Raw genomic sequence first — 50,921 nt, 5'->3', positions numbered from 1 at the left:
CGACGTGATCGAACTGGTCGCGGACGAGAGGCCGGTCGAGGTGGAAGTCGACAGCGAGGCCACTGAACTGTCGGTCGAGCTGAGGCCCGTGGACAACGAGTTGATGCCCGTCGAAGTCGACGTGGACAGCGAGGTGATCGAGCTGGTGGCCGACGACAAGCCCGTCGAGGTCGAGGTGGACAGCGACGCCACCGAGCTATCGGTGGAGCTGAGGCCCGTGGACAGCGAGCTGATGCCGGTCGAGGTCGACGTGGACAACGACGAGATCGAGCTGGTCGCCGACGAGAGACCCGTCGACGTGGACGTGGAGAGCGAGGCGACCGAGCTATCGGTCGAGCTGAGGCCGGTCGACAGCGAGCTGATCGAGCTCGTCGCCGATGACAGCCCCGTTGACGTCAAAGTCGACAACGACGCCACGGTGCTGTCGGTCGAGCTCAGGCCGGTGGACAGCGAGCTGATGCCCGTGGAGGTCGAGGTGGACAGCGACGAGATCGAGCTCGTCGCCGACGAAAGGCCCGTCGACGTGGACGTCGACAGCGAGGCCACGGTGCTGTCGGTCGAGCTGAGGCCAGTCGACAGCGAGCTGATCGAGCTGGTTGCCGTCGACAAACCCGTCGACGTCGAGGTCGACAACGACGCCACCGAACTATCAGTCGAGCTCAACCCCGTCGACAACGAAGTGATGCCGGTCGACAGCGACGAGATTGCGCTGCTGGACGACGACACCGTCGTCGACAGCGAATTCACCACCGAGTTGGTCGCGAACAGTTGCGAGCCGTTGATCGCATCGGTGCTGGTGGGCGTGATCTGGCCTGCCGCGACGTTGGTGATCTGGCGCGTGATGCCGGCGCTCGGGTCGCCGACGCTGACGGTGCTCGTCGGGTTGCCGCCCGCGAACGTGGTGGTCACGCCGCCGACGGTGCCGGTCGGCGTCGGGTTGGGCGCCGCGGTGACCGACCCGCTGCCGAGCGCGACGTCGCCGGCGTTGTTGGCGATGGCGTTCGGGCCGATCGCGACCGAGTCGGCGCCGAGCGCCTGGCTGTCGGCGGCCGTCGAATTCGCGTGGAAATACTTGATGCCCTGGCTGTTGATGCTGTCGATCGCGGAGCCGACGCTGTTCGCGGTGGACGTCGTGCCGTTCGCGTTGTACATCGTGTACGACGGAGCGGAAACCGCGCCTGTCGTCGGATCGTAGGCAGCGCCGCCGCCGAGCGCCGCGGCGGTGCTGTTGCCGAGATTGTCGGTCTTGGTCACGACCGTGCTCAGGCCGGTGGACAGCGAGCTGATGCCGGTCGAGGTCGACGTGGACAGCGACGTGATTGAGCTGTTGGCCGACGACAGGCCCGTCGACGTGGACGTCGACAGCGAAGCCACCGTGCTGTTGGTCGAGCTGAGACCGGTGGACAGCGAGCCGATGCCGGTCGATGTCGAGGTGGACAGCGACGTGATCGAGCTGGTGGCCGACGAGAGGCCGGTCGACGTGGAGGTCGACAGCGAGGCAACCGAGCTGGCGGTGGAACTCAGACCCGTGGACAACGAGCTGATGCCCGTGGAAGTCGACGTGGACAGAGAGCCGATCGAGCTGGTCGCCGACGAAAGGCCCGTCGACGTGGAGGTCGACAGCGAGCTGATGGAGCTGGTTGCGGACGACAGCCCAGTCGACGTCGAAGTCGAGAGCGATGCCACCGAACTGTCGGTCGAGCTCAGGCCGGTCGACAGCGAACTGATGCCCGTCGAAGTCGAGGTGGACAGCGACGTGATCGAGCTGGTTGCCGACGACAGCCCGGTCGACGTCGAGGTCGACAGCGAGGCGACCGAGCTGTCCGTCGAGCTCAGACCCGTCGACAACGAGCTGATACCGGTCGAGGTCGAGGTGGAGAGCGAGGTGATCGAGCTGGTGGCCGACGAGAGGCCGGTCGACGTGGAGGTTGACAGCGACGCAACCGAGCTGTCGGTGGAACTCAGACCCGTGGACAACGAGCTGATACCGGTCGACGTCGAGGTGGACAGCGACGTGATCGAACTCGTGGCCGACGACAAGCCGGTCGACGTGGACGTCGAGAGCGATGCCACCGAGCTATCGGTCGAGCTCAGGCCTGTCGACAACGAGCTGATACCGGTCGAGGTCGACGTGGAGAGCGAGCTGATCGAGCTGGTCGCGGACGACAGACCGGTCGACGTCGACGTCGACAGTGAGGCCACCGAGCTATCGGTCGAACTGAGGCCGGTCGACAGCGAACTGATGCCGGTCGAGGTCGACGTGGACAGCGACGTGACGGAGCTCGTCGCCGACGAGAGGCCGGTCGACGTGGAGGTCGACAGCGATGCCACCGAACTGTCGGTCGAGCTCAGGCCGGTGGACAACGAGCTGATACCGGTCGAGGTCGAGGTGGACAGCGATGTGATCGAGCTCGTTGCCGACGACAAGCCCGTCGACGTGGACGACGACAGTGACGTCACCGAACTGTTGGTCGAGCTGAGGCCGGTGGACAGTGAGCTGATACCCGTCGAGGTCGACGTGGACAGCGACGTGATCGAACTGGTGGCCGACGACAAGCCCGTCGACGTGGACGACGAAAGCGACGTCACCGAGCTGTTGGTCGAGCTGAGGCCGGTGGACAGCGAGCTGATACCCGTCGAGGTCGAGGTGGAAAGCGACGCGATTGAACTCGTGGCCGATGACAAACCGGTCGACGTGGACGACGACAGCGACGTCACCGAGCTGTTGGTCGAGCTGAGGCCGGTGGACAGCGAGCTGATACCCGTCGAGGTCGAGGTGGAAAGCGATGTGATCGAGCTCGTTGCCGACGACAAGCCCGTCGACGTGGACGACGACAGCGACGTCACTGAGCTATTAGTCGAGCTCAGGCCCGTCGACAGGGAACTGATACCGGTCGAGGTCGAAGTGGAAAGCGAGACCACCGAACTATTGGTCGAGCTGAGACCTGTCGACAACGAGCTGATGCCCGTGGACGTCGAGGTGGACAGCGACGTGATCGAGCTATTGGCCGACGACAGCCCCGTCGACGTGGAGGTCGAAAGCGACGTCACCGAACTGTTGGTCGAGCTCAGGCCGGTGGACAGCGAGCTGATACCCGTCGAGGTCGAAGTGGAAAGCGAGCTGATCGAACTGGTTGCCGACGACAGACCCGTCGAAGCCGAAGTTGACAGCGACGTGATCGAGCTGGTGGCCGATGACAAGCCCGTCGACGTGGACGACGAAAGCGACGTCACCGAGCTGTTGGTGGAGCTCAGGCCGGTGGACAGCGAGCTGATGCCGGTCGACGTCGAGGTGGACAGCGAGACCACCGAACTATTGGTCGAGCTGAGACCCGTCGACAACGAGCTGATGCCCGTGGAAGTCGACGTAGACAGCGACGTAATCGCGCTATTGGCCGACGAGAGGCCGGTCGACGTCGACGACGAAAGCGACGTCACCGAACTATTGGTCGAACTGAGCCCGGTCGACAGCGAGCTGATACCCGTGGAAGTCGACGACGAAAGCGACGTCACCGAACTATTGGTCGAACTGAGGCCCGTGGACAACGAACTGATGCCGGTCGAAGTCGACGTAGAAAGCGAAGTAATCGAACTACCAACCGTCGACAGCCCCGTCGACGTCGAAGTCGAAAGACTGCTGATACTTGACGTCGTCGTGCTGGCGACCGAATAGAGCTGGCTTCCGTTGACCGCATCGGTGCTGCCCGAAGTCACGAGCCCGGCCGCGACGTTCTGGATCCGCCGCTCCGCGCCGGGGCTGCCGATGCTCACGACCCCCGCGGCCGAGCTCGTGCCGGCGAACCCGGTGAACGTCTGCGTGCCGACCGTCGCGCTGCCGACGGCCCCGGTGCCTGCCGTCGTCGTACCGCTCGTGCTTGTGGTCACGGCGTTCTTGCCGAGCGCGACCGAGCCGGCGACGTTGGCCGTCGCGCCGTTGCCGAGCGCGGTCGCGCCGCTGGCCGCCGCGGTCGCGGCGGAACCCAGCGCCGTTGCGTCGGTGCCGGCCGACGTGACGACCGAGTTGGCGCCGATCGCAACGCCCGACGTCGCCGCCGCATCGACATTGGAGAACCGGCCGATCGCGATCGCGTTCGTGCCTGCCGCGACCGCACCGCCCGTGCCGCTGCTGTTGCCGCCGCCCAGCGCGACCGAACTGATGCCCGATGCCGTCGTGTCGTTGCCGACCGCGGTCGCGCCGGTATTGAGTGCCGTGGAGCCGGAACCGATGCCGATCGAGCTCGAGCCGGTGGCCACGGAACGCTGACCGAATGCTTGCGAATAGTTGCCCGACGCTGTCGCGTTCGCGCCAATCGCGATCGAGGTTGCGCCGCTGGCCGTCGTCGTGCTGCCGGCGTTGCCGCCGATCGCGATCGCCTGCGACCCCGACGCGACGACGGAGCCGCCGAACCCGCCCGCACTGTACTGCGCGTGCGCGACGTTGCCGACCGTCGCCCCCGCGACGAGCGCCACTGCCGCAACAGCCTTCGCGACGGCGGATTTGTTCGGCTTACCCCGTGCCGAGTCGTGTTCCGAGGCCGCGACCCAGGCGCCGAGAGCTTCGTTCCAGATCGAGCGGTATGTGCGGTTCATGTCCTGCTGCCTCCAAATAAGCGCGCCGCACACACCGCCTTTCATTAGACGAATATTTCGTGCGCTCGCGCGAAACTCTTAATCGATGCGCGAATTTTATTTGAGGCGTTATTTGGAAATTGATAAACAGTGATAAATGTAGTGCGTGGAAGTTTAAAGAATCGTTAATACATCGCGATTTGATTTATTGATTAACAACCAATCCGAAAGTATGAAGAATTGTTTTTGTAAAGTGCCGGAGGTCTGATGTTCACGCATAAAAGTCGTGTGAAATCAATGGTTTGCATGGGTTGTTTGCGCGATGGCGCGCATTTTGGCCCCGAAAAGGTAGGAAGAATTGAATAGCAAACGTTTGCGCGTCGCATGTTTCTTTCTGTTCTGTAATGCGACCACGATGTCGATCTACAAGAATATGAACATATTTATCAATTCGCTATTTTAATATCATGAGTGGCATTTTTATTATGTCGTTAATCATGGGGGATAATCGATTGACGACGCGGGGCGAGCCGTCGCGATATGCTGAATTGCGCATCGCGCCGCCCGCGCTGGTCCGTCGGGCGGGCTTCCGGCAGCGCTCACTATCAGTCGATGACAAAGAAACCGCTGCAGCGCAATCGCTCGCTAATTGAGAGCACATGTTGAAACGATCCTATTGATCGTGTTCCATATGGCGGGCAATTGAGCGATTCGGCTAATCGCCGATGGGGGCAGCCGGAGGCTCCAACCGCTCGGCTGCGCGAAGCCACCGGCGGGCGCGAAATTGTCAGATCATCGCCGCCGCGTCCGGGCCGACTGTCCACGGCGCAACTCCGTTACGAGGAGCGGCAAGCCGAGCAGCGAAGTGGAAACGCGAGTAGGAACGGCGATGCGCCATCGCATTCGAAACGGCCGTGCGGTAATGGCCGCGCACTGACCGGCATCGTGTCGCGCGCGATGCGACCCGGCCAAATCGGGAACCGTGCGTTTTTGCTCCGGGAGCAAGCCTGCAAACGTTGCGCGGCGGGCACAGCATGAGCCGGACGACACCACGATGGCGCCACCTGCCGCCCCGTTGGCCAGCACGAATCGCCGGCGGTCCGCGGCCGCGATACTCGTTCGCCGCAGAACCGCCCCGTCGCAACGACGCCTATTTCCGCAGAAAGCGCAGCGCGAGCCGCGCCATGCGCGGCACGAACGTCGGGCGCAGCAGCCGCTCGTCGTACCCGGCCATGCGTCGGTCGTTCTCCGTCAGACACAGCTCGATCAGCTCGCGCGGGTCGAGTGCGTCGCCGATTTCGGCGGTGCTCGTCGCCGGAAAGTTCGCGTCGTGCGCCACGCCGTCCGTATCGATCCCGCGCGCGATGCCGACGCGCTCCCATATCAGGAACGCCCATACGGCGACGACACGGGCGAAGAACCACGGTCGTCGCCACCACGGCAGATTGCGCCAGTACCACGCGTACCAGTTCACGAAGAACAGGATGTGGCGGCCTTCCTCCTGGATCACCGGTTCGAACGTCTCGACGAGTTCGGCCGGGAAATAGCCGGAGCGCTGCGCGGAGCGGAACAGCCCGAACGCGAAGAAGCTGTCGATGCATTCGCTGAAGCCGGTCACCATCCACGACCACTCCGCGTCCTTCGGCGCCGGATACGGCGGTTCGGGCGCAAGCTCGATGCCGTATGCGGCCACCAGCTTCGACAGCACGACCTTGTGGCGCGCTTCCTCGCCGCCGTCCATGTCGAGTGCGCTGCGCAGTAGCGGATCGTCGACGGTTGCCGCGAAGGTGGCGACGCGGACCGACGCGCGGCCTTCCGTCTGCACGGCGATGTCCCAGATCGGCAGCGACGTGAGCCGCTTGAGCGCGTCGGGTTTCAGCGGCGGCCAGTCGATGACGGCCGGTTTGTATGGGTTGTGCGTATCGAGGAGCATGCGGCAGAACATCCGCTTGTGCGCATCGGAACCGATCTTGACGGGACCTTGACTCTCGAAGGTCCAGTGGCGCATGGCGTGATCTGCCGCTGCATGTTGTTCCTGCAGCGTGTCGGACATGGCTATTGTTATATGATTACAAGACGAAAGATTCTTGCATAGCTTTCGTCAGCGCGTATTTTCGTGCAGCCCGGCGCTGCCGCGCATCGCGCTCACGCCTGCGTGTCGACCCACAGGCGTCCCCAGCGGGATGCATACGCGAGCGCGTGTTCCTCTTCGAAAAAGAAATCGATCGCGTCGAACGACACGGCGCGCGGCGACGGGCCGCCGCTCGCCTTCTCGATCGTCAGGTTCGCGGCGAACAGCCCGTTCGGCAGACGGGCGGCGGCGGGGGCGACTTCGTAGCCCTTGTAGCGGATCGTGCGGTTCATGGCTCGCGCTTGGAAGGTACGGGCTTTCAGCGTACGAAAACCCGCGCCGCGCGTGAACCAATCTTTCGGCTAATGCAAATCACGCGGTGAGCCGAATCGTTATCGGCTGGGGGAGTCGCGAACGGCGGGAGCATCGCGGCGGACGCCGCTTGAACGAGCGAACGCCGCGCGCGCGGCGAACGTCGCCGGCCGCGCGCGGGCGGTGTGCGGTTACTGGTTGGCGATCTTCAGTACGGGCGCGAGCGCGTCGACCGATGCAGCGTGCGTGGCCGCGCGATGCGACGCGAACGCGAGCGCGAATTCGGCCGCCTGCGAGCCGACCGTCTCGAGCTGCGCGACGACCTTCGGGTCCGAGCAGCTTTCGGCGCTCTCGAAGCGCGTTTCGAGCGTATTGACGGTCGCACCGAACGGCGTCGGCCAGCCGCGCAACGCATGGACGATCGACCGCAGCGACGTGAGCACGGTGCCGGCGGCCTGCCAGCCGTACGCGGTGACGATCAGGCCGACCGCGCGGCCGTCCAGATACGGGCGCTCGTCGGCGCGCAGTTCCTCGAGCGTGTCGAGCGCGTTCTTCACGAGGCCGGACACGCCGCCGTGATAGCCCGGCGTCGCGATGATGATCGCGTCGGCCTCGCGCACGGCGTCGATCAGCTCGCGCTGTGCGTCGGTCAAGGCCTTGTGCTCGGGGGCGTAGTGCGGCAGCGTGTGCAGGAACGGGCCGTCGAACAGGCGCGTGCGCGCACCGGCCGCCTGTGCGCCGCGCAGCGCGAACGACAGCGCGCGCTCGGTCGACGATGCGGCCCGGGTGGTGCCGCCGATGCCGACCACGAACGGCCGGCGGTGTTGATCGAATGCAGTCAAGGGGCGCTCCTTGGGGATGGTTGCCCGGCTAAGCGCAGGCTTAAAACCAGATGGTAACGACCCCGCCGCCACTCTGAAAACGACTTTTCGTTCTATCGATATGCGATGCGCGCAGGTCGCGCGCGGATGCGGCGCCGCAGATGGATAGCAGAAATGCTTGGTTGGGACGCCATGCCGGGCTCGATATGATGAGCCCGTCTCCTCCATGATGTCTCTACTGACATGGGTTGGCCCCGCCGCGCGGATGCAGGCGGGGCTTTTTTTCGTCCGGCGCCGCAACGGCGCGGCTTACTCGAACACCGGCCGGAAGAAGCTGCGCTCGTAGCTGACGATGCAGCGCGTTTCCTCCGCGTAACGGAACGCGGCCTGGCATGCCGGGTCGGCCTTCGAGCGTTCGCGGTAGCGCTCGTATTCGGCAAGGCTCGGGAACGAGAACATCGCGAGCGCGATGTTGCTCGCGCCCTCGGACGGCAGGAAGTAGCCGTGATGCGTGCCGCCGAATTGCTCGACGAGCGGAATCCACATCTTGCCGTAGGTTTCGAACTGCTCGAGTTTGTACGGATCGACGACGTAACGAAGAAAGCAGGTGACCATGGGCGCTCGCAGGGCGGTGAACGAGCAGCGAGCATGGAATGCGCGGCCGGCCGTGTCAACGGGGCGCCGTCCCGCGCATGGGTCCGGCGCCGTCATCCTGCCGCGCGATGCCGCGTCATTCGTCGCGCTTGCGTACCTCGCCGCTGCCGCGCGCGAGACGCCACGCGATCGTGCCGAGCACCGCGACCGCGGCGACCAGCGCGCCCCACAGCACGTAGCGGCGGGTCGCGTCCGCGTCGGCGCTCGGCTCCGGCGCGGCCTCCGACGTCGCCAAAGCCGCGCCCACGCGCGCGGGACGCACTTCGGGCGCCATGCCGATCAGCAGCGCATCGCGGCTCACGGCCGACGACGACAGCGCCGCATTGCCGACTCCGAGCGTGAAGGGCGGCGTGCCGCGCGCGACGAACGTCAGCGCGGCCGGATGCCAGCCGATCGCCACGGCCGGCTGACCGCCGCCGAGCCCGCCGTTGCGCATGTCGACGACGATGCGCCAATCACGATCGGGATTCGGCGCGAACGCGAGCGGCGGGTTGCGTTGCTCGCCGCCGTTGCGTTGCAGCCGGAACAGCACCGCATCGGCGACGTCGCGCCACGGCGACTGCGCATCGGGCCGGCTCTGCACCGTTGCGCGCGCAACCGTATTCGGCTGCGGCAGGTCGATGCGCAAGCGGTCGACCGGATACGGGCCGTCGGTGTCGAACCGGTATTCGCCCGGCGTGTCGCCGGCTCGCACGTGTACGGCGTCGCGCCATTGACGCGGCACCGCGGCGGCTTCCACCGCGCGCGCATCGCGCGGACGCGTCTCGACGTCGATCGAAGCGATCGACGGCACGTCGTCGAGCCATTCGAGCCGCAGGTAGCGCGAACTCATGCCGTCGAGTGCGATACGTTCCTGCACCAGCGTGTCGCCGCCGCGCGCCACCTTCAGCAACTGCACGCTGCCGAGCGAGCGCCAGTCGTGCAGATCGTCGCTGGCCTCGACCGCGACGCGTCCCTGGTAGCTGTCGTCGCCGAGGTGCACGAGCAGCGCGTCGACGTCGCCGTCCACATGAGACAGGTCGACGAGATCCACCGCATGCGTCGCGCGTGCCGGCGCGGCGAGCGTCGCGCGTAGCGAGCCGTCCGGCGCGACCGCTACGCCGAGCGGTGCGCGGTCGTCGTTCCCGCGCGTGCGCGGCAGCGCGAACCAGTGTGCCGGCGTGCGCGTCGGCGGCAACGCGGCCGCGGTCGTCGCGGGCGCATCGAGCGAATACGGCACCGGCTCGCCCGCGCCGTTGAAGATCCGCACGTCGCCGAGGTCGTCGCGCCGGCTGCCCGCATAGACGGGTTGCGGCACGGTGAGCTGGTAATACGCGGCGCTGCCGTCGAGATCGAGCGCGAAGCGCCGTGCGACGCGTTCGGCGCCGGGCGGGCCGCCGGCGGCCGCGAACGAAGTCAGCAGGCTCAGGCCGAGCAGGGCTGCGAGTCGCTTCATGATTGGCGATCGTCCGGTTGAGCCGCTGCCTTCGGCGGCAGCGGCGAGAAATAGCCGATCAACAGCAGCAGCACGCCGATGCCGATGAACGACACGATGCGTTCGATGCCGGTGACGTGCGACAGGTCGAACACGAACAGCTTGATCACCGTGAGCGCGAGCAGCGCGGCGCCGACGAACCACAGCGGACGCAGCCCGCGGCGCGTTGCCCAGATCATCGTCGCGAGCGCGCAGAGCGTCCAGTACACGGACACGGACGCCTGCACGAGCGTCGATTCCGCCATCGCGTCGAACGCATAAGGCACGCCCGCCCAGTGATGGAGCGTGCGCAGCAGGATCGCGTTCAGCCACAGGAACGCCGTCGCGCCGGCCGCCGCGAGCAGCTCGACGCGATACGCGCCGAACGACCAGCCGAGCCGGCGCACGCGCACGAACCACGACGCGGCGAGCGCGTAGACGGCCACCAGCACGAGATCAAGCGGATTGAGCAGCGGGATGCGCGCCCAGCTGCCGCCGTCCTGCGTGAAGTTCGCGTAGAAGGTCCAGAGCCACATCACGACGATCAGCGGCAGCGACGCGAGCGCGCAGATGCGTGCGATGGCGTCGCGCCGCATCAGCCACATGCCTGCGAACGCGAACACGCTCCAGCCGACCATGAACACCTGCTGAATGCCGAACGACGACAGCACGGCGTCGACGTCGTAAGCGAGGTGGAAATGGTGATGCAGCGTGCGCAGCAGCAGCGCGTTGAACCACAGGAACACCGTCGCGAGCGCCGCGAGATCGGCCGCGAGCGGATGCCACGTCACGCCGAGCGCTTTCAGGCGGCGCAGCCACATCGCGAACGCGACGAAGATCAACAGCTGCGCGACGTCGAGCGGATTGAGGATCGGCAGCCAGAACAGCGGCGACGCGTCGCCGTCGCTCGTCACGCTCGCGATGCTCCACAGCCACAGCAACGCGGCGAGCGGTGCGGCGCCCCACAGCTGGTAGGCGCGCGGGTACGCGCCGATCGGCCAGCGCAGCCGCGAGCCGGGGCCCGAAACCAGCAGGAGCAGCGCGCCGAAGCCGTACGCCCATGCGCTCCAGCTCCACGCGCCTTCGGGCACGAACGCGCGCAAGCGCCAGAAGCCTTCGAGCGAGCACAAGCCGCACAAGGTCCAGAACATCAGCGTGTGCAGCGGCGCGAGCCACGCCGCGGGCACGGCTGCGACGGTCGGCGCGCCGGCTGCGGCGCGGGCCGTCGTCGATGCCGCCGAGGCCTCGGATGCAGCCGAGGCCGGAATCGCGCGCGACTGGCGCAGCAGCAGCGCATAGCATGCGATCACGGCGATCGGCCACGCGAACGCGCCTATGCCGGACAGCGGCGCGTCGTGCGTATCGAACGCGCGGATGGCGAGCAGCGCGAGCACCGGCGTCAACGCGAGCGCGGGCCATTCGGCGATCGGCCACGCGAGCTTGCGGCGCGCCAGGTGCGCGAGCCAAGCGGTGCCGGCCGCGAACAGCGCGGTCGCATCGACGACGAAGCGGTCCGCATGCAGATCGACGTGGCGGCTCGCATAGACGAGGATCTCGTGCAGCCCGCCGCTGAGCCACCACAACAGCCCCCAGACCGCGGCCGCCGAGCCCACGTCGGGCATCCACGCATGCCACGCGCGCGCTTCGTTGCGCCCGTGCAGCCACCAGCCGGTGAAGAGCCCGGCGAGCGCGATCAGCAGCATCGCGATGTACGGGCTGTTGAGCACCGGCAGCGCGTTCGCGTCGGGCGCGCCAAGCAGGCTCGTGAAGAACGCGCCGGCGGCCGCGAGTTGCATCGACAGGCCGAAGGCGAACGGCGCGAGGCGCCGTTCACGCACGCCGACCCACACGATCGCCGCGCCTTCGATCGCCCACGCGGCGCTCGTCGTCGGGCCGGAGAACGCGAGCGGCACCGCGAGCGTCGCGAAGATCACCGCGAGCGCGAGCATCGCGTCGAACAGCAGCGCGAGACGCGCGCGGCGCCGCGCGAGCCACGCGACGACCACGAGGTAGAACGCCGACAGCGCGACCGCGCTCCACGCGAGCGCGAACGGGATGTCCTTCACGAGCGCCGCCTGCAGCGCGGTCGCGACGATCGGCGTGCCGAACACGAGCGTGCCGTCGACGTAGTGACGCAGCGCCAGCTCGCGCTTCACCGCATACAGCAGCGCGATGCCGACGTACATCAGGAAGAACAGGATCAGGAACGGTTCGGTGCTCGCCAGCAACGCGGGACGATACGCGGTCACGCCCCACGCCGAACCGATCGTGAACGTGAACACGAAGCCGAGCAGATTCAGCGGACGCCAAGCCTTGAACCATGCGATCGCGAACACGCCCGCGTTCAGCAATGCGTAGTAGCTGAACAGCGCGACGTGGCTGCCGTGTCCGGTCGACAGCAGCACCGGCGCGAGGAAGCCGCCCGCGGTGCCCATGAACGCGAGCGGCAGCGCGTTCTGCATCACCGCGAGGAACGCGCCGAGCGCGCATATCGCGACCATCAGCGGGAACGCCGCGCCGACCGGCAGCAGCGCGTAGAGCTTGGTGGCGGCGAAGATCGTCAGATACAGGATGCCGATGCCGCCGCCTTGCAGCACGAGCCCGTATGCCGCGCGCCGCGCGCGCACGCGCCAGCCGATCGCGAGCAGCGCGGCCGCGGCGAGCGCGGTGCCGGCCAGGCGGAATTCGATCGGCAGCAGGTCGTTGTCGGCGGCGTACTTGAGCAGGAACGCGACGCCGAAGAACAGCACGATGATGCCGACCCGCACGACCGTGTTGCCACCGAGCAGCCAGTCGCGCGCGGCGCGCAGCGCGCGCTCCGCGATACCGGGCTCGCGCGGCTTCGGCGGGGCGGGTGGTGCGGGCGGCGTGGTCGCGGCGGGCGTAAGCGTCGGTGCGACGGCGGCCGCAGGCTCGGCGCTCGGGCGCGCCGAAGCGGCAGGCGCAGGCGCAACCGCGATCGTCGACGCCGGCGTGGCGACACGCGCGGGCACCGGTTGCACCGACGGTTGCGGCGGCATCGCGGCGGGTGACGGCGTGACAGCCGGTTTGCCCGCCGGTATGACCGCCGACGCGTGCGCGGCGCTGCCGGCCGCGACGCCGGCGTTCGCGCCGGCCAGCTGCCCGCGTAGCGCGTCGAGCTCGTGGGTGAGCGCGTCGACGGTCGCTTCGAGCCGCGCGACGCGATCGGCGAGCGGCACCACCACAGATGGCGGCGCGCTGCCGGGTGTGGAAATTGCAGATGCGTCGGATGTCGTGTCGCCGCTCGTGCGCCTGCCTTGCTGCAGCGCGTAGCCGACGCAGAATCCGGTCACCGCGCCGAGCAGCGCGCCGGTGGCGACCGAGACATCCCCGAACAATGCGGCGATACCGCCCGCGATGAAGCCGATTGCGGCCAAGGCCCAAGTCATCGCCTAACTCCCTCTCTCATTTCGTTATCGTCCTTCGATCGTCGCGCTGCCCGATCGAGGCGGTTTTTCCATTCTGGCCGGCAGGCGAACCGGCATGCGCGCACCGCTCGAGCGTGCGCCGCGCAAGGCGCGCGGTGATGTCCCGAATGGCGTGGTTGCCGGCAATGTATCACAGTGGCCATGCGGGAATTTCAGGGTTGCCGACGGCCCGCGAACGTGGCGGTACACGTTCGCGATGCAGTCTTTTCGTACGACCATTCTTTTAATTTGCGCACGGCGCCGCGACGCGGCCGATCGGACGCAAAATTGTCGTAAAGCGACGCGCGCCACTTGTGTTTTTTCGCCCGACTGCGCGGGTTACGCGTCGCGCTGCTGCGCACAAGTCCGGGACGCGATGCCCGTCGTTGCTGACGCTGCGCGTAGTGCGTCGCCGCAATCGGGGGTCGCCGCGCGCCGCGGCCCGCGGGGCGCGGCTGTGGGGTGTGTCGTATTTGCGCAAGCGTTTGTCGTAATTCGTCGGCAGGTCGGGGTTTTTTCTGGCAACTATGTAGGCACGCTAGACACGCGTGAGTCCCCGCTACACGAGGAGAAGGTTTCGATGGATGCCCCCAAGGTCGTGGTCGAAGGTCTGTGCAAGGTGTTTGGAAGTAACCCGCAACAGGCGCTCGACATGCTTGCCGCCGGCGCGACGAAAGATGATGTGCTCAAGCGTACCGGTCAGGTCGTCGGCGTGCACAACGTATCGTTCGACGTGCAGGAAGGCGAAATATTCGTGCTGATGGGCCTGTCCGGCTCCGGCAAATCCACGCTGATCCGCCTCGTGAACCGGCTGGTCGATCCGAGCGCCGGCAAGGTGCTGATCGACGGGCTCGACGTCGCGTCGGCGCGCCGCTCGGCGCTCACCGCGCTGCGCCGCAAGGACATGAGCATGGTGTTTCAGTCGTTCGCGCTGATGCCGCATCGCACCGTGGTGTCGAACGCCGCGTTCGGCCTCGAGGTCGCGGGCGTCGGCAAGAAGGAGCGCGAGCGGCGCGCGATGGAAGTGCTCGAGCAGGTCGGGCTCGCGCCGTTCTCGCACAAGCTGCCGTCCGAGCTGTCGGGCGGGATGCAGCAGCGCGTCGGCCTCGCCCGCGCGCTCGCGGTGAACCCGTCGCTGATGATCATGGACGAGGCGTTCTCCGCGCTCGATCCGCTCAAGCGCCGCGAAATGCAGGACGTGCTGCTGCAACTGCAGAAGGAGCAGCGCCGCACGATCATGTTCGTGTCGCACGATCTCGAAGAGGCGCTGCGCATCGGCAACCGCATCGCGATCATGGAAGGCGGCCGGCTCGTGCAGGTCGGCACGCCGCAGGACATCATCGCGAACCCGGCCGACGAGTACGTGCGCGCGTTCTTCGACGGCATCGACACCAGCCGCTACCTGACGGCCGGCGACCTGATGCAGACGGGCGCCGTGCCGCTCGTGTCGAAGTGCGATGCGGAAGGCGTCGCGGCGACGCTGAACGGCAGCGCCGAATATGCGTTCGTGCTCGACGCGCAACGCAAGATCCGCGGCTTCGTCACGCGCGACGCGCTCGGTCAGGCCACGCCGTCGGTGCGGCCGATCGAGAGCATCCGGCGCGACGCGTCGCTCGAACATGTCGTCGCGCGCGTCGTCGCGAGCCCGAATGCGCTGCCCGTCGTCGACGACGAAGGCTGCTACTGCGGCTCGGTCGACCGCGCACTTATCCTGAAGGCCATCACGCGTTCGCGAGGCTCCCATGTCTGAAATCATTCCACTCGGCAGCTGGGTCGACCAGTCCGTTCACTATCTGCTCGATCACGACGCAAAGACCTTCGACGCGATCGGCCAGGCGATCGAGAGCCTCGCCGCATTGGTCGAACACGGCCTGCAGGCGATTCCGATGTGGCTGATGATGGCGATCTTCATCGGCGTCGGGCTGTGGCGCGTCGGCTGGCGCTTCGCGCTGTTCACCACCGCATCGCTGCTGCTGATCTTCGCGACCGGCTTCTGGGATCAGACGGTCATCACGCTCGGCCTCACGCTGTCGTCGACGATCATCAGCCTCGTGCTCGGCATTCCGCTCGGCATCTGGGCGGCCAAGAGCAAGTGGGTCGCCGCGACCCTGCGCCCGGTCCTCGACCTGATGCAGACGATGCCCGCCTTCGTCTATCTGATTCCGGCCGCGATGCTGTTCGGCCTCGGCCGCGTGCCGGGCATCCTGTCGACGGTGATCTTCGCGATGCCGCCGGCCGTGCGGCTGACGAGCCTCGGCATCCGCCACGTGAACCGCGAGATCGTCGAAGCCGGCCAGGCGTTCGGCTGCACGCCGTGGCAACTGCTGTACAAGGTGCAGTTCCCGAACGCGCTGCCGTCGATCATGCAGGGCGTGAACCAGACGATCATGATGGCGCTGTCGATGGTCATCATCGCGTCGATGGTCGGCGCGGGCGGTCTCGGCAACGACGTGCTGGCGAGTATCCAGCGCCTCGACATCGGCCTCGGCTTCGAAAGCGGTCTGTCGGTCGTGCTGCTCGCGATCATCCTCGACCGCATCACCGAGAGCTTCGGCCGCGCGCCGGGTGCCGTGAAAGCGCCGCTGTTCTCGGGCCTGAAGCACCTGTTCCGCGCGAAGGCCGCGCCCGCGCAAGCGTAACGCCCGGCGGCCGCGCACCGCGGCCGCTTTTCCCGATCCGATACCGGCTTCCGTGGCCTGCGCCATGGGGCTGGCTGCGTGCAACCTGATCAACCGTTCGCCAGGAGCCCGATGTGACGTTCGCCGCCGCCGCACCCGCCCCCTGCGTTTCACCGGTTTCTTCCCTCGCTCATTTCGGTTTTCTCACGCTGCCGAACTTCTCGATGATCGCGTTTTCGAGCGCGGTCGAAGTGCTTCGGATGGCCAATTACGTCGGCCGCGCCGATCACTACAAGTGGTCGATCTATTCGCTCGACGGCAAGCCGGCGCAGGCCAGCAACGGCATCGCGGTGCGGCCCACTCAGGCGCTCGACCATGACAACCTGCCCGACGTGATGATCGTGTGCGGCGGCGTGCGCATCCGCGACGTGGTCGACGACGTCGCGCGCGACACGTTGCTCGCGCTCGCCGAGCGCGGGCTGCCGCTCGGCGGCATCTGCACCGGCGCGTATGCGCTGATGTCGAGTGGGTTGCTCGACGGCTATCGCTGCACCGTGCATTGGGAGAATCTGTCGGCGCTGCATGCCGAGTTTCCGCGCGTCGGTTTCGCCGACGAGCTGTTCGTCGTCGATCGCGACCGCCTCACCTGCACCGGCGGCACCGCGCCGCTCGACCTGATGCTGAACCTCGTCGGCATGCGCTTCGGCCAGCAGCTCGCCGCGCAGGTGTCCGAGCAATTCATTCTCGAGCGTATCCGCAGCGCCACCGACACGCAGCCGATTCCGGTCGATGCGCGCGTGGGTTTTTCGCGGGCGGAGCTGATCGAGGTCGTGCGGCTGATGGAGGCGAACATCGAGGAGCCGCTGTCGCTCGAGGAGCTCGCGCGGCTCGTGCGGCTGTCGCAGCGTCACCTGCAGCGCATGTTCAAGGTGTATCTGAACGTCTCGCCCACCCACTACTACCTGACGCTGCGACTGAAGCGCGCGCGCGACCTGCTGCGCACGACCGACGCGTCGATTGCGCGCGTGACGACGACGTGCGGCTTTCATTCGCCGTGTCATTTCAGCAAGGCGTATCGCGCGCAGTTCGGTCACGCGCCGAGCTACGAGCGCCGCCTGCCGGGGCGCTGACGCGAACGGCGCACCGATACGCGAACCATCCGGTCCGCGACGCCGCCGGGATCGCGGCGCGCGGCTTTACCCATCGATCCCGTAGCCCAAGCAAACGACGTCACTTTGAGGAGAAGAAAGATGAAGCGCCTATTGATCGCAACGGTATGCGGGATCGGGATGGCAGCGCCGATGTCGGCGGTTTACGCGGCCGACCCGCCCGTGTGCAAGACCGTGCGCTTCGCGGACGTCGGCTGGTCCGACATCGCGGCCACCACCGGCCTCGCATCGGCGATGCTGCAGGGGCTCGGCTACACGCCGACCAAGACGATCGCGTCGGTGCCGATCACGTTCGCGGGCATCAAGAGCAAGCAGATCGACGTGTTCCTCGGCTACTGGTCGCCGACGATGGACCCGATCATCCAGCCGTTCACGAAGGCCGGGCAGATCAAGGTGCTCGCCACGCCGAACCTGACCGGCGCGAAATACACGCTCGCGGTGCCGGACTACGTGTACCAGGGCGGCCTGAAGTCGTTCGCCGACATCCAGAAGTTCGCGGACAAGCTCAACGGCAAGATCTACGGGATCGAGCCGGGTAACGACGGCAATGCGCTGATCAAGAAGATGATCGACGGCAACCAGTTCGGCCTCGGCAAGTTCAAGCTGGTCGAGTCGAGCGAGGCGGGGATGCTGGTCGAAGTGAATCGCGCGATCCGCGACAAGCAGTGGATCGTGTTCCTCGGCTGGGAGCCGCATCCGATGAACGTGCAGATGAAGATCGACTATCTGAGCGGCGGCGACGACGTGTTCGGCCCGAACTACGGCGAAGCGAAGGTGCTGACCGCCACGCCGCCCGACTACGCGCAACGCTGCCCGAACGTCGCGAAGTTCGTGTCGAACCTGCAGTTCACGACGACCATCGAGAACCACGTGATGGTGCCGATCATGAACAAGCAGGACCCGAACAAGGCCGCCACCGAGTGGCTGAAGGCGAATCCGCAATCGCTCGACAAGTGGCTGGCCGGCGTGACGACGATCGACGGCAAGCCCGGCTTGCCGGCGGTGAAGGCGTATCTCGGCGTGCATTGAGCGAGGTCGTACACGGCGCGCCGGCCGAATGGTCCGGCGCGCCGGACCTCGCGCGTTACCCGAAGCGCACGCAATACACCGGCGGCAAATGCGCGGACACCTGACGCCAGTTCTCGCCGCCGTCGCCGGACGTCCATAGCCCGCCCGTCGTCGACGCCATCGCGAGGTGCGTGCCGGTGTCGTCCACCGCGAGCCCGTGCCGATACACGAGGTCGTAGGCCGGCGCGGGCGGCAATCCGTTCGACAGGCTCTCGAAGCTGCGGCCGCCGTCGCGCGTGCGCGTGACGACGAAGCGGCCGTTCACCGGAATCCGGCACGCATCCTTCACGGCCGGCACGAACCAGGCCGTGTCGGGATCCTTCGGATGCACGGCGACCGCGAAGCCGAAGCTCGACGGCTGCGCGTCGATGCGCTGCCAGCGTGCGGCGCCATCGGTCGAACGGAAGATCGCGCAGTGATGCTGCGTCCACAGTACGTCGGGCGCGGCCGCGCACTGGACGACCCGATGCGGATCCTGCGCGTTGGGCTCGCCGCGCCGCTCGGGCGGCATGTAGTCCGCTTCCATCCCGTCGGCGCTGACGTGCCAGCTCGCGCCACCGTCGACGCTCTGCCAGACGCCGCCGCACGAGATGCCGACCGTCAGATGTCGGCTGTCGCGCGGATCGACCATCACCGAATGGATGCCCGGCGCATCGTAGCCGCCGCCGAACCACTCGGCGCGTTCCGGGCGGTCCCACAGCGCACGGTTCAGCGCCCACGAGTCGCCGCCGTCGTCGGAGCGGAACAGCCCGCCCGGTATCGTGCCGGCCCACAGCACGCCGGGTTCGTCGGCGCCGCCGGGTTCCAGCGACCAGATCTGCTGAAGCGTCCACGGCGCGCGCGGCGCGGCGGGCGCTTCGGCATCCGTATTGCCGGCGCCCGCGTCGGCCGGCTGCGGCGGATAGACGGGCACCGCGCATTCCTCCCATTCGTCCGCATCGGCACGCCTGCGATGCAGCTTGACCCCGAAATGGCCGAGATGGAGCGCCGCATACAGCGTGCCGTCGCGCGGATCGGCGAGCGTCATGCCGACCGGCTCGCCGATGAAGTGCGGCTCGCCGAGCGACCAGCCGCCGTCGCCGTCGGCGTGCAGCACGAACAGGCCCTTGCGGGTCGCGACGAGCAATCGGTCGTTCATGTCCGGTGTCTCCTGTGGGCTCGGGCGCGGCTGGCTGCGCCGCGCATGCGCCCCGTTATCCGCCCGACAACGCCTGCACGACATAGACGCGGCTGGCGTCGTCGAGCGTATCGGACAAGTGTTGCCGGTCGCGTACCGGATGGCCGTCGATGAACACCGACAGGTGCTTTCTCAGCGCACCCTGGTCGTCGACGATGTAGCCGCGCAGCCGCGGCTGCGCGGCGAAGGCCGTTTCCAGCGCGTCGCGCAGCGTGCGCGCGTCGATGTCGCGCTCGGGCATGTCGACATGCCGTTGAATCGATGCCGCGAAGAAGAGGTGTGCCATGGCAGGGGCCGGCAGCAGCGTGCGGGGGACGGTCTGTAGTTTAGGCGATCGTTCGGCAAATCGAGCAGGGCATCAGCCCGCTTCACCGGGCCGGCCGGCGACGCCATGCGCTTGCTGCGCCGCGCAACGGCGGCGCGCGGCGCGGCGTTACGCGTACTTGTCGCCGACCGTGCTGCGGATCGGGTAGGTGTCGTAGATGATCGTCATGCGCTCGATGCGTGCGGCGTCGTCGAATTCGAATACGTCGACGCACTCGAAGCGCACCGCCGAGCCGTCGTTCAATCCCCAGTCGTACACGAAATAGCCGGTGGCCCGACGTGCGCCGGTCGTGCTGACGCAGACGTCGATCGGCGTGATGCGGCTCTGGCCGGACGCCGCCGCGACTTTTTCGAAGAACGGCTGCGGCGTCATCCAGCCCAGAAACGGCGAGAAGATGCGCGCATCGGGCGTGAACAACGCGCAGATCGCCGCGACGTCGCCGCGCTCGAGCGCCTTCAGGTAGGTATCGACCTGCCGCGTGTATAGTGCGTCGGACGAGGAAATCATGGTATTTCTCCGCTGATGATGGACCGGCCCGTCGCGACTGCCGTCGCGCGCCGGTTCCGCCACGATAGCGACGCAGCGATGACCGAACAAACGAATAATCCGCAACCCGGGTATGCGGCCGGCGCATACCCGCTGGCGGACCTGACGCGCGCATTGCCGCCGCTAACGGCGTTGCAGGCGTTCGTCGCCGCCGCCGAGCTCGGCAGCTTCAGCCGTGCTGCCGAGCATCTGTGCCGGACCCAGGGCGCGGTGAGCCGGCAGGTGCAGCAGCTCGAAGCGTATTACCGCTGTGCATTGTTCGTCCGCCATGCGTCGGGCTTGACGCTGACCGCCGAAGGCGGCGCGCTGCTGGCGGTGGCCGTCGACGTGCTCGCCCGACTGGCGCGACACGCAGATGCGCACGCGCAGGCCGCGTCGGTCCTCACGCTGCGCGTGCCTTCCACGTTCGCGGTGCGCTGGCTGCTGCCGAGGCTCGCGGCGCTCAACCGTGCGTTGCCGCGCACCGAGCTGCGCATTCACACGTCGGCGGACGACACGCCGGATTTCACCGACGCCGGTTTCGACGCGATCGTCGTGCGCGGCAGCGGAACCTGGGCGGGAATGGCGGCCGTGCCGCTGTTCGACGAATGCTTGACGCCGATGTGCACGCGCGAGGCCGCTGCGTCGTTGCACGCGATCGACGATCTCGCGCGGGCCACGCTGCTGCATCCGGCGCGCAACCGCGACGAATGGCGCTGCTGGCTGGACGCGGTCGGCGCGACGCAGATCGACCGCAGCGCCGGCCTCGTGCTCGATACGCTCGAACTGACGCTGACGGCCGCGGAGCAAGGGCACGGCGTCGCGATCGGCGATCCGCGCATGGCGGCCGACCGGCTGGCCGCCGGAACGCTCGTCACGCCGTTTCCGCAGGTGGTGCGCAATGGCCTCGGCTACTACCTGGTTCATCCGGTGCAGCGCGCCGCGCAGCCGGCGATTCGCGCGCTCGCCGATGCGCTCGCGCAGCTCGCGCGCGAGGACTGACCGCTACGCAGGTGCGCCCGGTCGGCCGCTAAACGGGAATCGAGCGCCCGCGGATGCGGATCCCGAGCCGCACGATGCCGATCACCGCATTCGACAGCCACGTGAGCCATCGCGGCATTCCGCGCCGGCGGATGTCGAGCAGCAGCACGATGCGCACGTCGTCGCTGTCGTTCCATACCTCGTGCACGAACGTGTCGTCCCACAGCAGGAAGCGCCCTTCGTCGAGCCGGTATTCGCGGCCGTCGACCTTCAGCACGGCGGCGGGCGTGCCGTCCGCGCGCGTCGGCATCGACAGCACCAGGTAGCCGCGCAGGATGCCGCGAAACGGCCCGCGATGCGGCGGGATGTGCTTGCCCGGCGCGAGGAACGACAACGATGCGGACAGCACGTCCGGCGACGTCGCGACGAGCGACTCGACCGTCGGGCAGCGCGACAGGTTGCGCGGGAACGGCTGACCGTAAGCCTGCATGATGAACATCCGCCAGTCGCGCGCGTCGTTGGCGGAGATGTCGCGCTGCTCGCGCATGATCTCGTGAAAGCGCGGGATGCGCGGCATGTCGCGCGCCACGGCCAACGCCTCTGCCTGGATGTCGCGCCATGCGCCAACGAAACGCACGGCATCGGGAAACGCGGCCGTGTCGAGCACCGCGCTGCCGTCGATATGGCGGTCGTACAGCGTGCGAAGCAGGCCGGCTGCGTAGTCGTAAGCGACGGACATGATCGGAGGGCGATCCACGAGGTGTCGTCAGTCTGCCCCACGCGCGGTGGAGCGTGCGTTACGTGAGGTTACGCCCGCTGACGAAAGAATGACAGGGCGTTCGAGATGCGGCGCCGCGAATGAATGGCCACCATGCGTCGTCGGACCGGTGGTCATGCGCGCGCTCGTCGATTGGCGCAGCGATCGAATATGAAGCCGCAACGGCCAGGGGCCGCGACGTGCGTGGGCGGGTGCCCCGACGCCTGCATCGGCCCAGGTGCTGTCGCGCGCAGGTTTGCGACGCGCCGATCGGTGCGGCGGCGGCCGGTGTGGCCGGTAGAAGGGGGAAGGCGGGGATTCGGCGGAAGATCGCGACCTTGGCCGCCGTGCATAGGTACATGGGCACATCGACGATGCGGTAGCAGGCCGACGCCAGCCTGCTACCCGGTGCCGACGCGAGCGCGTCCCGCGTCGGCGCTACGGCATCGAGCATGCCGTTCCCGGCATGCTCACCACGGCATCATCCGCTGCATGGTCTGGTCGCGCAGCACGAAGCGATGCGCGAGTGCGGCCGCGACGTGCAGACAGATGCCGGCGAACAGCACCCACGCGAGCACGCCGTGCACGTCGCCCATCGCGTGCCCGAACTGCGATCCGGCTTCCGACAGCGCCGGCAGCGGCAGGACGCCGAGCAGCGTGACGGCCCATGCGCGCGACGACGCATTGATCCAGCCGAGCAGCGGCACGACGATCAGCAGCGCATAGAGCGCGAAATGGGTGGCGCCGGACAACTTGCGCATCGTGGGCGACAGCGTGTCGGCGGGCGGGCGATGCGTCACGCGCCACAGCACGCGGCACACCATCGCGGCGACCAACGCGGTGCCGACGAGCAGATGCGCGGCGATCAAGCCGACCGGTTGCGTGTCGCGATGCACGTCGGGCATCGTCCAGCCGATCAGGTACTGCGCGACGACGAGCGCCACGATCAACCAGTGAAGAAGACGTGCGACGACGTCATAGCGTGCGGGTGTGGACATGGAGGCTCCTGGCAAGGCGGTGGGGATCGTAGGTATCGACCGGATTCTACGGCGGGATCGTTAACGAAACATTAAGCGTTCGGCAGCGCGCGGCGCCGCCGGTCCGGCGCACGACGCACCAGCTGCACGACGGCGTCGCCGCTCGAGCACCCCGCGCGCGAGACTGTCGTTCATCGTCGACGAGATACGGGAATTACAGGTACGGCCGCAGCCAGCCGAGCCCTTCGGACGTGCCGGCCTTCGGACGATATTCGCAGCCGATCCAGCCGTCGTAGCCGAGCGCGTCGATCAGCGCGAACAGGTACGGGTAGTTCAGCTCGCCGACGTTGGGCTCGTGCCGCTCGGGCACGCCGGCAATCTGAATGTGGCCGATGCTCGCGAAGTCGCGCCTGAGCTTGGTCGCGAGGTCGCCTTCGACGATCTGGCAGTGATAGCAGTCGAACTGCACCTTCAGGTTCGGCGCGCCGACTTCCGCGCAGATCGCATGCGCATCGTCCTGGCGGTTCAGGAAATAGCCGGGCATGTCGCGCGGGTTGATCGGCTCGATCAGGATCGTGACGCCGTGCGCGGCGGCGGCCTGCGCCGCGTGGCGCAGGTTCGCGACGTAGGTGTCGCGCTGGCGCGCGCGGTCCGCGCCCGGCGCGACGATCCCAGCCATCACGTGCAGCTTCTTGTTGCCGAGCACGCGCGCATAGTCGAGCGCGCGGTCGATGCCGCGGCGGAATTCGTCGTCGCGGCCCGGCAGCGACGCGATTCCGCGTTCGCCAGCGTCCCAGTCGCCGGGCGGCGCGTTGAACAGCGCCTGCTCGAGGTCATGCGCGTCGAGGCGCGCGCGGATGTCCTCGGCCGCGAAGTCGTACGGGAACAGATACTCGACGGCGCGAAAGCCGTCGTACGACGCGGCGGCGAAGCGTTCGAGGAACGCGTGCTCGGTGTACATCATCGACAGATTGGCGGCGAAGCGGGGCATGGCAACGGGTCCAGGAAGTGAATGGGGCGGGGCACAGGGCGCCCCGCGTCGAATGTCGGTTCAGCGGTTCACGAGCCGCGCGCCGCTCGTGCACGCGCGATCGCATGCGCGCACAACCAAACGGCAGGCGCGCCGGTCAGTCCGGGATGTCTTCGACTGAATCGGCAACGGCAACGGCATCGGCCGCCACGCCGGCGTCCACGGCTTCGCCGCCGCGCTCGCGATAGGCGGCCGGCGGCACGCCGAACTGCTTGCGGAATTCGCGGCCAAGGTGCGACGCGTCGGCGAACCCGCAACTCGACGCGATATCGGCGACGGTGCGGTCGGAGCTGGTCAGCAGCCACGCGGCGGTGCGCAGCCGCACCTGCTTCGCGAACGCCTGCGGGCTCTTGCCGGTTTCGGCCTTGAACAGCCGCTCGAGCTGGCGCGTCGACATGTCGAGCTTGCAGGCGAGCTCCTCGAGCGGCAGCGCGCGCCCGACGTGCTGTTCCATCAGAAGAATCGCGCGCTTGACCTTCGGATGCGTGGCCGGCTCGAGTCCCGGCGGATGCGGTTGCGGCGCATTGCCCTTCTGCATCTCGCCGACCAGCAGGATGCGCAGCGCCTTCTGCACGGTCGCATGGTCGAAATGGCGCAGCAGGATCGCGGCGGCGACGTCGATCGACGCGCGCCCGCCCGAGCACGTGATGCGGCGCCGGTCGATCACGAACAGGCGATCGGCGATCAGCATGTCGGGGTCGGCGTTCGGAAAGCGTTCGACGAAATCCCAGTAATGGAACCAGCTGACGCAGGTGCGATAGCCGTCGAGCACGTTCGCGCGCATCAGCGTGAACACGCCGGTGCAGATGCCGACCACCGTCGCGCCGCCCGCGGCCGAGCGGCGGATGAACTCCAGCGTGTCGGGGCCGGCTTGCGGCCCCGAATGCAGCAGCCCGCCGACCACGACCACGTAGTCGAACGGCTCGGCGTTCTCGAAGGTTTCCCACGGCGTGATCTGGATCCCGCAGCTCGCCCGCACCGGCGCGAGCGTCTCGCCGATCACGCTCCACGCGCAGCGCACCGGCTTGCTGTAGTCGCCGTCGTCGGCGGACAGCCGCAGCATGTCGACGAACCCCGAAAAGGCCGTGAGCGTGAAGTTCGGCAGCAGCACGATGCCGAAGCGGATGCGCTGCGGCGCCGGTTCGGCGAGGGGGGAAGCGGGTACGTCGGATGTCATCGCGGTCAATCTCGTCACGCCCGGAAGGCGGGTCTCAGTCGTTTCACTCTGCGCGCGGGCACGGCGCCCGACTTGTGTTTTTGCGTCGCCAACCATCGTCAAAACGCATTTTCCTGCCGCGCTGCGTGGGGCTTGGCGGCGCTATCCCACGCCGATGCCGTTTTTGTTCTATCGGCCGATTTTACGCTTTGATGTACTGACGCCAACGACATTTCACGTACGCCTACCCAGAGGAAGCCAGATGAACGTCAGCGCGTTCGACCTGTTCAAGATCGGCATCGGCCCGTCGAGTTCGCATACGGTCGGCCCGATGATCGCCGCGTGCCGCTTCGCGTCGCACATCGACGATGCGAACCTGCTCGGCTTCGTGCGCCGCGTGCGGGTCGAACTATACGGGTCGCTCGGTGCCACCGGCAAGGGCCACGGCACCGACAAGGCGGTGCTGCTCGGCCTCGAAGGCCATCTGCCGGACACGATCGATCCCGACCTGATCGAGCCGCGGCTCGCGGCGATCCGCGCGGAGAAGTCGCTGACGCTGCTCGGCCGGCAGACGATCCGCTTCGAGGAGAAGGAGCATATCGGCTTCTTCCGCAAGATGATGAGCGGCACCAGCATCGTTCACCCGAACGGGATGCGCTTCCAGGCCTTCGACGAGCACGGGCAGTTGCTCGTCGAGAAAGAGTATTACTCGATCGGCGGCGGCTTCGTCGTGAACCGCGACGGCGATCGCGTGAACGGCGTGCGTGCGGCGGCCGACGTGCCGTATCCGTTCCGCACCGGCGACGACCTGATGCGCCAGTGCCGCGAGCACGGGCTGTCGATCGCCGAGCTGATGCTGCGCAACGAAGCCGCGCTGCGCCCGGCCGACGAAGTGCGCGCGGGGCTGCTCGCGATCTGGCGCACGATGGCCGCGTGCGTCGAGCGCGGCTGCAAGGTCGAGGGCGAGCTGCCCGGCCCGATGCGCGTGAAGCGCCGCGCGGCCGAGCTGAACGGCCGTCTGCGGGCGCGCTCGGAAGAGTCGCTGCGCGATCCGCTGTCGATGCTCGACTGGGTCAACCTGTACGCGATGGCCGTCAACGAGGAGAACGCGGCGGGCGGCCGCGTCGTCACCGCGCCCACCAACGGCGCGGCCGGCGTGATCCCCGCGGTGCTGCACTACTACGTGAAGTTCGTGCCGGGCTCGAACGAAGCCGGCATCCTCGAATTCCTGCTCACGGCCGCGGCGATCGGCATCATCTACAAGGAAACCGCGTCGATCTCCGGCGCCGAAGTCGGCTGCCAGGGCGAAGTGGGCGTCGCGTGCTCGATGGCCGCGGCCGCGCTCGCGGCGGTGATGGGCGGCACGCCGGACCAGGTCGAGAACGCGGCCGAGATCGGCATGGAGCACAACCTCGGGATGACCTGCGACCCGGTCGGCGGGCTCGTGCAGATTCCGTGCATCGAACGCAACGCGATGGGCGCGATCAAGGCGCTGAACGCGTCGCGCATGGCGCTCAAGGGTAACGGCCAGCACTACGTGTCGCTCGATTCGGTCATCAAGACGATGCGCGAGACCGGTGCCGACATGAAGACGAAATACAAGGAAACGTCGCGCGGCGGCCTCGCCGTGAACGTCATCGAATGCTAACGAAGGATCACTAACATGAGCCGCTACTCGATATTCAGCCTGTTCCGCAACGGCCTCTCGTATCACGAGAACTGGGAGAAGCAGTGGAAGAGCCCGGAACCGAAGAAGGAATACGACGTCGTGATCGTCGGCGGCGGCGGCCACGGCCTCGCGACCGCGTACTACCTCGCGAAGGAGCACGGCATCACCAACGTCGCGATCCTCGAGAAGGGCTGGATCGGCGGCGGCAACACCGCGCGCAACACGACGATCGTGCGCTCGAACTATCTGTGGGACGAATCGGCCGCGCTGTACGAGAAGGCGATGAAGCTGTGGGAGGGCCTGTCGCAGGATCTCAACTACAACGTGATGTTCAGCCAGCGCGGCGTGATGAACCTCGCGCACACGCTGCAGGACGTGCGTGACACCGAGCGGCGCGTCAACGCGAACCGGCTGAACGGCGTCGATGCCGAATTCCTCACGCCGGCCCAGGTCAAGGAAATCGAGCCGACCATCAACCTGAACAGCCGCTACCCGGTGCTGGGCGCGTCGATCCAGCGCCGCGCGGGCGTCGCGCGTCACGACGCGGTGGCCTGGGGCTTCGCGCGCGGCGCCGACCGCGCCGGCGTCGACATCATCCAGAACTGCCAGGTGACGGGCATTCGCCGCGAAGGCGGCGCGGTGGTCGGCGTCGATACGGTGAAGGGCTTCATCAAGGCGAAGAAGGTCGCGGTGGTGGCCGCCGGCAACACGACGACGCTCGCCGACATGGCCGGCGTGCGCCTGCCGATCGAGAGCCACCCGCTGCAGGCGCTCGTGTCCGAGCCGATCAAGCCGGTGGTCAACTCGGTGATCATGTCGAACGCGGTGCATGCGTACATCAGCCAGTCCGACAAGGGCGACCTCGTGATCGGCGCGGGCATCGATCAATACACGGGCTTCGGCCAGCGCGGCAGCTTCCACATCATCGAAGGCACGCTGCAGGCGATCATCGAGATGTTCCCGGTGTTCTCGCGCGTGCGGATGAACCGTCAGTGGGGCGGCATCGTCGACGTGTCGCCGGACGCCTGCCCGATCATCAGCAAGACCGACGTGAAGGGCCTCTATTTCAACTGCGGATGGGGCACCGGCGGCTTCAAGGCGACGCCGGGCTCGGGCTGGGTGTTCGCGCACACGATCGCGCGCGACGAACCGCATCCGCTGAACGCGCCGTTCGCGCTCGACCGCTTCTATACGGGCCACCTGATCGACGAGCACGGCGCCGCCGCCGTGGCGCACTGATCCCGACCACCATTGGAGAAACCAACATGTTGCTGATCGAATGTCCGTGGTGCGGGCCGCGCGCCGAATCCGAGTTCACGTGCGGCGGCGAAGCCGACATCGTGCGCCCGGTCGCTAACGAGAACATGACCGACCGCGAATGGGGCGAGTACGTGTTCATGCGCGAGAACAAGCGCGGGCTGCACCGCGAGCAGTGGCTGCACACGCAGGGTTGCCGCCGCTGGTTCAAGGTGACGCGCGATACGGTCACCTACGAAATCAAGGGTTACGAAAAGTTCGGCGGGGCCGCCGGTCACGCACACGAAGAGGGCACGAGCAAATGAGCCAGAAAGACCGCCTCGGCACCGGTGGCCGCGTCAATCGCGCGATTCCGCTGACGTTCACGTTCAACGGCCGCACCTATCAGGGCTTCCAGGGCGACACGCTCGCGTCCGCGCTGCTCGCGAACGGCGTGCACTTCGTCGCGCGCAGCTTCAAGTACCACCGTCCGCGCGGGATCGTGACGGCCGACGTCGCCGAACCGAATGCCGTCGTGCAGCTCGAAACCGGCCCGTACACGGTGCCGAACGCACGCGCGACCGAGATCGAGCTGTACCAGGGCCTCGTCGCGACGAGCGTGAACGCGCAGCCGTCGCTCGAGCACGACAAGTACGCGATCAACCAGAAGCTGTCGCGCTTCATGCCGGCCGGCTTCTACTACAAGACCTTCATGTGGCCGCGCAACATGTGGCCGAAGTACGAAGAGAAGATCCGCGAGGCCGCCGGCCTCGGCAAGGCGCCGGACGTGCTCGACGCCGACCGCTACGACAAGTGCTACGCGCACTGCGACGTGCTCGTGGTCGGCGGCGGCCCGTCGGGCCTCGCCGCCGCGCATGCGGCCGCGACGGCCGGCGCGCGCGTGATCCTCGTCGACGATCAGCGCGAACTCGGCGGCAGCCTGCTGTCGTGCCGGGCCGAGATCGACGGCAAGCCGGCGCTGCAATGGGTCGAGAAGATCGAGGCCGAGCTGCGCAAGCTGCCCGACGTGACGATTCTGTCGCGCAGCACCGCGTTCGGCTATCAGGACCACAACCTCGTGACCGTCACGCAGCGCCTGACCGAGCACCTGCCGGTGTCGATGCGCAAGGGGACGCGCGAACTGCTGTGGAAGGTCCGCGCGAAGCGCGTGATCCTCGCGACCGGCGCGCACGAGCGCCCGATCGTCTTCGGCAACAACGACCTGCCGGGCGTGATGCTCGCGGGCGCGGTGTCCACCTACGTGCATCGTTACGGCGTGCTGCCGGGCCGCAACGTCGTCGTGTTCACGAACAACGACCGCGCGTACCAGACCGCGCTCGACCTGAAGGCATGCGGCGCGAAGGTGACGGTCGTCGATTCGCGTGCGTCGTCGAACGGCGCGCTGCCGGCCGCCGCGAAGCGGCAGGGCGTGACGGTGATGAGCGGCGCCGTCGTCACGGCGGCATCGGGCAAATGGCGCGTATCGTCGGTCGACGTCGCGTCGTATTCGAACGGGCAGACGGGCGGCAAGCTGCAGTCGCTGGCCTGCGACCTGGTCGCGATGTCGGGCGGCTTCAGCCCGGTGCTGCACCTGTTCGCGCAGTCGGGCGGCAAGGCCTGCTGGAACGACGAGAAGGCGTGCTTCCTGCCGGGCAAGCCCGTGCAGCCCGAGGCGAGCGTCGGTGCGGCGGCCGGCGAGTTCGGTCTTGCCCGCGCGCTGCGGCTCGCGGTCGATGCGGGCGCCGAGGCCGCGAAGGCGGCGGGCTTCGTCGCTGCGCAGCGCGCGGTCGCGCCGCAGGCCGCGGAACTCGTCGAAGGCGCACTGCAGCCGCTGTGGCTGGTCGGCAGCCGTGAGGCCGCGGCACGCGGGCCGAAGCAGTTCGTCGACTTCCAGAACGACGTGGCCGCGGCCGACATCCTGCTGGCCGCGCGCGAAGGCTTCGAATCGGTCGAGCACGTGAAGCGCTACACCGCGATGGGCTTCGGCACCGATCAAGGCAAGCTCGGTAACATCAACGGGATGGCGATCCTCGCGCAGGCGCTCGGCAAGACGATTACGGAAACGGGCACGACGACGTTCCGCCCGAACTACACGCCCGTGTCGTTCGGCACGTTCGCGGGCCGCGAGACCGGCGACTTCCTCGATCCGATCCGCAAGACCTGCGTGCACGAATGGCACGTCGAGCACGGCGCGATGTTCGAGGACGTCGGCAACTGGAAGCGGCCGTGGTACTTCCCGAAGAAGGGCGAGGACCTCCATGCGGCCGTGCAGCGCGAATGCCTCGCCGTGCGCAACAGCGTGGGCATCCTCGATGCGTCGACGCTCGGCAAGATCGACATCCAGGGCCCGGACGCGGTGAAACTGCTGAACTGGATGTACACGAACCCGTGGAACAAGCTCGAGGTCGGCAAGTGCCGCTACGGGCTGATGCTGGACGAGAACGGCATGGTGTTCGACGACGGCGTGACGGTGCGCCTCGCCGACCAGCACTTCATGATGACCACCACCACGGGCGGCGCGGCGCGCGTGCTCACGTGGCTCGAGCGCTGGCTGCAGACGGAATGGCCGGACATGAAGGTGCGGCTCGCGTCCGTCACCGATCACTGGGCGACGTTCGCGGTGGTCGGCCCGAAGAGCCGCAAGGTCGTGCAGAAGGTCTGCCAGGACATCGATTTCGGCAACGACGCATTCCCGTTCATGAGCTACCGGAACGGCACCGTCGCCGGCGTGAAGGCGCGCGTGATGCGGATCAGCTTCTCGGGCGAACTGGCGTATGAAGTCAACGTGCCGGCCAATGCGGGCCGCGCGGTGTGGGAAGCGCTGATGGCGGCCGGCGCCGAGTTCGACATCACGCCGTACGGCACGGAGACGATGCACGTGCTGCGCGCGGAGAAGGGCTACATCATCGTCGGCCAGGACACCGACGGCTCGGTCACGCCGTACGACCTCGGGATGGGCGGGCTCGTCGCGAAGTCGAAGGACTTCCTCGGCAAGCGCTCGCTGTCGCGCGCCGATACGTCGAAGGAAGGCCGCAAGCAGTTCGTCGGCCTGCTGACCGCGGACGATCAGCTGGTGCTGCCGGAAGGCGCGCAGATCATCGCGAAGGACACGCAGGTGTCGGCCGCCGAGCCCACGCCGATGATCGGCCACGTGACGTCGAGTTATTACAGCCCGATCCTGAAGCGCTCGATCGCGCTCGCAGTGGTGAAGGGCGGCCTGAACAAGATGGGCGAGAGCGTCGTGATTCCGCTGGCCGACGGCAAGCGCATCACCGCGACGATTTCGAGCCCGGTTTTCTACGATACCGAAGGGGTGCGCCAGCATGTGGAATGAAACCAGAAACCAGACGCCGGTGGCAGGCGCGGGCGTCACGCTTGAATCGCCGTTCGTCGGCGCGGCCGATGTGCTGAAGCCGCATCAGGCGCGCGCATCGAAGAAGTTCACGCTGCGCGAGCGGCCGTTCCTCGATCTCGTCAACGTGCGCGGCGAGCCGGGCGACGCGGCGTTCGTCGCCGCGTTCGAGCGGGTGGTGGGCTGCCAGCCGCCGTCGGCGCCCAACACGGTCGCGCGCGGCGTCGGATACGACGTGCTGTGGCTCGGCCCCGACGAGTGGCTCGTGCGCTCGAACGGGCCCGTGCAGGCCGGCGTGCTCGAAGGGCAGCTCGCCGAGGCGATGCAGGGGCTGTATGCGGCGGCCGTCGACGTCGGCAGCGGTTACACCGTCGTCGAGATCAGCGGCGAACGCGTGCGCGACGTGATCGCGCGCGGCTGCCCGCTCGATCTGCATCCGCGCATGTTCAAGCCGGGCCAGTGCGCGCAGTCGCACTACTTCAAGTCGCCGATCACGCTGATTCCGACCGGCGACGATACGTTCGAGATCGTCCTGCGCCGCAGTTTCGCCGACTATTTCGTGCGCATCATGCTCGACGCCGCAGCGCCGCTGGCATCATGAAGCCGTTCGACGAACCGTTCGTGGCGATCGATGCGCCGCGCCTGCGCGGGCGCGGCTGGAGCGTGTTCGTCGACGAACTGAAGGTGCCCGCGCGCATCGGCATTCATGCGCACGAGCATGAAGCGCCGCAGCCGGTCGTGATCGATGCGCGGCTCGGTTATCGCTGCGAGCCGAGTGAGGAAGGCGAGTGGATCGATTACGACGGCTACTGCGCGCGCGTCGCGTCGTTCCTGTCGCACAAGCCGCATACGCGGCTGCTGGAGACGCTCGTCGCCGAGCTCGCGGTGATGTCGTTTCGGGAATGGCCGGCGCTGGAGTCGCTGACCTTGTCGATGTACAAGCCGAAGATCCGGCCGGGCACGAAACGCGTCGGCGTGTCGCTCGACTGGACGCGCGGCGATTACCTGCGGTGGACGGGCGCGGCGGGGCAGCTGTAAGCGCGCGTAGCGTCTACTTCGCGTTGCGGTTCGCCGATGGCGCCGCGCTCGACGGATCGCTGACCGGTATCATCCGCGGCGTCGCATCGGCGGCGTTGCGTGAGCCGTCTTCGGGTTCGAGCACGAAGCGGAACGCGTCGACGCGCTGCATCACCTTGGCCGCATAGGCATTCGATCCGCCGTAGCTCTTCAGGCCGGCCTGCACGTTGCCGCCGGCCGCGCGCACGTAACCCGACAGAATCCTGGAGCCGACGTCGACGTTCGCGTTCGGTTCGGTGAGGTCCTTCACGTCGCGCAGCATGCCGCGATGGGCGGTCGGCACGACCTGCATCAGGCCGGTCGCGCCATGCTGGCCGCGCGCCTTTTCCTGGAAGCGCGATTCGATCGAAATGATTGCGTAAACCAGCGCCGGCGGCAGCGAATATTTCGTCGCGGTGAGGTTCACGATATCGGCGAGCCGCGTCGCCTTTTCCTTCGCGAGACCGAATTTCTTCGTCAGATACGACGTGATGCGGTGGTTTGCTCCGTTGGGCTGATCGTTGGCGAGCGGCGCGGATGCGGCGTCCGCTGCCGACGCGCTCGCTTGCGGCGCGGAGGCCGGTTGCGCGGAGGCCGGCAGCCCGGGCGCTTGCTGCGCCGCTGCCTGTTGCGCAATGCCGAGCGAAACCACGATCAGCCAGAGAAACCGTCGTCGCATGGTCGAGTGCGAGGAATTGGGAGGCGCATAGTATATCGGCCAATTGCGGCGCAGGGTCGAGCGCGGGGTCGAGTGAAAGGGCGATGTAGGGTTGGGGCGGTGGGGATGGGGATGGTTGTGGGCGCCCGCATCGGAGTCCGCATCGAGCGCGTGAGTCAGTCGCGCTCTGGCTCTGTTTTGGTCGCGAGTGAGCCACCCACGCGCACTACCCCCGCCGCCCGCCCGCCACCCTCGCCAGCGCCCCGATCGCATCGCTGACCAGCACCGCGAGCAGCCCGACGATCACGCCGCCTTGCAGCACGAACGCGGTGTTCGACGTTTGCAGTCCTGCAATGATCACGTCGCCGAGGCCGCGCGCGGCGACCGTCGAGCCGATCGTCGCGGTGCCGAGATTGATCACGACCGCGAGCCGCACGCCGTTGACGATCACCGGAAACGCGAGCGGCAGCTCGATCGACACGAGTTGCTGCCAGCCGTTCATTCCCATCCCGCGCGCGGCCTCGACGATGTCGCGCGGCACGTCTTCAATGCCCGCGATCGTGCTTTCGAAGATCGGCAGGAGCCCGTACAGGACGAGCGCGATCAGCACCGGCTTCAACCCGAACCCGACCGCCGGCACCGCCAGCGCGAGCACGGCAACCGGCGGAAACGTCTGGCCGATGTCGGCCACGCTGCGCGCGACCGGCAGAAAATCCGCACCCCACGGCCGCGTGACCGCGATGCCGGCCGCGACCGCGACGAGCGTGCCGATCAGGCTCGACAACGCCACGGTGCCGAGATGCGCGAGCGTCAGGTCGAGCAGGCTCGCGCGATCGTAGATGACGGGCGCGCCGTTGTCCGCGAACGGCGCGAACGCGCCTTGCAGCCACGCGGGGCGCAACAGCAGCACGAGCAACAGCGCGAGCGCGGCCGCGCGCGCGACCTGCGCGACGTGCGGCGCCAACCGCCGCGGCAGCGGAGCACGCGCCGGCTGTGCAGGCGCGCTCATGCGGGCTTCCTCGCGTGCGCGCGAATCGCGTCGAGCGTGATGCGTCGCGCGGCCGGCGCACGGTGCGCGCCATCGCCGTTCGCCTCGCCGACCGGCAATGCTTCGACGCCGCGCCACAGCAGCTCGGACACCGCGTCGCGTAACGTGCGCGTCGCGGCGATCGGTTCGCCGTCCGCGTGACCGGGCTCGGCGACCGCGTCGATCGGCGTCAGCGCGAGCAGCCGCAGCGGCCGGTCGACACCGGCGACGAGCTGCTCGACCACACCCGCGGCCGGCTTGCCGAGAATCTCCGCCGGCGACGCGACCTGCAACAGCCGCCCGCCGTCCATCACGGCGATCGTGTCGCCGAGCTTCAGCGCTTCCTCGATATCGTGCGTGACGATCACGACGGTGATGCCGAGCCGGCGCTGCAGCGCGTACAGATCGTCCTGCGCCTTGTTGCGGATGATCGGATCGAGCGCGCCGAACGGCTCGTCCATCAGCAGCATCGCCGGCTCGGCGGCCAGCGCGCGCGCGACGCCCACACGTTGCTGCTGGCCGCCCGACAGCTCGTGCGGCAGCTTGTCCGCGAACTCGGATGGCGCGAGATGAAACAGTTCGAGCAGTTCGCGCACGCGCGCGTCGGTGCGCGCGGCGGGCCAGCCGAGCAGGCGCGGCACGGTCGCGATATTGCGCGCGACGCTCCAGTGCGGGAACAGCCCGTGCCCCTGGATCACGTAGCCGATGCGCCGCCGCAGCTGCTCGGGCGGCACGCCCGCGGTATCGACGCCGTCGATGCGGATGGTGCCGCTGCTCGGCGCGATCAGCCGGTTGATCATGCGCAGCAGCGTCGATTTCCCGCTGCCCGATGCGCCGACGAGCGCGGTGATCGTGCCTTGCTTCATCGTCAGCGACACGTCGTCGACGGCGACGATCTCGCCGAAGCGTTTGCCGATGCGTTCGATCTCGATCATGCGGTACGTCCCTTCGCGAGCGTGGTCGCGGCCTCGAACACGACAGCGGCCGTCAGCGCGAGCGCGATCGTCGGAATCGCGCCGAGCAGCACGAGGTCCGCCGCCGATTGCCCGATGCCCTGGAAAATGAAAGTGCCGAAGCCGCCGCCGCCGATCAGCGCGGCCACCGCCGTCAGCCCGATGTTCTGCACGAGCACGATGCGCACGCCGCTGAGGATCACCGGCAGCGCGAGCACGAGATCGACGCGCAGCAGCCGCTGCACGCGCGTCATGCCCATCGCGCGCGCGGCTTCGGTCACATGCGGCGGCACCTGCGCGAGCCCGACCACGACGCTCGACGCGATCGGCAGCAACGAGTAGAGGAACAGCGCGAGCACGGCGGGCGCGACGCCGATCCCGCGAATCCCGAGCGCGGCCGCGAGCGGCACGCGCGCGGCCAACAGCCCGAGCGGCGCCATCATCAGCCCGTACATCGCGATGCTCGGGACCGTCTGCACGATATTGAGCACCGGCATCACGACGGTGCGTACCGACGCGAACCGCGTGCATGCGATGCCGAGCGGCAGGCCGGCGACCAGCGCGGCCGCGACCGAGCCGCCCGCGAGCGCGACGTGGCGCGTCGCCTCGCGCCAGAAGTCGTCGCTGCGCACCGCGTATTCGCGCATGATCGACAGCCCGTCCCACCAGCCGCTCGCCAGCGGCACCGAAATCGCCGCGATCGCGACTGCCAGTGCGGCGAGGCGCCGCCACGGGCCGAACGCGAGCCGTGCGAGCGCGTCCGCGACCAGCACGGCCGACGCGAACAGCAGCACCCACACGCTCGCGGCGGGCGACACGCGCGCGAGCATGTCGTCGGGTGCGACGACGTGCGCGGCGGCCGCGCCGAGCGCATACGCGAGCGTCGCGAGCGAGGCGCAACCGGCCGCGAGCCGCCACACGGGGCGGCTCGCCTTCATCGTCCACAGCGCGCCGGCGGTCCACAGCACGGCGAGCGCCGCGCCCGATGCGGCGGGCAGCGCGGCGAACACCGACAGCCCGGTGCCGGCCGCGATGCGGTTCGGCCGCAGCACGACGAACGGCATCCCGAACACCGCGATGATCGTCAGCACACCGATCAGGACGCCTAGCTTGTCGAGCGCGATGCGCGCCGCGCGTTCCGTCACTTAACGAAGCCCTTCGACTTCAGGTAGCGCTTTGCGACGCCGGCCGCCGGTTCGCCGTTGATCTGGATTCGTGCGTTCAGCGACTGCAGCGTCTTCAGGTCGAGGCTGGCGAACACCGGTTTCAGATAGTCGGCGATTTGCGGATGCGCCTTCAGCACGGCTTCGCGAATCACCGGCGTCGGCGCATAGACGGGCTGCACGTGCTTGTCGTCGTCGAGCACGACGAGGCCGCTCGACGCGATGCCGCCGTCGGTGCCGTACACCATCGCCGCGTTCACGCCGTCGGTCTGGTTCGCGGCCGCCTTGATGGTGGCGGCCGTGTCGCCGCCGGACAGCACGACCAGTTGATCCTGCTTCAGCTTGAAGCCGTACGCCTTCTCGAACGACGGCAGCGCGGACGCGCTGTTCACGAACTCGGCCGACGCCGCGAGCTTGAGCTTGCCGCCGCCCGCGACCCATTTGCCGAGATCGGAGAAGGTCTTCAGATGCTGCGCCTGCGCGACGGGCGCGAGCACGGCGACGCCCCACGTGTTGTTCGCCGGCGCCGGCGTGAGCCACACGAGATGGTTCGCCGAATAGTCGAGCTTCTTCGCGGTGTCGTAGCCCTGGTTCGCGTTTTTCCACACCGGGTCGTCGGCCTTGTTGAAGAAGAATGCCGCGTTGCCGGTGTATTCGGGGTAGATGTCGATCTCGCCGCTGGTGAGCGCCTTGCGCACGATCGGCGTCGTGCCGAGCGCGATCTTCTCGGTGACGGCGAGGCCGTGCGCCTTCAGCACCTGTGCGATGACGTTGCCGAGCAGGTTGCCTTCGGTGTCGATCTTCGACGACACCACGACGGGCGTATCGGCGTGCGCGCCGGGCGCGACGACGGCGGCGGCGAACGCGAGCCCCAGGAGCGGGGCGGGCAGGGCGAGCTTCATCGGGCCAATCTCCAGTATCGGGACGTACGCCGAAAGTTACTTGACTGGGCGGCCTTTGGCAAACCGCGCGCGGCGGCGTGCCCACAGCGTGCGTGGGGCTAACGGCACGCGCCGCGCGCCGTTGTTACACTGGAACGCATTCCCGCCTGCGGACACTTGCTGACATGAAACCCGAGTTGCTGGTTCTGATCGCGCTGCGCGACGACGCGCACCGCCGCATCGCCGCGTCGTACCACGTTCACCACGCGCCGACGGCCGAGGCGCGCGGCCAGGCGATCGCCGCACACGGCGGCACGATACGCGCGGTGCTGACCAACGGCAGCACGGGGCTCACGGCCGCGGAAATCGATCTGCTGCCGCAGCTCACGTTGGTCGGCGCGCTCGGCGCCGGCTACGAGCACATCGACGTCGCGCATGCGAAGGCGCGCGGCATCACAGTGGTCACCGGTGCGGGCACCAACGACGATTGCGTCGCCGATCACGCGTTCGCGCTGCTGCTCGCGGCCGTGCGCGACGTAGTGCGGCTCGATGCGGCCACGCGCGACGGCGTGTGGCGCGACGCGCTGCAGATGCCGCCGAACGTGTCGGGCAAGAAGCTCGGCATCGTCGGCCTCGGCAGGATCGGCGAGAAATGTGCGCGGCGCGCGGCGGGCTTCGACATCGAGATCGGCTATCACAACCGGTCGCGCAAGGAGGTTCCTTACCGCTATTTCGACCGGATCGACGCGCTCGCGCAATGGGCCGATTTCATGATCGTCGCGACGCCGGGCGGCGCGCACACGCGTCATCTGATCGACGGCGCGGTGCTCGATGCGTTGGGCGCCGGCGGTTTTCTCGTCAACGTGTCGCGCGGCAGTGTCGTCGATACCGCTGCTTTGGCGGAGGCGCTGCGCGAACGGCGCATCGCGGGCGCCGCGCTCGACGTGTACGAAGGCGAGCCCGAGCCGCCCCGCGCGCTGACGGCGCTCGACAACATCGTGTTGACGCCGCACATGGGCGGATGGTCGCCGGAGGCGCTCGATCGGTCGGTGCAGCTGTTTCTCGACAATGCCGAGCGGCATTTCGCGGGAGAGTCGGTGCTGACGCCGGTGTGAGCGAAACGGCACGCGTGCGCATCCTTAAGCCGCGTGCTCGTGAGGAATCCGCAGTGCGACCGGACGCGCCCGGCAGTCGGTCATGCCGGGCGCGCCCGCTCAGCCGCTCACTCTCGTACCCGATCGCTCACGACGATACCAGCGGCACCGTGACCGACGTGCCTGCCGGATCGAGCGCAAGGCCCGTGCCGGGCGTCGGCCGCAACGTCGCTTCATAGTCGCTCGACAGCACGACGAGCCCGAGCGTGTGGCCCGCGGCGAGCGTGTAGTCGCGCGGCATGAAGGTCAGCTTCAGGTCGTACGGCATGCCCGGCAGCACGGGTTGCGAGAACCATTCCGACACGCGGTTGCGCGGGTCGGTCCATGCACGTGTGACGATCGTCGCCGCACCGTCGGGCGCACGATCGACCAGCAAGGCGGTGACGTTCGCGACGCCGGTGAAGGTCAAGCGCACGCGCGCGGTCGCGGTGCCCGACATGCGCGTCGCGGTCGCGAACGGCGCGGTCTCGAAGCGGCTGCGATGCTCGCCGGTCGTTGCATTGGCGAGCGTGAGCGCCGGTATCGACGCATCGTCGGTGAAGCGCGCGAGCGGACCGCCGCTCGGTATCCGCAGCAGCGTGCCGATACCGGTGCCGTCGCCGCCGGCGAAATATGCAACGGGCGTCGCGTGGTGCGCGGCCCAGTCCGCTTCCTTCAGCAGCGTGCCGTCGGGCTGCTCGATCACCGCGCGCGGGTCGCGCTCGACGCCGTTGTCGACGCCGATCAGATAGCGCGTGAACCAGCGGTTCACTTCGGCGGGCCACGCGTTCGCCATCGCCGGCACGCGGGTCGGGTCGGTGTGCTTCAGGCGGTGCAGCCACAGCTGCGTGGGCACGTGCTGGCGTCGCATCGCCAGATACCACGACGTCGACTGATCGGTGCGCACGTTGTCGTCCGTCAGCCCCTGTGCGACGAGCGCGGGCGCGACGGCCAGCGCGGTGGGGATCTCGCGCGCGGCCCAGAACGGCGAATAGTCGCCGGTCTTGCGGTCTTCCTGCTGCAACGCCTCGTCGACCAGGTGTGTGCAGCGCTCCGGATGCGCATTCGTCAGAAGCGCCTTGATATAGACGTCGACGTCTTCGCCCTGATAGCCCTCCGGCGCGCGCACGAGGCCGCCGGAGCGGTAGTAGCCGTACATGTTCGACAGCCCGGCGATCGGCACGATCGCATCGAGCCCGCGCGTGCGCAGGCTCGCGACCATCTTCGGCAGCGTGCCGTCGTACGACACGCCGTACATGCCGACGTGCCCGGTGGACCAGCTCGCGACGAGCGGCTTGCCGTTCGCATCCTTCGCGGTCGCATCGCGGCCGAGCCAGCGGATCACCGACGCCATCGCGACGGATTCTTCGCGGGTGAGGATGGTCGGGCAGCCGTCGGAGCCGGCCGTGCCGAGCGAATCCGCATAGACGATCGTGAAGCCGCGCGGCACGAAATAGCTTTCGATCCACGAGCGGCCGGCCGCGGCCGCTTCGAGCTGCTGCAGCATCCGCGTTTGCGGCGCGGCGGCCATGATCCGCGTGGCCGAGCCGCCTGCGGCGGCGGTGGCGGTGGCGGGATGAGGCGTGCCGTCGAGCTCGACGTCGACATCGTGGTTGGGGCTGTCGGCGAGCCCGGCGTAGTACGGGCTCGCGAGCACGATGACCGGCGTGCGTGCGCCGCTGGCCGTTTCCGACGGGCGCACGATCCGGACGTGAATCCGGTCCCTGGTGCCGTCGCCGTCGGAATCGACCGGCGTGTCGACCCATGCATGTTCTTCGATCGTCGCGCCCGACAACGACGGCTGCACCTGGCCGTCGTCGATCACCGGCTTGTAGCGGCCGCCGCTGGCCGGATTCGCATACGGGACGCCGGACGGCGACACGCGCGACGCGAGCGATCGAGCGTCGTTGGCCGGGGCGGCCGCCGTGTCCTGTTGGGTTTGCGCGAGCGCGGACGCGCCTGCCACGCTGCCGCCGTCGTCGCCGCCGCAAGCGGCGAGCGTCGCGGCTGCGGCCAGCGCCGGCAGCCATGCGCGACGGAATCCTCCTGGATGGAATTGCATTGTCGACCTCGTTGTTCTGATTGTGTGGATACGACCGTTCCGCGATACGCCCCCTGCGGGCCGGGCCGATTACCGCCTGCGACGAACAGATGACCGCACCGTCGGAAGCGCCGGGGCGACCGCCCACGGCCCGATGCGGCGCGGCTCATGCAGTACTGCCAATCAAAGTCGTGCCGTGTACCTTGCCTCGTCAAACCAGGCGGTATCGGCAGAGAAAACGGGGATATTGCGAGCTGCGGTGCTGCGCTGCGGACGACACGACACGCGTGCGAGCGGCGACGGGATGAAACGGACCGGCGATGTCCGACGCGCCGCGCGTCTTATGAGCTTGCCGGTCTGCGTTTGCTTTCCGGAAGCTTGCGCAAAACTTATCTCAGGGAAAACGGCGTGTCAAACTTTTTTAACCACAGGTAAATAAAGTTTCGCGCGCTTGACCGGCGACGTGTCGGCGGCGTCGCCGGATGCAAAACGGGCGGCGACGGATCGCATCCGTTACCGCCCGCGCGTGGCCGTTCCGCCGTTCCGGGGTTTGCCGGCTGCGCGCCGTCACCCGCTTTCGGCCTTCGTCTGCAAGTCCTTCAAGCCCTGGATCACCACCAACAGCGCGCGCCCGTGCTCGTCCGAGCCGTCCCAGGCGTCGACGATCGCCTCGCGCAGCAGGTCGTTGTAGCGACGCGGGCCGGGCGCATTCAGTCCATAGAAACTGCATAGCTTATTGAATGGCGCGCTGCGCCGCAGCCGGCGCCCGTCCGACATCCGAAGCCGCGACACCGTCGGTTGGCTGACGCCAGAAAGTCGCGCAATTTCGCTGGACGAGCGTGTATCTGCCAGCAAGTGGCGTAACAGATCTTGTACAGGAAAATCGCGGTCCGGGGCTTCCATGTCATGCATTATACCTATACAGTTATGGTTGTTGAATGGGCTTGCTGTCGCCAGCGAGGCTGTATCCCGAGAAAGTCGATGACACTGAAACACCTCCCTCCCACGTTCTGCTGGACGAAGATCGGTACCGAGTCCGGCGAGGAACTTCCGACCGTCGTGCTCCGCAAGGAATGGGAGCGCCGGCTCGGGGGCGGGCGCTTTCTGTGGGGCATCAACCAGCCGCTCGGCAGCAGCGCGCAGGTCGCCGCGCATCGCACCGGTTCGCTGCTCGCGTTGTTTTCGCCGGTGGCGTCGCGGGTGCGGCCGGGCGAGCGCAAGCGCGCGGACGCGCTGCTGTGGAATGCGTGGATCGACGCCAGCGGCCAGGTGCGGCCGTTGCCGCCTCATACGTTCATCGCCAGCCGCGCGACGCTGCCGTCGGGCCGGCGCCGCGAACAGCACTACGCGCTTGTATGCGCATCGTCCACCGCGTTGACGGTCGGCACGCAGTTGCGCGTGTTTCCCGAGCATCTGCGCAGCGTGAGCACGGGCAAGCCGCTCGGCGTCGCGCAGGGCGCGGCCGTGGTCGATTGCGTCGGCCGCGCGAAGGAGCAAACGGGCAGGAGTTATCCGCTTGCGCTGTCGGTCGAGCTGGAAGCGCCGTATTTCGTGCGGCTCGCGCAGCCTTGCGTGCTGAAGGCGCGCGATCTCGCCGACGTGAACAACGCGACGCGCGCCGGCGATTTCGATCGCTTCGTCGAGCTGGTTGCTCGTCTGCGCGGCCGGTCGCCGACGGACACCGTGCGCGGCGTCACGCGCGATCTGTTCGACGTGGCGCCGATCGAAACGGCTGCCGCCTATGTCGCGCCCGCGCACGTCGTGCGGCTTCGGCACCGGCCCGCGGCCGAGCATCCGCGCGAGCTCACCGGCGATCTGTTCGATCTGGGGCCGGCCGAGGCGGCCGCGTTCGGCGGTGTCGCGCAGCCGCGCATCGGCCGCGCGTGACGGTCGCGCCGCGAGCGCGCGGCGCGTGGTTCAGGGATTGAAGGTCGATGCGCGCGCAACGACCGGCAGCGGTGTCGCCATCATCGCGGCGTGCGCAAGGAATTTGTTGCAATCTCGCCGTAGCGGGCAAGCGGACATCGCGCGACAATCGCGACGAAGCGCGCTGCTCGGCGATTCGCGCATCGCCCGGCAAGCGGCCGTCGGTCACGCGGCCGACACGCGGGCCGCGCACACTGCGCGGCGGCTTGCTTCACACTGCAATCCTCAGGGAGAAGTGTCGATGTCGATCCACATCCGTTCGCGGGAAGCCCGGGCCGCACAACGCTTCGTCGAGGCCACGCGCAACGTCGATCAGGCGTTTCGCGCCGTGCGCGGCGAAAGCGACGACGACATCTCGTCGGCCGACTATGCACGCGCGATGTCGCGCCTCGATCGCGCGCTCGACGAACTGGCGCGCGCGCAGGAGATCTTCGATCGAGTGGTGAACGCCGACGCGGCGCAGCGCAACTGAGCGCAACCGAGCGCGTGGTTCGGCTGGCGCTCGACGCTGGTTTTCCGTTTTCTTTTCCCTTCCTGTCGCGTCACCGCGCGCGCTCATCGTCTGTTGCACATCGCCATGCGAGCCGGTGCGATACGACACGCCACCCACTTGCCATGCGCCGGTAGTGCGTGCGTTACGCGTAACCGCCGTGCTGGAACGACGTCGCGAAGAACTGCATCTGATAGCGGATCGCGTGTGCCCAGTAATCCCAGGTGTGGCCGCCCGGGCGCTCCGCGTAGTCGTGCGGCACGCCGAGCGCGATGAGCCGTTGATGCAGCGTGCGGTTCGAGCCGACCAGCGAGTCGTCGCGGCCGCAGTCGATCGTCAGGTCGAGGTGCGCGCGCACGAACGTACGCGCGCTTTCGATGATCGCATTGCGGTTCCAGAACGACGGATGGCGGACGGGGTCGCCGAACACATGATCGATGCCGGGTTCGTCCTCGCAGCAGCGCGGGTCGACTGCGCCGCTGATGCTGCCGACCGCGCCGAACGTGTCGGGCCGGTCGAGCGCGATGCGCAGTGCGCCGAAGCCGCCCATGCTGAGGCCGGTGATCGCGCGCGCGCCCTTGGCGTCGATCGTTCTGAAATGGCTGTCGACGTACGACACGACTTCGTCGCCGATGAAGGTTTCGAAGCGGCTGGCCGAATCGAACGGGCTGTCGATGTACCAGCTTTCGTGGCCGCCATCGGGCATGACGAGGATCACGTGATAGCGGTCGGCGAGCGCGGCGATTCGGGTGTTGGTGGTCCAGTCGGTGTGGTCGCCGCCGGAGCCGTGCAGCAGATAGACGACCGGAAAGCGCTCGACGCTGCGCTCCGGGCCGTGCCGAAGGCGCGCATACGCGTCGGGCAGCACGACGGTCGCCTTCAGCGTCGCGTTCATCGCGGCGCTCGGGATCGCGACGACGCGCGACTCGAACGCGGCGGCCGGTACGGCGGCCGCGAGCAACAGCAGTAGCCACAACGTGCGTAACAGGTTCATGGAGCCTCGCATGTGTCGTGCCCTTTCGGCAGTCCGGCATCGGGAAAACCCTGTGCGGACACTCTAGCAACGGTGCCTTTCAGACAAATTTCTGCGAAGCCTACGAGTTGTCAGGCGGTCGTCGCATGACTGGTGAGTACGGGTATCGAGGAGCGGCATCGCGGGCTCGCCGCCCGCGCTTGATTAATCGCACCGATCGGCCGCTGCGCGACGACTCGACCGGCGCAGCGTGTGTCAGTCGATGGCCGCGCGGGCGCGGGACGAGATGCGCGGCCGGCCGTGCGCGTGCGTCGAGCGTGCCGATGAAACCGTGAACGCAGACAACCGACATGCACGACCGCTCATTCGGCGGTAGACGGGCGAAGCGGCGGCAACTCGAGTTCGGCGAGCAATTCGTCGAATTCGAGAAGGTGGGTGCGATCGTGATCGAGCAGTTCGCGAACGAGTTCGTCGAGCGACATCCGGCGGATGCCGTCGCGTAGGCCGCAGCGTGCAAGTTCCTGTGGCTGCAGCGCCGCGACCGTCGCGCACAGCGCGGCGCGCCCGCGGCCGAACGCGGCGAGCGCTTCGTCGAGCGGCTGCGCGAGGTAGTCGCGCTGGGCGGCGAGCGCGGTGCCGTCGACGGACGCGATCACCGGCAATTCGCTGCTCCGGACCAGATCGATGCGCTCGGCGAACACGGCGTCGAGGTCGCGCAGGTGGCACGCATGCTCGACCAGCGAGAAGCCCGTCCCGGCCGGGCGGCGCGTGACGAGTGCGGCGGGAACGTGCGCCGCGTACGCGGCGATCCGGGACGGCATCTCGGCCAGCGCGGCCGCGAGGTCCGAGAACGGCAGCACCTGCGGATACGCGCTGAATACCGCGCCGTAGCTGAACAGGGCGCCGCCGAGCCGGCCGCGCGCCTGCACGACGTCGTGCCCGTGGCGACGCATCACGTCGGCGACCATCGAGCCGCAGAACTGCCGCGCCGTCGTATCGGCGGCGACTTCGGGGAATTTGCTCGCGATCTCGTGCTGGATCGCGCCGATCGCGGCGACGCCCACCCGCGACAGCGCCGCGAATTCGACGTAGCGCTCCGGTTGTCCGATCAGCGCTTCAAGCTGTGCGCCGAGCGGTGTCTCGCGAAAACGGTCGAAACGGGAATGCATGACGACGACTCCGTGTAGTAACGTATCAAAACGATACGTTACTACACGGAGTCGTGTCAATCCGGGTGGTCGTCCTGCTCGCTGACCCGCGCCGGCGTGCCGCGCTCGGTCAGCGAACCGCGCCCACCCGTCGCCTCACTCGCCGTGCTTGCCGTCCAGCTCCGCGCGCAGCCGCGCTTCCTGCGCCTGCAGTTCCGGCGTGAATGCCTCACCGAAGTCTTCGGGTGAAAAGATCGGGCGAATCTCGATGTCCGAGTCGACCGGCATCGGGTTCGGGCAGCGCTTGACCCATTCGACCGCCTCGTCGATCGAGCCGACCTGCCACACCCAGTAGCCGGCGATGAGTTCCTTGGTTTCGGCGAACGGGCCGTCGATCACGGTGCGCTCGTTGCCGGAGAAGTGCACGCGCTTGCCGCGCGAGCTCGGATGCAGGCCTTCGCCCGCGAGCATCACGCCGGCTTTCACCAGTTCCTCGTTGAAGCGGCCCATCGCGGCCAGCAATTCGGTGTCGGGCATCGCGCCCGCTTCGGAAGAGGCCGTGGCCTTGACGATCACCATGACGCGCATTGTCGTTGCTCCTTTGACGTGGGAAAGAGGCGTCCGTTTGCTGCCCGTCGTACCGACGTCGAAACGAACGCTTGCGTCACTGCGACGTGCGAGCGGCGCAGGAATCGACATCGCATATGAAATATTTTGGGTGGTAGCTGATGGTCAGGACGGTTGCCGTACGCCACCGCCTATGCGCAGCGGCTCGAAGCACGAGTCCCGCGATCACCCTCACAGCCCCCATCGGCTCGGCGGCAACGCAGCCGCCTCGCAATCCACCCGCCTCAAGCCGCCTTCACATTCCGGTCGAGCACACTCCGAATCCGCGCCGCGAGCTCATCGCGGCGGTACGGCTTGCCGAGCAGCATCACACCGGGATCGAGCCGCCCCGAATGGAAAATTTCGTCGCGCGTATAGCCGGACGTGAACAGCACGGGCAGCGGCGGCGTGCGCTGCGCCGCACGGCGCGCCAGTTCGCCGCCCTTGATGTGCCCCGGCATGATCACGTCGGTGAACAGCAGGTCGATCGGCGTGCCGCTGTCGAGTATCCGCAGCGCGGCTTCGCCGTCCGACGCGCTGAGCACCTTGTAGCCGAGCTGCGCGAGCATGTCGACGACGGTGAGCCGGACGTCCGCGTCGTCCTCGACGATCAGGATGGTTTCCCGCCCGCGCACGGGATCGGGCCGCGGCGCGCACGCCGGTTCCTCGGCCAACGCATCGTGACAGCGCGGGAACGTCAGCCGCACGGTGGTGCCCTGGCCCGGCGCGCTGTCGATCGACGTATGGCCGCCGCTTTGCTTGACGAAGCCGAACACCATGCTGAGCCCGAGCCCCGTGCCTTCGCCGTCGGGCTTGGTCGTGAAGAACGGTTCGAACACGCGTTCGAGCACGTCCGGCGTCATGCCGCTGCCCGTATCGGTGATCTCGAAGGTCACGTATTCGCCGGGCGGCAGCGGCGTGCGCCGGGCGCCGACGGCAGTCGTGTCGTTGTAGGCCGCGATCGTCAGCGTACCGTCGCCGCGCATCGCGTCGCGCGCATTGATCGCGAGGTTCAGCAGCGCGTTTTCCAGCTGGTGGCGATCGGCGAGCACGTTGCCGACGTCGGGCGCCAGCGCGGCCACGACGCGCACGGTTTCGCCGAGTGCGCGGTGCAGCATCTCGCTCATGCCGTCGATCAGCTTGCGCGGGTTCAGCACCGTCGGCGACAGCGGCTGACGCCGAGCGAACGCCAGCAGGTGCGACGCCAGCTGCGCGCCGCGCCGCACCGCGTTGTTCGCGCTCTCGATCCGCGGCTGCGCGCTCGCCCGCTCGCCGAGTTCGACCGCCAGCACCTGCAGATTGCCGCTGATCACCTGCAGCACGTTGTTGAAGTCGTGCGCGATGCCGCCGGTCAGGCTGCCGATCGCCTCCATCTTCTGCGCGTGACGCAGCTGCTCCTCGATGGCCGCGCGCTCGGCGATCGCGTCGGCGACGCGTTGTTCGAGCGTTTCGGTCAGCCGGCGCAGCGCGTCGTTCGACGCTTGCAGCGCGGCTTCCGCGTGTGCGCGTTGACGGGTGGCGAGCACGCGCTCGGTCGTCTCGATCACGACGGCGAGCACGCCGCCCGGCGCACCGTCGTCGTCGGCGAGCGGGCTGTAATGGAGGTCCATCCACACGTCTTCGGGCCGGCCGTGGCGCAGCAGCACGAGTTCCTTGTCGCGATAGGACAGCGTGCCGCCCGCGAGGCAGGTATTCATCACGTTGCGGTTGAAATCGGCGACTTCGGGCCAGCCGAGTTCGACCGGCTTGCCGAGCAGATACGGATGGCGGCCGCCGGAGAATGCGGCGTACGCATCGTTGTAGATCATGTAGCCGGGCCGGCCCCACAGCATCACCAGCGGCAGCGGCGACGCGAGCACGGTGCGTACTGCGGCGATCAGGCTCGCCGACCATTGCTCGATCGGCCCGAGCCCGGCCTCCGACCAGTCGAAGGCGGCGATGCGCCGGGCCATTTCACCTTCCCAGCCCGGACAACCGTGGTGTTGTGCGAACAACTCGACACGCATGAAAACGCTCCGAAAAAGACATCGCGGTAACGTGGCCGCGTCCGGGGACGGCGAGTTGGCAAGCGGGTCCATTCTAGTGCAGATCGACGGCCCGGCGGCGTTCCTGGCCGCCTGCCAAGCTGGTATGCTGACCAGCGTTACGTTCGTGCGGAGGGCGCCATGGCAGCGAAGGAAGTGTCGAAGAAGAAGTATCTGAAGATTCTGAACAAGCGTCTGCGGGCCGAGCCGGAGGCGCCGGCCGGTGCATCGTTCGTGTTCTTTCCGCTCGGCGCGAAGGCCAAGCATGCGACCGGCGTGGTGTCGGGCGAGCCGCACACCAAGCGCGAACTGGCCGTGCTGGCCGCCGTGCAGAGCAAGGCGGCCGACGAATTCGTCGTCACCGGCGCCTGAACGGCGGCCGTCGCCGCGCCGCGCTGTGCACTACGCGGCGGCAGCCTCGCAATGCGCGATGACGCCGGCGATCACGCGCTGAACGTCGCGCGTGATCGCCGGGCCGTGCATCGGCAGCACGATGTCGATATCGAGCGCCTGGACGCGGCGCAGCGCGCTCGCGAGATGCGCGAGCGACGGCAGGTAGTCGGCGCGGGCGATCGCGTCGAGGATCGCCGGCAGCGGATCGTCGGCGTCCTGCGTGCCGAAGCGCATCAGGATGTCCGACGACAGCAGCGCCTTGTACGCCGGCAGATAGACGACGAGCGCGTCCCACTGATGGACGTGCTTCGTGAACACCGGCACGACGTCGATGCCGGACAGCGTCGTCGGCTCGCCGTCCTGCAACGGTACGGCGCGCACGCCGAACACGTCGGCCAGCCCCCACGCGCACATCGGATGCGCGTAGGCGACGAGCGCCGGGTTGGCTGCGAGGAAGTCGGGCAACGCGCCCATCTCGTCGGCCTCGAAATGCGGGACGATCACGTTGCTGACCATCGACGGCGCAATGCCGACCGCGTCGAGCGCCGCGCTCAGTTGCGTGAAATTGGCGCGCGTGCCGGTTTCGACGCACAGCACGTCGCCGTGCGGCGAGCGTATGAAGAACTGGCTGAAGCCGAGGTCCAGCGTGTCGACGTAGGTGGTGGCGCGAAACAGGCCGTCGCGGACGGCGTCGATTCGGGAGGCGCTCATCGGGATCCTCGCGCAGGCAATGGGGCGGGAAGCGCGCCGCGCGCACCGCATCATGCTGCGATGCGGCAGGCGGCGCCGGTCGATCTCCGGCCCAGTCTAGCAGCGCAACTTCTCCCCGCGAACCGGGGCGATCCCGCGCCCGCGCGCGTCAGTTCTTCAGCTTGTAGCCGGTGCGGAACATCCACGCGACGATCGCGAGCAGGATCGCCAGGAACAGCGAGGTCGCCGCGAGGCTGATCCACACGTGCACGTCGGCCAGCCCGTAGAACGACCAGCGGAAGCCGCTGATCAAATAGACGATCGGGTTGAACAGCGTGACCACGCGCCACACGGGCGGCAGCATGTCCACCGAATAGAAGCTGCCGCCGAGAAACGTGAGCGGCGTGATGATCAGCAGCGGCACGAGCTGTAGCTTCTCGAAGCTGTCGGCCCAGATCCCGATCACGAACCCGAACAGGCTGAACGTGATGGACGTCAGCACGAGGAACAGCACCATCCAGAACGGATGCAGGATGTGCAACGGCACGAACAGGCCGGCCGTCGCGAGAATGATCAGCCCGAGCAGCATCGACTTCGACGCGGCCGCGCCCACGTACGCGATCACGATCTCCCAGTACGACACGGGCGCGGACAGCACCTCGTAGATCGTGCCCGTGAAGCGCGGGAAGTAGATGCCGAACGACGCGTTCGAGATGCTCTGCGACAGCAGCGACAGCATCACGAGGCCGGGCACGATGAACGATCCGTAGCCGATCCCGTTCACGTCGCTGATGCGCGAGCCGATCGCCGAGCCGAACACGACGAAGTACAGCGACGTCGAGATCACCGGCGCGATGATGCTCTGCATCAGCGTGCGTCGCGTGCGGGCCATTTCGGCGCGGTAGATCGCGCGGATCGCCTGCAGGTTCATGTTGGTCATGTGCGTTACGCCCCTTGTGCGCCGTTGCGGCGATTGTCGATCAGGCTCACGAAGATGTCCTCGAGCGAGCTCTGCGTCGTATGCAGATCGCGAAAACCGATGCCGGCCGCGCCGAGCGCGGCGATCAGCTTGGCGATGCCCGCGTCGTCGCGCTGCGAGTCGTAGGTGTAGACGAGCGCGGTGCCGTCGGCCGCGCGTTCCAGCCCGAACGCCGCCAGCTCGGCCGGCACCGCCGCGAGCGGCTGCTCCAGCTGCACGGTCAGCTGCTTCTTGCCGAGCTTGCGCATCAGTTCGTGCTTGTCTTCGACGAGCACGAGCTCGCCGCCGAGAATGATGCCGATGCGGTCGGCCATTTCCTCGGCTTCCTCGATGTAGTGGGTGGTCAGCAGGATCGTCACGCCGCTTTCGCGCAGCGAATCGACCAGCTTCCACATGTCGCGGCGCAGCTCGACGTCGACGCCGGCGGTCGGCTCGTCGAGGAACAGGATGCGCGGCTCGTGCGACAGCGCCTTCGCGATCATCACGCGGCGCTTCATGCCGCCCGACAGCGTCATCAGCTTGTTGTCGCGCTTGTCCCACAGCGACAGCGCCTTCAGCGTCTTCTCGATGTACGCGGGATCGGGCGCCTTGCCGAACAGGCCGCGGCTGAACGACACCGTCGCCCAGACGGTCTCGAACGCATCGGTCGTCAGTTCCTGCGGCACGAGCCCGATCATTTCGCGCGCCGCGCGGTAGTGATCGCGGATGTCGTGGCCGCCGACCGTCACGCGCCCTTCGGTCGGCGTGACGATGCCGCAGATCGAGCCGATCAGCGTGGTCTTGCCCGCGCCGTTCGGCCCGAGCAGCGCGAAGATCTCGCCGGGGCGGATGTCGAGGTTCACGTGCTTGAGCGCCTGGAAGCCGGACGCGTAAGTCTTGGAGAGGTCGGAAACGGAGAGGATCGGTTGCATGCTCACGGATGGCACGGCTGCTCGGGCCGACCCCGTGCGCCGCGCGAGCCCGGCGCCGCCGCTGCGACACGGCTGGCTGCGGGTGCGGCATGGCGAACGGGCGTCATGTCGAACGGCGTTGTGGTGCGGGATCGCAGGATCGCCATATTAGCAACCGGAAGATGGAAATGCATTTCTGCGCAAACGATATGCGATGCATGCACGGAATTCGCGCGAAATAGGCGCGCACTGCTCATCAATCAGGCGATTTATTTGAATCGGGTGAACAATGAGCGGTATTTTGCCGGAGCGTGCCGGGCCGGAGCGGTAAGCAGCACATGTACCGCCGAAGTATTTGTCTGAGCAAATAAATCGAAGGTCGTTTGAAAAATTGTGAAAGGCCCTGAGCGCGCTTGGATCGAGCCGTCTGGTTCGTTTGGAACTCTGCATCCATTTACTTGCGCGCAACGCCCGATCATAGTCTCGGCAAACGTCGCATCACGATAACGAATCCAGCGTACGTACGGAGACCAACCCATGAG

The 50,921-nt window shown here is 67.7% G+C and carries 42 protein-coding genes and 1 pseudogene; 15 read left to right on the top strand and 28 right to left on the bottom strand.

Features of this window, described 5'->3' with window-relative positions:
• The 7 genes from EX20_RS32365 to EX20_RS28890 form a co-directional block, all read right to left on the bottom strand.
• Nucleotides 1-4,590 (bottom strand): ESPR-type extended signal peptide-containing protein (locus tag EX20_RS32365; protein ID WP_269321576.1); only part of this gene is annotated, 4,590 nt, incomplete at its 3' end.
• 1,129 nt (nucleotides 4,591-5,719) lie between these two features.
• Nucleotides 5,720-6,622, bottom strand: coding sequence for a hypothetical protein (locus EX20_RS28915; protein WP_014724012.1), 903 nt, complete (start codon nucleotides 6,620-6,622; stop codon nucleotides 5,720-5,722).
• A 92-nt stretch (nucleotides 6,623-6,714) separates the two neighbouring features.
• Complete coding sequence (locus EX20_RS28910) at nucleotides 6,715-6,933, bottom strand: hypothetical protein (RefSeq protein WP_006749916.1); 219 nt, start codon at nucleotides 6,931-6,933, stop codon at nucleotides 6,715-6,717.
• Nucleotides 6,934-7,143: 210 nt separating this feature from the next.
• Nucleotides 7,144-7,794 carry an NADPH-dependent FMN reductase gene (locus EX20_RS28905; RefSeq protein WP_014724011.1) on the bottom strand — a complete coding sequence of 217 codons (651 nt, stop codon included), beginning with the start codon at nucleotides 7,792-7,794 and terminating at the stop codon, nucleotides 7,144-7,146.
• Between the two features lie 288 nt (nucleotides 7,795-8,082).
• On the bottom strand, nucleotides 8,083-8,388 hold the full coding sequence (locus EX20_RS28900; RefSeq protein ID WP_011880828.1) for an NIPSNAP family protein: 306 nt from the start codon (nucleotides 8,386-8,388) through the stop codon (nucleotides 8,083-8,085).
• A gap of 115 nt (nucleotides 8,389-8,503) precedes the next feature.
• Nucleotides 8,504-9,862: a DUF3999 domain-containing protein gene (locus EX20_RS28895; RefSeq protein ID WP_034195517.1), complete on the bottom strand. Its 1,359-nt coding sequence runs from the start codon at nucleotides 9,860-9,862 to the stop codon at nucleotides 8,504-8,506.
• The gene (locus tag EX20_RS28890; protein WP_034195516.1) at nucleotides 9,859-13,290 is read right to left on the bottom strand and encodes a DUF2339 domain-containing protein; all 3,432 of its coding nucleotides are present in this window, start codon (nucleotides 13,288-13,290) and stop codon (nucleotides 9,859-9,861) included. The genes EX20_RS28895 and EX20_RS28890 overlap by 4 nt, the downstream gene beginning before the upstream one ends.
• Nucleotides 13,291-13,384: 94 nt before the next feature.
• Here EX20_RS28890 and EX20_RS28885 point away from each other — a divergent pair.
• The 4 genes and pseudogenes from EX20_RS28885 (at nucleotide 13,385) to EX20_RS28870 (ending at nucleotide 18,124) form a co-directional block, all read left to right on the top strand.
• A pseudogene (locus EX20_RS28885) lies at nucleotides 13,385-15,058 on the top strand (quaternary amine ABC transporter ATP-binding protein).
• The gene (gene choW, locus EX20_RS28880) at nucleotides 15,051-15,947 is read left to right on the top strand and encodes a choline ABC transporter permease subunit (protein WP_011880824.1); all 897 of its coding nucleotides are present in this window, start codon (nucleotides 15,051-15,053) and stop codon (nucleotides 15,945-15,947) included. Before EX20_RS28885 ends, choW begins: the two are co-directional and overlap by 8 nt.
• 113 nt (nucleotides 15,948-16,060) lie before the next feature.
• Nucleotides 16,061-17,056, top strand: a complete 996-nt coding sequence (locus EX20_RS28875) for a GlxA family transcriptional regulator (RefSeq protein ID WP_011880823.1) — start codon at nucleotides 16,061-16,063, stop codon at nucleotides 17,054-17,056.
• A 120-nt stretch (nucleotides 17,057-17,176) separates the two neighbouring features.
• The gene (locus EX20_RS28870; protein ID WP_014724007.1) at nucleotides 17,177-18,124 is read left to right on the top strand and encodes a choline ABC transporter substrate-binding protein; all 948 of its coding nucleotides are present in this window, start codon (nucleotides 17,177-17,179) and stop codon (nucleotides 18,122-18,124) included.
• Nucleotides 18,125-18,179: 55 nt separating this feature from the next.
• Here the strand turns inward: EX20_RS28870 and EX20_RS28865 are convergent, their stop codons facing one another.
• From EX20_RS28865 to EX20_RS28855, 3 genes are all read right to left on the bottom strand, one after another.
• Entirely contained in the window at nucleotides 18,180-19,301 is a 1,122-nt protein-coding gene (locus EX20_RS28865) for a WD40/YVTN/BNR-like repeat-containing protein (protein WP_011880821.1), read from the bottom strand.
• Between the two features lie 55 nt (nucleotides 19,302-19,356).
• Nucleotides 19,357-19,626 carry a MoaD/ThiS family protein gene (locus EX20_RS28860; protein ID WP_011880820.1) on the bottom strand — a complete coding sequence of 90 codons (270 nt, stop codon included), beginning with the start codon at nucleotides 19,624-19,626 and terminating at the stop codon, nucleotides 19,357-19,359.
• 147 nt (nucleotides 19,627-19,773) lie between these two features.
• Nucleotides 19,774-20,172, bottom strand: a complete 399-nt coding sequence (locus tag EX20_RS28855; RefSeq protein ID WP_014724005.1) for a nuclear transport factor 2 family protein — start codon at nucleotides 20,170-20,172, stop codon at nucleotides 19,774-19,776.
• 78 nt (nucleotides 20,173-20,250) lie between these two features.
• Between EX20_RS28855 and EX20_RS28850 the strand changes: the two genes are divergently transcribed.
• On the top strand, nucleotides 20,251-21,192 hold the full coding sequence (locus EX20_RS28850; protein ID WP_034195543.1) for a LysR substrate-binding domain-containing protein: 942 nt from the start codon (nucleotides 20,251-20,253) through the stop codon (nucleotides 21,190-21,192).
• Between the two features lie 28 nt (nucleotides 21,193-21,220).
• Here the strand turns inward: EX20_RS28850 and EX20_RS28845 are convergent, their stop codons facing one another.
• The 4 genes from EX20_RS28845 to EX20_RS28830 all read right to left on the bottom strand — a co-directional run bounded on the left by EX20_RS28845 (nucleotide 21,221) and on the right by EX20_RS28830 (nucleotide 25,112).
• Complete coding sequence (locus EX20_RS28845; protein ID WP_014724003.1) at nucleotides 21,221-21,910, bottom strand: aspartyl/asparaginyl beta-hydroxylase domain-containing protein; 690 nt, start codon at nucleotides 21,908-21,910, stop codon at nucleotides 21,221-21,223.
• A 488-nt stretch (nucleotides 21,911-22,398) separates the two neighbouring features.
• The gene (locus EX20_RS28840) at nucleotides 22,399-22,926 is read right to left on the bottom strand and encodes a cytochrome b (RefSeq protein ID WP_034195515.1); all 528 of its coding nucleotides are present in this window, start codon (nucleotides 22,924-22,926) and stop codon (nucleotides 22,399-22,401) included.
• Between the two features lie 193 nt (nucleotides 22,927-23,119).
• Nucleotides 23,120-23,896: a 2-oxo-tetronate isomerase gene (gene otnI, locus EX20_RS28835; protein WP_034195514.1), complete on the bottom strand. Its 777-nt coding sequence runs from the start codon at nucleotides 23,894-23,896 to the stop codon at nucleotides 23,120-23,122.
• A 136-nt stretch (nucleotides 23,897-24,032) separates the two neighbouring features.
• Entirely contained in the window at nucleotides 24,033-25,112 is a 1,080-nt protein-coding gene (locus EX20_RS28830; RefSeq protein ID WP_011880814.1) for a GlxA family transcriptional regulator, read from the bottom strand.
• 241 nt (nucleotides 25,113-25,353) lie between these two features.
• On the opposite strand from EX20_RS28830, the gene EX20_RS28825 reads away from it, so the two are divergent.
• The 6 genes from EX20_RS28825 to EX20_RS28800 are packed head-to-tail and all read left to right on the top strand — an operon-like array spanning nucleotide 25,354 to nucleotide 32,386.
• Nucleotides 25,354-26,739 (top strand): L-serine ammonia-lyase, encoded by a 1,386-nt coding sequence (locus tag EX20_RS28825; RefSeq protein ID WP_011880813.1) that lies wholly within the window; start codon nucleotides 25,354-25,356, stop codon nucleotides 26,737-26,739.
• Nucleotides 26,740-26,754: 15 nt separating this feature from the next.
• Nucleotides 26,755-27,999 (top strand): sarcosine oxidase subunit beta family protein, encoded by a 1,245-nt coding sequence (locus EX20_RS28820; RefSeq protein ID WP_011880812.1) that lies wholly within the window; start codon nucleotides 26,755-26,757, stop codon nucleotides 27,997-27,999.
• A gap of 26 nt (nucleotides 28,000-28,025) precedes the next feature.
• A complete protein-coding gene (locus EX20_RS28815) occupies nucleotides 28,026-28,322 on the top strand; it encodes a sarcosine oxidase subunit delta (protein WP_011880811.1) in 297 nt (98 codons plus the stop codon).
• A complete protein-coding gene (locus EX20_RS28810; RefSeq protein ID WP_034195513.1) occupies nucleotides 28,319-31,330 on the top strand; it encodes a sarcosine oxidase subunit alpha family protein in 3,012 nt (1,003 codons plus the stop codon). The genes EX20_RS28815 and EX20_RS28810 overlap by 4 nt, the downstream gene beginning before the upstream one ends.
• Nucleotides 31,320-31,949, top strand: coding sequence for a sarcosine oxidase subunit gamma (locus tag EX20_RS28805; protein WP_034195512.1), 630 nt, complete (start codon nucleotides 31,320-31,322; stop codon nucleotides 31,947-31,949). Before EX20_RS28810 ends, EX20_RS28805 begins: the two co-directional genes overlap by 11 nt.
• A complete protein-coding gene (locus tag EX20_RS28800) occupies nucleotides 31,946-32,386 on the top strand; it encodes a dihydroneopterin aldolase (RefSeq protein WP_034195511.1) in 441 nt (146 codons plus the stop codon). The genes EX20_RS28805 and EX20_RS28800 overlap by 4 nt, the downstream gene beginning before the upstream one ends.
• Before the next feature lie 13 nt (nucleotides 32,387-32,399).
• On the opposite strand, the gene EX20_RS28795 is transcribed toward EX20_RS28800, so the two are convergent.
• The 5 genes from EX20_RS28795 to osmF form a co-directional block, all read right to left on the bottom strand.
• A complete protein-coding gene (locus EX20_RS28795; protein WP_034195510.1) occupies nucleotides 32,400-33,083 on the bottom strand; it encodes a lytic transglycosylase domain-containing protein in 684 nt (227 codons plus the stop codon).
• Nucleotides 33,084-33,288: 205 nt separating this feature from the next.
• The gene (locus tag EX20_RS28790) at nucleotides 33,289-34,071 is read right to left on the bottom strand and encodes an ABC transporter permease (protein WP_011880806.1); all 783 of its coding nucleotides are present in this window, start codon (nucleotides 34,069-34,071) and stop codon (nucleotides 33,289-33,291) included.
• Nucleotides 34,068-35,024, bottom strand: coding sequence for an ABC transporter ATP-binding protein (locus EX20_RS28785; protein WP_034195509.1), 957 nt, complete (start codon nucleotides 35,022-35,024; stop codon nucleotides 34,068-34,070). The genes EX20_RS28790 and EX20_RS28785 overlap by 4 nt, the downstream gene beginning before the upstream one ends.
• Nucleotides 35,021-36,187, bottom strand: a complete 1,167-nt coding sequence (locus EX20_RS28780; RefSeq protein ID WP_034195508.1) for an ABC transporter permease — start codon at nucleotides 36,185-36,187, stop codon at nucleotides 35,021-35,023. Before EX20_RS28780 ends, EX20_RS28785 begins: the two co-directional genes overlap by 4 nt.
• Nucleotides 36,184-37,107 carry a glycine betaine ABC transporter substrate-binding protein OsmF gene (gene osmF, locus EX20_RS28775; RefSeq protein WP_034195507.1) on the bottom strand — a complete coding sequence of 308 codons (924 nt, stop codon included), beginning with the start codon at nucleotides 37,105-37,107 and terminating at the stop codon, nucleotides 36,184-36,186. Before osmF ends, EX20_RS28780 begins: the two co-directional genes overlap by 4 nt.
• Before the next feature lie 164 nt (nucleotides 37,108-37,271).
• On the opposite strand from osmF, the gene EX20_RS28770 reads away from it, so the two are divergent.
• On the top strand, nucleotides 37,272-38,201 hold the full coding sequence (locus EX20_RS28770; RefSeq protein ID WP_034195506.1) for a 2-hydroxyacid dehydrogenase: 930 nt from the start codon (nucleotides 37,272-37,274) through the stop codon (nucleotides 38,199-38,201).
• A gap of 127 nt (nucleotides 38,202-38,328) precedes the next feature.
• Here the strand turns inward: EX20_RS28770 and EX20_RS28765 are convergent, their stop codons facing one another.
• Nucleotides 38,329-40,281 (bottom strand): Xaa-Pro dipeptidyl-peptidase, encoded by a 1,953-nt coding sequence (locus EX20_RS28765; protein WP_034195505.1) that lies wholly within the window; start codon nucleotides 40,279-40,281, stop codon nucleotides 38,329-38,331.
• Between the two features lie 546 nt (nucleotides 40,282-40,827).
• Nucleotides 40,828-41,163, bottom strand: coding sequence for a helix-turn-helix domain-containing protein (locus EX20_RS28760; RefSeq protein WP_011880800.1), 336 nt, complete (start codon nucleotides 41,161-41,163; stop codon nucleotides 40,828-40,830).
• A 78-nt stretch (nucleotides 41,164-41,241) separates the two neighbouring features.
• Here EX20_RS28760 and EX20_RS28755 point away from each other — a divergent pair, with 78 nt between their 5' ends.
• Nucleotides 41,242-42,147 (top strand): hypothetical protein, encoded by a 906-nt coding sequence (locus tag EX20_RS28755; RefSeq protein ID WP_034195504.1) that lies wholly within the window; start codon nucleotides 41,242-41,244, stop codon nucleotides 42,145-42,147.
• A gap of 280 nt (nucleotides 42,148-42,427) precedes the next feature.
• The gene (locus EX20_RS28750; protein WP_014723991.1) at nucleotides 42,428-42,658 is read left to right on the top strand and encodes a hypothetical protein; all 231 of its coding nucleotides are present in this window, start codon (nucleotides 42,428-42,430) and stop codon (nucleotides 42,656-42,658) included.
• A gap of 163 nt (nucleotides 42,659-42,821) precedes the next feature.
• Here the strand turns inward: EX20_RS28750 and EX20_RS28745 are convergent, their stop codons facing one another.
• From EX20_RS28745 to EX20_RS28730, 4 genes are all read right to left on the bottom strand, one after another.
• Nucleotides 42,822-43,670 carry an alpha/beta hydrolase gene (locus tag EX20_RS28745; protein WP_034195503.1) on the bottom strand — a complete coding sequence of 283 codons (849 nt, stop codon included), beginning with the start codon at nucleotides 43,668-43,670 and terminating at the stop codon, nucleotides 42,822-42,824.
• 341 nt (nucleotides 43,671-44,011) lie between these two features.
• Nucleotides 44,012-44,818: a DinB family protein gene (locus tag EX20_RS28740; RefSeq protein ID WP_034195502.1), complete on the bottom strand. Its 807-nt coding sequence runs from the start codon at nucleotides 44,816-44,818 to the stop codon at nucleotides 44,012-44,014.
• Nucleotides 44,819-44,953: 135 nt separating this feature from the next.
• A complete protein-coding gene (locus tag EX20_RS28735) occupies nucleotides 44,954-45,385 on the bottom strand; it encodes a YciI family protein (RefSeq protein WP_014723988.1) in 432 nt (143 codons plus the stop codon).
• A gap of 263 nt (nucleotides 45,386-45,648) precedes the next feature.
• Nucleotides 45,649-47,409, bottom strand: coding sequence for an ATP-binding protein (locus tag EX20_RS28730; protein WP_011880794.1), 1,761 nt, complete (start codon nucleotides 47,407-47,409; stop codon nucleotides 45,649-45,651).
• A gap of 159 nt (nucleotides 47,410-47,568) precedes the next feature.
• Between EX20_RS28730 and EX20_RS28725 the strand changes: the two genes are divergently transcribed.
• Entirely contained in the window at nucleotides 47,569-47,799 is a 231-nt protein-coding gene (locus EX20_RS28725) for a hypothetical protein (protein WP_011880793.1), read from the top strand.
• A gap of 30 nt (nucleotides 47,800-47,829) precedes the next feature.
• Here the strand turns inward: EX20_RS28725 and EX20_RS28720 are convergent, their stop codons facing one another.
• The 3 genes from EX20_RS28720 to EX20_RS28710 form a co-directional block, all read right to left on the bottom strand.
• Nucleotides 47,830-48,531 (bottom strand): oxygen-binding di-iron domain-containing protein, encoded by a 702-nt coding sequence (locus EX20_RS28720; protein WP_011880792.1) that lies wholly within the window; start codon nucleotides 48,529-48,531, stop codon nucleotides 47,830-47,832.
• A 148-nt stretch (nucleotides 48,532-48,679) separates the two neighbouring features.
• Nucleotides 48,680-49,441: an ABC transporter permease gene (locus EX20_RS28715; protein ID WP_085954514.1), complete on the bottom strand. Its 762-nt coding sequence runs from the start codon at nucleotides 49,439-49,441 to the stop codon at nucleotides 48,680-48,682.
• Nucleotides 49,442-49,455: 14 nt separating this feature from the next.
• Nucleotides 49,456-50,400: an ABC transporter ATP-binding protein gene (locus tag EX20_RS28710; protein WP_014723986.1), complete on the bottom strand. Its 945-nt coding sequence runs from the start codon at nucleotides 50,398-50,400 to the stop codon at nucleotides 49,456-49,458.
• Nucleotides 50,401-50,921: the final 521 nt, after the last annotated feature.

Origin of the sequence: Burkholderia sp. WP42, assembly GCF_000745665.1 — a bacterium.
Classification (GTDB): Bacteria; Pseudomonadota; Gammaproteobacteria; order Burkholderiales; family Burkholderiaceae; genus Burkholderia; species Burkholderia vietnamiensis.
The sequence above is the reverse complement of the archived record's forward strand: the minus strand, read 5'-3'. Positions and strand labels throughout refer to the sequence as shown.

What these genes read in the sequence shown, in the direction of transcription:
- EX20_RS28735 (WP_014723988.1), bottom strand. Translation starts at nt 45,385, where the DNA reads ATGCGCGTCATGGTGATCGTCAAGGCCACGGCCTCTTCCGAAGCGGGC.
- EX20_RS28785 (WP_034195509.1), bottom strand. Translation starts at nt 35,024, where the DNA reads ATGATCGAGATCGAACGCATCGGCAAACGCTTCGGCGAGATCGTCGCC.
- EX20_RS28725 (WP_011880793.1), top strand. Translation starts at nt 47,569, where the DNA reads ATGGCAGCGAAGGAAGTGTCGAAGAAGAAGTATCTGAAGATTCTGAAC.
- EX20_RS28830 (WP_011880814.1), bottom strand. Translation starts at nt 25,112, where the DNA reads ATGACATCCGACGTACCCGCTTCCCCCCTCGCCGAACCGGCGCCGCAG.
- EX20_RS28715 (WP_085954514.1), bottom strand. Translation starts at nt 49,441, where the DNA reads ATGAACCTGCAGGCGATCCGCGCGATCTACCGCGCCGAAATGGCCCGC.
- EX20_RS28870 (WP_014724007.1), top strand. Translation starts at nt 17,177, where the DNA reads ATGAAGCGCCTATTGATCGCAACGGTATGCGGGATCGGGATGGCAGCG.
- EX20_RS28860 (WP_011880820.1), bottom strand. Translation starts at nt 19,626, where the DNA reads ATGGCACACCTCTTCTTCGCGGCATCGATTCAACGGCATGTCGACATG.
- EX20_RS28745 (WP_034195503.1), bottom strand. Translation starts at nt 43,670, where the DNA reads ATGAACCTGTTACGCACGTTGTGGCTACTGCTGTTGCTCGCGGCCGCC.
- EX20_RS28865 (WP_011880821.1), bottom strand. Translation starts at nt 19,301, where the DNA reads ATGAACGACCGATTGCTCGTCGCGACCCGCAAGGGCCTGTTCGTGCTG.
- EX20_RS28720 (WP_011880792.1), bottom strand. Translation starts at nt 48,531, where the DNA reads ATGAGCGCCTCCCGAATCGACGCCGTCCGCGACGGCCTGTTTCGCGCC.
- EX20_RS28770 (WP_034195506.1), top strand. Translation starts at nt 37,272, where the DNA reads ATGAAACCCGAGTTGCTGGTTCTGATCGCGCTGCGCGACGACGCGCAC.
- EX20_RS28840 (WP_034195515.1), bottom strand. Translation starts at nt 22,926, where the DNA reads ATGTCCACACCCGCACGCTATGACGTCGTCGCACGTCTTCTTCACTGG.
- otnI (WP_034195514.1), bottom strand. Translation starts at nt 23,896, where the DNA reads ATGCCCCGCTTCGCCGCCAATCTGTCGATGATGTACACCGAGCACGCG.
- EX20_RS28890 (WP_034195516.1), bottom strand. Translation starts at nt 13,290, where the DNA reads ATGACTTGGGCCTTGGCCGCAATCGGCTTCATCGCGGGCGGTATCGCC.
- EX20_RS28710 (WP_014723986.1), bottom strand. Translation starts at nt 50,400, where the DNA reads ATGCAACCGATCCTCTCCGTTTCCGACCTCTCCAAGACTTACGCGTCC.
- choW (WP_011880824.1), top strand. Translation starts at nt 15,051, where the DNA reads ATGTCTGAAATCATTCCACTCGGCAGCTGGGTCGACCAGTCCGTTCAC.
- EX20_RS28820 (WP_011880812.1), top strand. Translation starts at nt 26,755, where the DNA reads ATGAGCCGCTACTCGATATTCAGCCTGTTCCGCAACGGCCTCTCGTAT.
- EX20_RS28805 (WP_034195512.1), top strand. Translation starts at nt 31,320, where the DNA reads ATGTGGAATGAAACCAGAAACCAGACGCCGGTGGCAGGCGCGGGCGTC.
- EX20_RS28855 (WP_014724005.1), bottom strand. Translation starts at nt 20,172, where the DNA reads ATGATTTCCTCGTCCGACGCACTATACACGCGGCAGGTCGATACCTAC.
- EX20_RS28815 (WP_011880811.1), top strand. Translation starts at nt 28,026, where the DNA reads ATGTTGCTGATCGAATGTCCGTGGTGCGGGCCGCGCGCCGAATCCGAG.
- EX20_RS28750 (WP_014723991.1), top strand. Translation starts at nt 42,428, where the DNA reads ATGTCGATCCACATCCGTTCGCGGGAAGCCCGGGCCGCACAACGCTTC.
- EX20_RS28795 (WP_034195510.1), bottom strand. Translation starts at nt 33,083, where the DNA reads ATGCGACGACGGTTTCTCTGGCTGATCGTGGTTTCGCTCGGCATTGCG.
- osmF (WP_034195507.1), bottom strand. Translation starts at nt 37,107, where the DNA reads ATGAAGCTCGCCCTGCCCGCCCCGCTCCTGGGGCTCGCGTTCGCCGCC.
- EX20_RS28800 (WP_034195511.1), top strand. Translation starts at nt 31,946, where the DNA reads ATGAAGCCGTTCGACGAACCGTTCGTGGCGATCGATGCGCCGCGCCTG.
- EX20_RS28765 (WP_034195505.1), bottom strand. Translation starts at nt 40,281, where the DNA reads ATGCAATTCCATCCAGGAGGATTCCGTCGCGCATGGCTGCCGGCGCTG.
- EX20_RS28910 (WP_006749916.1), bottom strand. Translation starts at nt 6,933, where the DNA reads ATGAACCGCACGATCCGCTACAAGGGCTACGAAGTCGCCCCCGCCGCC.
- EX20_RS28755 (WP_034195504.1), top strand. Translation starts at nt 41,242, where the DNA reads ATGACACTGAAACACCTCCCTCCCACGTTCTGCTGGACGAAGATCGGT.
- EX20_RS28790 (WP_011880806.1), bottom strand. Translation starts at nt 34,071, where the DNA reads ATGAGCGCGCCTGCACAGCCGGCGCGTGCTCCGCTGCCGCGGCGGTTG.
- EX20_RS28845 (WP_014724003.1), bottom strand. Translation starts at nt 21,910, where the DNA reads ATGTCCGTCGCTTACGACTACGCAGCCGGCCTGCTTCGCACGCTGTAC.
- EX20_RS28850 (WP_034195543.1), top strand. Translation starts at nt 20,251, where the DNA reads ATGACCGAACAAACGAATAATCCGCAACCCGGGTATGCGGCCGGCGCA.
- EX20_RS28825 (WP_011880813.1), top strand. Translation starts at nt 25,354, where the DNA reads ATGAACGTCAGCGCGTTCGACCTGTTCAAGATCGGCATCGGCCCGTCG.
- EX20_RS28915 (WP_014724012.1), bottom strand. Translation starts at nt 6,622, where the DNA reads ATGTCCGACACGCTGCAGGAACAACATGCAGCGGCAGATCACGCCATG.
- EX20_RS28740 (WP_034195502.1), bottom strand. Translation starts at nt 44,818, where the DNA reads ATGCATTCCCGTTTCGACCGTTTTCGCGAGACACCGCTCGGCGCACAG.
- EX20_RS28730 (WP_011880794.1), bottom strand. Translation starts at nt 47,409, where the DNA reads ATGCGTGTCGAGTTGTTCGCACAACACCACGGTTGTCCGGGCTGGGAA.
- EX20_RS28895 (WP_034195517.1), bottom strand. Translation starts at nt 9,862, where the DNA reads ATGAAGCGACTCGCAGCCCTGCTCGGCCTGAGCCTGCTGACTTCGTTC.
- EX20_RS28760 (WP_011880800.1), bottom strand. Translation starts at nt 41,163, where the DNA reads ATGGAAGCCCCGGACCGCGATTTTCCTGTACAAGATCTGTTACGCCAC.
- EX20_RS28900 (WP_011880828.1), bottom strand. Translation starts at nt 8,388, where the DNA reads ATGGTCACCTGCTTTCTTCGTTACGTCGTCGATCCGTACAAACTCGAG.
- EX20_RS28810 (WP_034195513.1), top strand. Translation starts at nt 28,319, where the DNA reads ATGAGCCAGAAAGACCGCCTCGGCACCGGTGGCCGCGTCAATCGCGCG.